This window comes from Sphaerisporangium sp. NPDC088356 (assembly GCF_040685555.1).
Classification (GTDB): Bacteria; Actinomycetota; Actinomycetes; order Streptosporangiales; family Streptosporangiaceae; genus Sphaerisporangium.
Window position 1 is genome coordinate 1 of sequence record NZ_JBFBIK010000004.1, and the last position, 57,671, is coordinate 57,671.

At 69.7% G+C, this 57,671-nt stretch carries 49 protein-coding genes (1 of these 49 running past the window's edge); 14 read left to right on the forward strand and 35 right to left on the reverse strand.

Translation table 11 applies throughout. From position 1 onward, the window contains the following. Positions 1-76 precede the first annotated feature (76 nt). Positions 77-709 (reverse strand): hypothetical protein, encoded by a 633-nt coding sequence (locus tag AB0O34_RS02890; RefSeq protein WP_363911910.1) that lies wholly within the window; start codon positions 707-709, stop codon positions 77-79. A gap of 339 nt (positions 710-1,048) precedes the next feature. Then, positions 1,049-1,198, reverse strand: coding sequence for a hypothetical protein (locus AB0O34_RS02895; RefSeq protein WP_363911912.1), 150 nt, complete (start codon positions 1,196-1,198; stop codon positions 1,049-1,051). Between the two features lie 1,454 nt (positions 1,199-2,652). On the opposite strand from AB0O34_RS02895, the gene AB0O34_RS02900 reads away from it, so the two are divergent. Both AB0O34_RS02900 and AB0O34_RS02905 read left to right on the forward strand, forming a co-directional pair. Continuing rightward, positions 2,653-2,811, forward strand: a complete 159-nt coding sequence (locus AB0O34_RS02900) for a hypothetical protein (protein ID WP_363911914.1) — start codon at positions 2,653-2,655, stop codon at positions 2,809-2,811. Positions 2,812-3,003: 192 nt separating this feature from the next. Next, complete coding sequence (locus tag AB0O34_RS02905; RefSeq protein ID WP_363911916.1) at positions 3,004-4,314, forward strand: helix-turn-helix transcriptional regulator; 1,311 nt, start codon at positions 3,004-3,006, stop codon at positions 4,312-4,314. Positions 4,315-4,331: 17 nt separating this feature from the next. Here AB0O34_RS02905 and AB0O34_RS02910 read toward each other — a convergent pair whose 3' ends face one another. The 3 genes from AB0O34_RS02910 to AB0O34_RS02920 form a co-directional block, all read right to left on the reverse strand. After that, entirely contained in the window at positions 4,332-5,300 is a 969-nt protein-coding gene (locus AB0O34_RS02910; RefSeq protein ID WP_363911918.1) for a DEAD/DEAH box helicase family protein, read from the reverse strand. Between the two features lie 339 nt (positions 5,301-5,639). Further along, complete coding sequence (locus AB0O34_RS02915) at positions 5,640-6,575, reverse strand: MerR family transcriptional regulator (protein WP_363911920.1); 936 nt, start codon at positions 6,573-6,575, stop codon at positions 5,640-5,642. A gap of 5 nt (positions 6,576-6,580) precedes the next feature. Then, positions 6,581-7,741, reverse strand: a complete 1,161-nt coding sequence (locus AB0O34_RS02920; protein ID WP_363911922.1) for a cysteine desulfurase family protein — start codon at positions 7,739-7,741, stop codon at positions 6,581-6,583. 76 nt (positions 7,742-7,817) lie between these two features. On the opposite strand from AB0O34_RS02920, the gene AB0O34_RS02925 reads away from it, so the two are divergent. After that, entirely contained in the window at positions 7,818-8,309 is a 492-nt protein-coding gene (locus AB0O34_RS02925; RefSeq protein ID WP_363911924.1) for a TetR/AcrR family transcriptional regulator, read from the forward strand. 352 nt (positions 8,310-8,661) lie between these two features. Beyond that, positions 8,662-9,864 (forward strand): MFS transporter, encoded by a 1,203-nt coding sequence (locus AB0O34_RS02930; protein ID WP_363911926.1) that lies wholly within the window; start codon positions 8,662-8,664, stop codon positions 9,862-9,864. Positions 9,865-9,970: 106 nt separating this feature from the next. Here AB0O34_RS02930 and AB0O34_RS02935 read toward each other — a convergent pair whose 3' ends face one another. The 14 genes from AB0O34_RS02935 to glgP all read right to left on the reverse strand — a co-directional run bounded on the left by AB0O34_RS02935 (position 9,971) and on the right by glgP (position 29,447). Continuing rightward, a complete protein-coding gene (locus tag AB0O34_RS02935) occupies positions 9,971-10,924 on the reverse strand; it encodes an electron transfer flavoprotein subunit alpha/FixB family protein (protein ID WP_363911928.1) in 954 nt (317 codons plus the stop codon). Positions 10,925-10,933: 9 nt separating this feature from the next. Then, on the reverse strand, positions 10,934-11,713 hold the full coding sequence (locus tag AB0O34_RS02940; protein ID WP_363911930.1) for an electron transfer flavoprotein subunit beta/FixA family protein: 780 nt from the start codon (positions 11,711-11,713) through the stop codon (positions 10,934-10,936). Positions 11,714-12,047: 334 nt separating this feature from the next. After that, positions 12,048-13,271, reverse strand: coding sequence for a serine/threonine-protein kinase (locus AB0O34_RS02945; RefSeq protein ID WP_363911932.1), 1,224 nt, complete (start codon positions 13,269-13,271; stop codon positions 12,048-12,050). 84 nt (positions 13,272-13,355) lie between these two features. Next, positions 13,356-15,392, reverse strand: coding sequence for a serine/threonine-protein kinase (locus tag AB0O34_RS02950; RefSeq protein WP_363911934.1), 2,037 nt, complete (start codon positions 15,390-15,392; stop codon positions 13,356-13,358). Beyond that, on the reverse strand, positions 15,389-17,473 hold the full coding sequence (locus tag AB0O34_RS02955) for a protein kinase (RefSeq protein WP_363911936.1): 2,085 nt from the start codon (positions 17,471-17,473) through the stop codon (positions 15,389-15,391). Before AB0O34_RS02955 ends, AB0O34_RS02950 begins: the two co-directional genes overlap by 4 nt. Positions 17,474-17,874: 401 nt before the next feature. Continuing rightward, positions 17,875-18,399, reverse strand: a complete 525-nt coding sequence (locus tag AB0O34_RS02960; RefSeq protein ID WP_363911938.1) for a YbaK/EbsC family protein — start codon at positions 18,397-18,399, stop codon at positions 17,875-17,877. 3 nt (positions 18,400-18,402) lie between these two features. Next, positions 18,403-20,040, reverse strand: a complete 1,638-nt coding sequence (locus tag AB0O34_RS02965; RefSeq protein ID WP_363911940.1) for an FAD-dependent oxidoreductase — start codon at positions 20,038-20,040, stop codon at positions 18,403-18,405. Positions 20,041-20,043: 3 nt separating this feature from the next. Then, entirely contained in the window at positions 20,044-20,886 is an 843-nt protein-coding gene (locus tag AB0O34_RS02970; RefSeq protein ID WP_363911942.1) for a M55 family metallopeptidase, read from the reverse strand. Next, positions 20,883-22,118 carry a DUF6395 domain-containing protein gene (locus AB0O34_RS02975; RefSeq protein WP_363911944.1) on the reverse strand — a complete coding sequence of 412 codons (1,236 nt, stop codon included), beginning with the start codon at positions 22,116-22,118 and terminating at the stop codon, positions 20,883-20,885. The genes AB0O34_RS02970 and AB0O34_RS02975 overlap by 4 nt, the downstream gene beginning before the upstream one ends. Beyond that, positions 22,115-22,483, reverse strand: coding sequence for a hypothetical protein (locus AB0O34_RS02980; RefSeq protein ID WP_363911946.1), 369 nt, complete (start codon positions 22,481-22,483; stop codon positions 22,115-22,117). The genes AB0O34_RS02975 and AB0O34_RS02980 overlap by 4 nt, the downstream gene beginning before the upstream one ends. Positions 22,484-22,550: 67 nt before the next feature. Next, positions 22,551-23,324, reverse strand: a complete 774-nt coding sequence (locus AB0O34_RS02985) for an enoyl-CoA hydratase-related protein (RefSeq protein ID WP_363911948.1) — start codon at positions 23,322-23,324, stop codon at positions 22,551-22,553. Positions 23,325-23,393: 69 nt separating this feature from the next. Further along, entirely contained in the window at positions 23,394-24,497 is a 1,104-nt protein-coding gene (locus AB0O34_RS02990; protein WP_363911950.1) for a glycosyltransferase family 4 protein, read from the reverse strand. 62 nt (positions 24,498-24,559) lie between these two features. Next, positions 24,560-26,713: a glycogen debranching N-terminal domain-containing protein gene (locus AB0O34_RS02995; RefSeq protein WP_363911952.1), complete on the reverse strand. Its 2,154-nt coding sequence runs from the start codon at positions 26,711-26,713 to the stop codon at positions 24,560-24,562. A 130-nt stretch (positions 26,714-26,843) separates the two neighbouring features. After that, complete coding sequence (glgP, locus tag AB0O34_RS03000) at positions 26,844-29,447, reverse strand: alpha-glucan family phosphorylase (protein WP_363911954.1); 2,604 nt, start codon at positions 29,445-29,447, stop codon at positions 26,844-26,846. Positions 29,448-29,881: 434 nt separating this feature from the next. Here glgP and AB0O34_RS03005 point away from each other — a divergent pair, with 434 nt between their 5' ends. The 6 genes from AB0O34_RS03005 to sppA all read left to right on the forward strand — a co-directional run bounded on the left by AB0O34_RS03005 (position 29,882) and on the right by sppA (position 40,041). Beyond that, the gene (locus AB0O34_RS03005; protein WP_363911956.1) at positions 29,882-31,909 is read left to right on the forward strand and encodes an alpha-1,4-glucan--maltose-1-phosphate maltosyltransferase; all 2,028 of its coding nucleotides are present in this window, start codon (positions 29,882-29,884) and stop codon (positions 31,907-31,909) included. Between the two features lie 30 nt (positions 31,910-31,939). Beyond that, on the forward strand, positions 31,940-33,676 hold the full coding sequence (gene treS / locus AB0O34_RS03010; RefSeq protein ID WP_363911958.1) for a maltose alpha-D-glucosyltransferase: 1,737 nt from the start codon (positions 31,940-31,942) through the stop codon (positions 33,674-33,676). Then, the gene (locus AB0O34_RS03015) at positions 33,673-35,103 is read left to right on the forward strand and encodes an aminoglycoside phosphotransferase (protein ID WP_363911960.1); all 1,431 of its coding nucleotides are present in this window, start codon (positions 33,673-33,675) and stop codon (positions 35,101-35,103) included. The genes treS and AB0O34_RS03015 overlap by 4 nt, the downstream gene beginning before the upstream one ends. Positions 35,104-35,169: 66 nt before the next feature. After that, positions 35,170-35,748 carry a hypothetical protein gene (locus tag AB0O34_RS03020; RefSeq protein WP_363911962.1) on the forward strand — a complete coding sequence of 193 codons (579 nt, stop codon included), beginning with the start codon at positions 35,170-35,172 and terminating at the stop codon, positions 35,746-35,748. A 162-nt stretch (positions 35,749-35,910) separates the two neighbouring features. Then, positions 35,911-38,187: a 1,4-alpha-glucan branching protein GlgB gene (gene glgB, locus AB0O34_RS03025; RefSeq protein WP_363912157.1), complete on the forward strand. Its 2,277-nt coding sequence runs from the start codon at positions 35,911-35,913 to the stop codon at positions 38,185-38,187. 162 nt (positions 38,188-38,349) lie between these two features. Next, a complete protein-coding gene (sppA, locus tag AB0O34_RS03030) occupies positions 38,350-40,041 on the forward strand; it encodes a signal peptide peptidase SppA (protein WP_363911964.1) in 1,692 nt (563 codons plus the stop codon). A gap of 76 nt (positions 40,042-40,117) precedes the next feature. Here sppA and AB0O34_RS03035 read toward each other — a convergent pair whose 3' ends face one another. Further along, positions 40,118-40,528: a cupin domain-containing protein gene (locus AB0O34_RS03035; protein WP_363911966.1), complete on the reverse strand. Its 411-nt coding sequence runs from the start codon at positions 40,526-40,528 to the stop codon at positions 40,118-40,120. Positions 40,529-40,588: 60 nt separating this feature from the next. On the opposite strand from AB0O34_RS03035, the gene AB0O34_RS03040 reads away from it, so the two are divergent. Then, the gene (locus tag AB0O34_RS03040; RefSeq protein ID WP_363911968.1) at positions 40,589-41,164 is read left to right on the forward strand and encodes a MarR family winged helix-turn-helix transcriptional regulator; all 576 of its coding nucleotides are present in this window, start codon (positions 40,589-40,591) and stop codon (positions 41,162-41,164) included. A 133-nt stretch (positions 41,165-41,297) separates the two neighbouring features. After that, positions 41,298-42,506: a DUF262 domain-containing protein gene (locus AB0O34_RS03045; protein ID WP_363911970.1), complete on the forward strand. Its 1,209-nt coding sequence runs from the start codon at positions 41,298-41,300 to the stop codon at positions 42,504-42,506. A 99-nt stretch (positions 42,507-42,605) separates the two neighbouring features. Here the strand turns inward: AB0O34_RS03045 and AB0O34_RS03050 are convergent, their stop codons facing one another. The 7 genes from AB0O34_RS03050 to AB0O34_RS03080 all read right to left on the reverse strand — a co-directional run bounded on the left by AB0O34_RS03050 (position 42,606) and on the right by AB0O34_RS03080 (position 47,111). Beyond that, positions 42,606-43,040 carry a carboxymuconolactone decarboxylase family protein gene (locus AB0O34_RS03050; protein ID WP_363911972.1) on the reverse strand — a complete coding sequence of 145 codons (435 nt, stop codon included), beginning with the start codon at positions 43,038-43,040 and terminating at the stop codon, positions 42,606-42,608. A 190-nt stretch (positions 43,041-43,230) separates the two neighbouring features. Next, a complete protein-coding gene (locus AB0O34_RS03055; RefSeq protein WP_363911974.1) occupies positions 43,231-43,707 on the reverse strand; it encodes an Rrf2 family transcriptional regulator in 477 nt (158 codons plus the stop codon). Between the two features lie 57 nt (positions 43,708-43,764). Continuing rightward, positions 43,765-44,658, reverse strand: coding sequence for a maleylpyruvate isomerase N-terminal domain-containing protein (locus AB0O34_RS03060; protein ID WP_363911976.1), 894 nt, complete (start codon positions 44,656-44,658; stop codon positions 43,765-43,767). 174 nt (positions 44,659-44,832) lie between these two features. Beyond that, positions 44,833-45,312, reverse strand: a complete 480-nt coding sequence (locus AB0O34_RS03065; protein ID WP_363911978.1) for a flavin reductase family protein — start codon at positions 45,310-45,312, stop codon at positions 44,833-44,835. A gap of 231 nt (positions 45,313-45,543) precedes the next feature. After that, positions 45,544-45,903, reverse strand: a complete 360-nt coding sequence (locus AB0O34_RS03070; RefSeq protein WP_363911980.1) for a hypothetical protein — start codon at positions 45,901-45,903, stop codon at positions 45,544-45,546. Then, entirely contained in the window at positions 45,900-46,145 is a 246-nt protein-coding gene (locus tag AB0O34_RS03075) for a hypothetical protein (RefSeq protein WP_363911982.1), read from the reverse strand. The genes AB0O34_RS03070 and AB0O34_RS03075 overlap by 4 nt, the downstream gene beginning before the upstream one ends. Positions 46,146-46,274: 129 nt before the next feature. Then, the gene (locus AB0O34_RS03080) at positions 46,275-47,111 is read right to left on the reverse strand and encodes a hypothetical protein (protein WP_363911984.1); all 837 of its coding nucleotides are present in this window, start codon (positions 47,109-47,111) and stop codon (positions 46,275-46,277) included. 203 nt (positions 47,112-47,314) lie between these two features. On the opposite strand from AB0O34_RS03080, the gene AB0O34_RS03085 reads away from it, so the two are divergent. Next, positions 47,315-49,231, forward strand: coding sequence for a Xaa-Pro dipeptidyl-peptidase (locus AB0O34_RS03085; protein WP_363911986.1), 1,917 nt, complete (start codon positions 47,315-47,317; stop codon positions 49,229-49,231). A gap of 85 nt (positions 49,232-49,316) precedes the next feature. Here AB0O34_RS03085 and AB0O34_RS03090 read toward each other — a convergent pair whose 3' ends face one another. From AB0O34_RS03090 to AB0O34_RS03105, 4 genes are read right to left on the reverse strand one after another with little or no spacing between them, the layout of a single operon-like run. Beyond that, positions 49,317-50,228 carry an ABC transporter substrate-binding protein gene (locus AB0O34_RS03090; protein WP_363911988.1) on the reverse strand — a complete coding sequence of 304 codons (912 nt, stop codon included), beginning with the start codon at positions 50,226-50,228 and terminating at the stop codon, positions 49,317-49,319. Positions 50,229-50,272: 44 nt separating this feature from the next. Next, the gene (locus AB0O34_RS03095; RefSeq protein WP_363911990.1) at positions 50,273-50,944 is read right to left on the reverse strand and encodes an ABC transporter permease; all 672 of its coding nucleotides are present in this window, start codon (positions 50,942-50,944) and stop codon (positions 50,273-50,275) included. Next, positions 50,941-51,606 (reverse strand): ABC transporter permease, encoded by a 666-nt coding sequence (locus AB0O34_RS03100; protein WP_363911992.1) that lies wholly within the window; start codon positions 51,604-51,606, stop codon positions 50,941-50,943. Before AB0O34_RS03100 ends, AB0O34_RS03095 begins: the two co-directional genes overlap by 4 nt. Further along, complete coding sequence (locus tag AB0O34_RS03105) at positions 51,599-52,645, reverse strand: ABC transporter ATP-binding protein (RefSeq protein ID WP_363911994.1); 1,047 nt, start codon at positions 52,643-52,645, stop codon at positions 51,599-51,601. Before AB0O34_RS03105 ends, AB0O34_RS03100 begins: the two co-directional genes overlap by 8 nt. Before the next feature lie 383 nt (positions 52,646-53,028). Here AB0O34_RS03105 and AB0O34_RS03110 point away from each other — a divergent pair, with 383 nt between their 5' ends. Next, positions 53,029-54,954 (forward strand): hypothetical protein, encoded by a 1,926-nt coding sequence (locus AB0O34_RS03110; protein WP_363911996.1) that lies wholly within the window; start codon positions 53,029-53,031, stop codon positions 54,952-54,954. Between the two features lie 16 nt (positions 54,955-54,970). On the opposite strand, the gene AB0O34_RS03115 is transcribed toward AB0O34_RS03110, so the two are convergent. The 4 genes in view from AB0O34_RS03115 to AB0O34_RS03130 are tightly spaced (at most 60 nt apart) and all read right to left on the reverse strand, a layout consistent with a single transcriptional unit that may run on beyond the window. Next, a complete protein-coding gene (locus AB0O34_RS03115; RefSeq protein WP_363911998.1) occupies positions 54,971-56,143 on the reverse strand; it encodes a lipid-transfer protein in 1,173 nt (390 codons plus the stop codon). A gap of 60 nt (positions 56,144-56,203) precedes the next feature. Then, entirely contained in the window at positions 56,204-56,611 is a 408-nt protein-coding gene (locus AB0O34_RS03120) for a MaoC/PaaZ C-terminal domain-containing protein (protein ID WP_363912000.1), read from the reverse strand. Then, a complete protein-coding gene (locus AB0O34_RS03125; RefSeq protein WP_363912002.1) occupies positions 56,611-57,564 on the reverse strand; it encodes a bifunctional MaoC family dehydratase N-terminal/OB-fold nucleic acid binding domain-containing protein in 954 nt (317 codons plus the stop codon). The genes AB0O34_RS03120 and AB0O34_RS03125 overlap by 1 nt, the downstream gene beginning before the upstream one ends. A gap of 55 nt (positions 57,565-57,619) precedes the next feature. Beyond that, positions 57,620-57,671, reverse strand: partial view of an acyl-CoA dehydrogenase family protein gene (locus tag AB0O34_RS03130; protein WP_363912004.1) — the 3' end only. 1,103 nt of this gene lie beyond the right edge of the window; 52 of the gene's 1,155 nt are visible here — the last part of the coding sequence; its start codon lies off the right edge, out of view; its stop codon occupies positions 57,620-57,622.

Below are 57,671 nucleotides of genomic sequence, written 5' to 3' on the forward strand. Positions count from 1 at the left end.
ATCTCCGGCCGAACCCCCTCATGCCACATCGAACTCACTCCACGCCGGGGCCGTGCCGACCTGGCCAACGTAGCCATCATTGGTCATATGATCGCCGATCTCGCACCTTGACGAAGTCTGGGCCGCCCAAGGCGGTGTGCCAGAGGGAACGTCCCGATAGTCGCAAACGCCTTGCTCCCTGCCAGCCTGCAGTCTCGATCTTGACGCGCCCGACACTAGCCGCCATCTCTAGGGCTGGCTCCATGTCCGTATCATGAGAAGCCAAGATGGCTATGTCGTACGGACCAAACTGAGCGAGTTGAACCAGCTCCAGGGCAACCATCACATCGATGCCCTTCTCGCGCGCCTTCTCGATGCAGGTACGTTGTCCCCAGTCGGATGGGTAGCGCAAAGGGCGGTAGGTCACTTTTACGCGTGCGTCACGGGTCCATTCAGCCTTCTGTCTTTGGGTCACGCTGTACAGAACCGGCTCTCGAGCATTACTAGGAGAGCCCCTGAAGACGTGGACTCCAGCCAGTGACACAGGCTTTGGGTTGGGATGGATCTGGAGACCGGCTCGCACTTCGAGTACCCGCTCAGCGAAGGCCAGAGGGCTCACAAGGGTGTCTTTGGCATGTGTCCCGTGCGGCGCGAACAGGCCACCAGCCGTGAGGTGGATGTTCTGGTAATCGATCACCATGCATGCCGAGAGGGTCACTCCGCTCGCCATCGAGCACCTCACACAAAAAAGGCCCGCCAGTTCCGGAGAACGGCGGGCAGCAACTAGTTCAGGATAGGTTGCTTCGGCAGAGCTCGCAACACGTCTTCGCCAAGTATAGGTCAAGCTCCACCAATGCTCAGCGTTACCGATGGGTAGCCGTTTGTCATGTCTTGCCCCTTTGCTGCGATCATGCACTGTCCCCGAAGATCACACAGTGCTCTTGATCACCCAATCCTGCAGCATCAGCGAGGCGAAACAGAGCGTGTATGACGAACGCCTTCATCGTTCGCGTAACAGCGTGACCCCAGTACCCCTGCAGAGGTGTCAGCTTCAGCGCGTCCGTGTCGATCACTCGTCCAGCGCTTCGGAGATCTTGTAGTTGGCGCGCGCTCGCTGTCCCTCGATGCACTTGGCGTACACCTTCAGGAGCACGTCGACACTGTGGCCGGCTCGTGTGGCAACTTCGGTCGCCGGAACGCCGACGTTGAGCCACAGCAAGACGGCAGCGTGACGCGGAGGATGGCGACCAAGACAGGAGGGATGGGGATCTCACGAGTGTCGTCCTTAGCCCGGTGCTTGAGGCCCCGGGAGTCGTGATCTCCCCGGAGTTGGTCCACCGCTTGTTCGCCTGAGGACGCGCCTTCTCAATACTGAGCAGGCCCCAACCCTCTTCCGGGAGGTCGCAGTTCTGCCGACGTAGACCCGCCGCCTCTTCCGGCGGGAGCGCGGCGTAGTACATACATGCGAACATCCCGTGCAGCCGAGCGCCACGGGTTCGGCCGACCGTAGGAACGGCCGCCAGCAGCGCACGGGCCTGTTCGGGGTTGACGACCGTACGGGGGTCGACCGTGCCGGCAACCTTGGGTGGGGTCCACTTGATTGCTTGCAGCGGATTGACCGGGAGTTCCTTGTGCTCCACGGCGAGTTCGAGCAGGTGGTGGAGGACTTCCCGCTTACGGCGAACTGTGTTGGCAGCAGCGTCCTTGCCAGCGAAGGTCACGGAGATGGCATCAAGCGCGGTCCGCGTCACGCGCGGATCCTGCAAGTCGACCAGCGGCAATGACGCCTTCTCCAACCAGCTCAGCACCGGCACAAGGTCATGAGGAACTTCGCCGCGCCGATCGGCAGGCAGCAAGACGTATCCCCGTAGCACGGCGCGCATGTCCGCGTCCCTCGGCCGGTCCGGCAGGTCCCCCACCAGCGCCGGGACCAGCGAAAGGAGACCGTGTACGTCGGTTTCCCGCGTCCGGGCCGCCGAGCCACGCCAACGGCTCACCACGTAGGATCGTGTGAACTCCAAGAACGTCGGCCCCGCGGACGGCTCAGGAGCAAGCATCGACGTCGGCAATGCGCTGGTGATATCGAAGGCCTCCCCAGCCTTGGCCGCCTGTCGCAGGTCAGACAGGAAGTTCTCGGCCAGGCCCTTCGTACGGAAGCTCTTGGACTTGGTCTTCCGACGCCGTGCGGCAGGTCGTCCATCGCCTCCATCGCCTCCAGCGCCTTGTCGGGCCGGTCCTCGATCAACGCGTTCTCGGGGTACTGCAGCGCGACGGTCAACGGCCCGAACGCCTTCTGCCCGCCGAGGTCGTGCTCACGGCCGAGTCTGGTCCCGGCGGTCTTCGCGAGGCCGAGGTATTCGCCGGCCTCCTCGGGCCGGTTGTTCCGGATCGCCCCGGCGCTGGCCCGCAGCGCGGGCGGCGCTGCTGTTGCTGGGCGGCGACAAGGCGGGCGACTGGGAACGGTGGTACAAGAAGAACGTCCTCCTGGCCATACAGCTCTATACCGAGTACACCAGCGACGAAGGGGAGTGAACATGCCGAGGGCGCCGAGGGACTGGGCCGACCTGGAGCACTGATCGAGGAGGGCGCCAGGAAGCTCCTCGCCGAGGCGCGCGGCCATCAGCTTGCCGAGGCAAGCAACTTGGACACGGACAGAAGGACGTCGCCAGCGCCATGAGTGTGAGCGTTGCCCGCGTCTCACAGATCGAGCATGCCCTTGAGGTCATCGCCCGCTACGTAGAGGCGCTGGGGGGCACGCTTGCATCTGGTCGTCGACTCGGAGACCGGACGATGCGCCTGCCCGTCAGCGAGAAGTCGCCGGATGCCGCCTGAGGGAGCCCTGGCTCTGTCTACCTGCCGCGCCCACGGGCACCTCCGCTCCCGGCCTTCGGCCCCCGGTATGTATGATCCATGTGCATTACTTCGAGTAGCGGTGCGATGATTCAGAGTGATCAAAGGTGGTGGAAGACACACAGTGGTGCGGTCCGGGCGTGACCGCGCCGGAGCACGATCGCGAGGGGCGCCGTGACCGCAGACCCGATCGACCCGCACGCCTCGGCCTGGCACCTGTTCGGCGCGGTCATGCGCCGCTGCCGCGAGAGCAGATCCAACCTCGGGCTGCGCCGAGCCGGCGAACAGATGTACACCGACTTCTCCAACCTGGCCAAATGGGAGCGCGGCGAGCGGACACCCCCGCCGGACATGATCCACCGCCTGGACGAGGTGTACGGCGCACACGGCATCCTCACCGCCCTGTACGACACACTGACCGCTTTGAAAGCCGCCACCGAATCAGCACAACAGCACGCGGGTAGATATCTGGAAAATCCCCCTTACGGCATTGGAGACGACGACATGGAACGTCGAGCCGCCCTCCAACTCCTCGCCGGACTCGGCACCCTCGGCACCTTCGGCCTCTCCAGCGAACCCTTCCGCCAGCTCCTCGACCTCTCCTTCGACCACCCGCACCGAGCCCTCGAAGACTGGGAACTGGCCTGCGCCGACCACCTGCACGCCCTGCGTACCCGGCCGCCGGCCCAGGTCGCCGCCGACCTGTTCATCGACCTGATGGCGGTGCGAGGCCAGTCCCAGGTCTCCACTCCGGCCGAGGTGACGGAGCTCCAGCGCATCACCGCCATGCTCTCCTCGCTCCAGGCCAACGCACTGACCCGGCTGGGCGATCACGGCGCGGCCATCCGCTGGTGGTACAGCGCCCGTCAGGCGGCCGACGCCTCCGGGGACCTGGCGCTCCGCCTCCTCGTCCGAGCTGAGGAAACTGGCCACGGCCTCTACGGCCAACGCGCCCCGGAAACGATCCTGCGCATGGTACGCAGTGCCCAGCAGCTCACCGACAAGCCCTACCTCAAGCTGCTGACCACCGAAGCGAAGGCGCTGTCGATGCTCGGCAGGCACGACGAAGCACTCGGGACGCTGGTCACCCTGCACAAGGCCGCGGAACAGGGCGGCACGGACCGGTATGGCTTCTGGAAGCCAGATGGGCTCCACTTCGCGGAAAGCTGGGTGTACTCCGGAGTGGGCAACGATTCCGCGGCGGGCACTGCCCGGGAGAAGGTGCTGATGGTCACCCGGGACTACGTGTACCTCGTCAACGTCCAACTGCACAGTGCACTGTGCACGGTCACCCAAGGCGGCATCGACGAGGGCCTACATCAGGCGGCAACAGCGATCGACGCGGTCACCCCCGCCTACCGCAGCCACCACGTGATCGAAACCGCCAACATGGTCCTCCGTGCTGTCCCCCCAGTCCGGCGAAGTGGCCCTTCCGCCATAGAGCTACGCAAGCTCCTGGCCGTCGCGCCTCCCCAAAACGCCTGAGGTACGGATGCACCATCTCAACGGAGGCACAACCCCTCACCAGACGAGACGTGGGACTCCAACGGAATCGCACCAGAAGTGATGCGAACCGCTTCGCCGTTTCCGGCGATCCGCCAGAGTCCCACCTCGTACGCCCTGTATTCGCCCTCATCCGGGATATCTATGAGTCGGCGGACCTCTCGCGCGACTGCTGTAGTGCCTCGGCGATTGCGGCGAACTCGCTCAGCGCGGCCTCCAGGTCCTCCACGATCTCCTGCGACCTCGGAGGAGCCGAGCATGTCGGCGTTCGCGAGCCGCTGCACGTTGAGCAGGTCGCTGAACTTGCGGCCGTCGTCGGGCGTGACGTAGTTGGTGAACTCGGTGTACGCCTGCTTGCCCAGGTTGTTCCGGTCCACCAGGAACAGGATCCGGTACGCCCCTGCGTGCCGGAGCAGCCGGTAGGACGAGGTGACCGCGGTGTAGGTCTTGCCCGCTCCGGTCGCCATCTGGATGAGGGAACGCGGCGCGTTCCGTTGGAGTGACGCCTCAAATCCCCGCACGGCACGCGCCTGCGCCGGGCGCAGCCCCTTCTCGACCAGCTCCGGCAGGCCGCGGTGCAGCTTGGCGTGGAGGGTCTGCGCCGCCTCGTCCTCTTCGGCCGTACGCATCCACCGGGCCAGCGTCTCGGGCCGATGGAAGGAGAAGACCTCGCGGGACCAAGGGTTGAGGTTGAGCGTGTTGGTGAAGTGGGTCTCGGTCGCCGTCGTCTCGTAGCGGAACGGCAGCGGCATCCGCCAGGCCTGCATCTGCTGGGACGCGGTCAGCCCTGCGGCGTAGCGGGCGGACTGCTTCTCCACCGCGCGCAGCGCCGTCCCCTCGCGCTTGGCCTCCACGACGCCGACCAGTTTGCGGTCGACGTAGAGCAGGTAGTCGGCCGGGCCGCGAGCGGTGTAGGCCTCGCGGAGCCGGCGTACAGGTTCACCCGGTCGGCGTCCTGCACCAGCCAACCGGAGGCTCGGAGCATCCGGTCGACCTCCTCGCGGACCTCCCGCTCGGTGCGAGGCTGCCGGGCGACGTGGACGGCCCGCGCGATGAGGTTGTCCCGTTCGGTGGCGGACGGCTTCTTGATCTTCCGAAGGCTGGCGGCGAATTCGGCCTCCATGTCGGCCAAGCGGGCGTTCAGCTCTTCGACGAGTGTCTGTAAGCGGTCCCGGTCAGCGGTCGCCCGCTCAAGCGCGTCCTGGGCCTCGGTACGCGCCCGGGCCGGCAGCTTCGGACGCGCTGAGCGAATGAGTCGAGTGCCAGGGGCCGATCGAGGCGGGGCCGCCGGGCGGACGTACGGCGGGTCAGGGGAGGTTGAGGCGCAGGGCCTCGGCGATCCAGGTGTGGGCGCGGGTCTGCGGGTGCGGCCACGGGGTGTTCTGGATGGCGGCGACCAGCTCCCAGTGGCGTGCGGCACGCGGATCGTGCTCCTCGTAGCCGCGTGACAGCGACCGCCGGAACTCCGGGCCGTCCGTCTCGCCGTACATCGTGCCGAGGAGGGCCACGACCCGGTCGAGGATCGGCACCGCCTCGGCGGAACCGGGCTCCACGCCCTCGTCGAGGGCGGCGAGCACCGTCTCGGTGACGGCCTCGTTGGCCTCGTCCCAGCTCGCCTGGCCGGGCTCCCCGGCGCGCTCGCGCCTCTGCCAGAAGTCGTCGCTCTGGCGGCGAAGGCTCGCCCGGTAGTCCTCGTCGGAGAGCAGCTCGGCCAGCTCCAGCCACGCGTCGAGCTGCTCGACGGTCGGCTCGGCCGGCAGCTCGGGCACCATGGCCTCCCGCAGCCGCGTCAGCCACTGCTCGCGGGCGCGGATCCCTCCCCCGACCTCGGCCACGAAGGAGTCCATCATCGCCTCGCGCTCGGCGGCGCCGATCCGGCCGAGCGTGTTGAGCCTGCGCAGGTCGGCCTCCGAGGTCTCGCCCCGGTCGAGCGTGGCCCGCAGGACCGCCCGGGTGCGCTGCAGGCCCTTGAGCTGGGTCTCAACCGTGCGCAGGTGGAGGGCCAGCACCTGACGGAGATCGCGCTCGCCGAGGGAGCGGATCGTCGCCAGGTCGACGCCGATGTCGCGAAGGGTGCGGACGAGCTCCAGCCTCGCCAGGTCGCTCTCGCCGTACACCCGGTAGCCGGCCGGGGTGCGGGACCGCTCGGGCAGGACGCCGACGTCGGAGTAGTACCTGATCGTCTTCACCGGGAGCCCGGACAGCTTGGAGAGCTGCCCGATCGTGTACGTCTCGTGGCCCATGAGGCCTATGTCAGACCGGCGCGGCGGGCGCGCTCGACGACGCCGCCGATCACCTCTACCAGCTCGTCCACGTCGGCGCTGGTGGAGGTGTGGCCTAGGGTGAAGCGCAGCGACCCGCGCGCCCGTACGGCGTCGGACCCCATGGCCAGCAGCACGTGAGACGGCTGGGCGACGCCGGCGGAGCAGGCGGAGCCCGTCGAGCACTCGATGCCCTTGGCGTCGAGCAGCATCAGCAGCGCGTCGCCCTCACAGCCGGGGAAGGAGAAGTGGGCGTTGCCGGGAAGGCGCTCGTCTGGGTGCCCGTTGAGGATCACGTCGGGCACGGCGCTCCTGACCCTGGCGATCAGCTCGTCGCGCAGGGCGCGCAGCCGGGCCGCCTTCTCCTCGCGCCGCTCCACCGCCGCCCGTACGGCCGCCGCGAACCCGGCGATCGCCGGGGCGTCGAGGGTGCCCGAGCGCACGTCGCGCTCCTGACCCCCGCCGTGGAGCACGGGGACCGGGTCGACGCCGCGCGCCAGCAGCAGCGCTCCGACGCCCATGGGGCCGCCGACCTTGTGGCCGGACAGGGTGAGCGCCTGGACGCCCGACTCCGTGAACGACACCGGCAACTGCCCCACGGCCTGGACCGCGTCGGTGTGGAAGGGAATGCCGTGCTCACCGGCGATCGCCGCCAGCTCGGGGATCGGCTGGACGGTGCCGACCTCGTTGTTGGCCCACATGACGCTGACCACGGCCACGCGCCCCGGATCGCTCTCGATCGCCGCCCGCAGGGTGTCGGGATGGACGCGGCCGTACTCGTCGACGGCCAGGAGCTCGACGGAGGCGCCCTGCCGGTCGCCAAGCCAGTGGGCCGGGTCGAGGGCGGCGTGGTGCTCGACGGCGCTGATCAGCACCCGGTCGGCCCCTGAGGCCGCGCGGCGCGCCCAGAAGAGCCCCTTGATGGCGAGGTTGTCGGCTTCCGTGCCCCCGGAGGTGAACACGACCTCGCTGGGCCGTGCCCCGAGCGCGTCGGCGATGGCCTCGCGCGACTCCTCGATGACCCTGCGGGTGCGGCGGCCCGCCGCATGGAGGGAAGAGGCGTTGCCGACGCGCACGAGCTGTGCGGTCATCGCCTCGATCGCTTCGGTGAGCATCGGCGTGGTCGCCGCGTGGTCTAGGTATGCCATGACGTACCCAGGGTACCCAGTTTGAGAACTGTACCGTCCAGACGGTATAGTTACGGATGTGAGGAAAGATGAGCTTTTGGACGCGGCGGAAAGGCTGCTAGCCGATCAGGGGGCCCAGTGCCTCACCCTGTCGGCCGTGGCCGAGCGCGCCGGCGTGAGCAAAGGCGGTCTCCTCTACCACTTCAGCACCAAAGAGGCCCTGATCAAGGGCATGATCGAGCGGCTCATCGCCGACTTCGACGAGCTGGTCGCCTCACAGGACGAAAGCACGTACAGCCGGGCCTACCTCGCCGCGACGTTCACGGCGATCCAGAGCGGGCGCCTGAGACGCTGGGCGGTGGTCACCGGCGCGGCCGGCGACCCCGAGCTGCTCGCGCCCCTGCGCGAGGCGATGGCCCGGTGGCATCGCGAGGGCATGGAGACCGAGGCCGACCCGATGGCGGCCCAGATAGTGCGGCTCGCCTGCGAGGGGTTGTGGGATGTGGTGAGCCACGACCCCGGTTTCTACGGCGAGGCCCACTACGAGAAGCTGCATCGCGGGCTCCTGGCCCTTCTCGCGAGCCCTTGACCTCGGCAGAGCACTCACCCTTGCGGGCCTGTCCGTAAGGGCCGTCCCCGCGTGCGGCCCCGCCTGACCCCGGCCGCCTGACCCCCGGGCGTCTCCACCCGGCCGTCAGGCTCGTCCCGCTCCGCGTCCGCATCCACCCGTGCCGCCTCAGCGCGGCGGGGTCCTCCCCGCCCGCCTGAGCCCCGGCGGGTCGTCCCGGCCCGCGTGAGCGCGGACAGGTCCCCGGCCGTCTGAGCCGCGGGACGCCTCCCGGTCCGCGTGCCACCGTGGCGTGCCACCCCGGATGCGCCGACGTCCCACATTCCCCCCACACCGTTACACCGCTGCGTAGAACCCTTGAAAGGACTTTGTGATGACCCCCGACCTGAGGACCGCCCGCTCCCGGGCGATCCTCACCTTCGTCCTCGCCGGCCTCATGTGCGGCACGTTCACCGTGCGCATCCCCGCGCTGACCGACAAACTCGGCCTGTCCGAGGCCTCGGTCGGCGTCGTGCTCCTCGCGTGGGGGGTCGGGGCGCTGGTGACCATGCAGTCCATGCGCGGAGTGATGGCACGGGCGGGCAGCCGCTCCGTCCTGCGGGTCGGGGCTCCGCTCTGCGCGGCATCCCTGCTCGGCGTGGCCTTCGCCCCGTCGTTCCCCGCGATGGTCGTCGCGGCCGGGCTGTTCGGCATGTTCTTCGGGGCCGTGGACGTCGCGATGAACGCCCAGGGCTCGGCGGTGGAGCGCGCCTACGGCCGCCCCCTGATGAACGGCATGCACGCCGGCTGGTGCGTGGGCGCCATGTCGGCCGGGCTGCTCGGCACCGTGGCCATCTCCGCCGGGGTGTCGTTCACCGCCAACCTGACGGCCGTCGCCCTGGTGTCGGCCCCCGGGGCGTACCTGCTCAGCCGAGGCTTCCTGCCGGACACGGTGTCCGTGCGGACCGGGTCCGGCAGGGCGAGGCGGCGGATGCCCCCGGTCGTGTACCTGCTCGGCGCGATCGCGTTCGGCGCCTTCATGGTCGAGGGCGCGGTGGCGGACTGGAACGGCCTGTTCCTGCGTGACACCATCGGCGTCCCCGAGGCGGTCGCCGCCCTCGGCTACCCGATCTTCGAGGCGGGCATGCTGCTCTCCCGGCTCACCGGTGACCGGCTGCGCACCGCGGTCGGCGCCCGCCGCCTGATCATGGCCGCCGGGCTCGGCACGGCCGCGACCTTCGCGCTCGTGATCACCACGTCGTCCCCGGTGGTGGCCGTCGGCGGGATGATCCTCATCGGTCTCGCCGTCGCGACGGTCTCGCCGATGGCGATCTCGCTGGCCGGCTCGGCCACCGGCACCCCCGGTCCCGCCATCGCCCAGACCGGCGCGATGGGGTACGCGGGCCTGCTCCTCGGCCCCGTGGTGATCGGCTTCCTCAGCCACGCCGCGACGCTGCGGGCCGCGCTCGGCGTGGCGGTGGTGCTGGGCGTGTTCATCGCGGTGGCCGCGCACTTCCTGCCCCGCTCCGAGACGCGTACGGACGGCGCCGAGATCCACGAGCTCACGGACAGGAAGCCCCTGAAGCTGGCCGCGTGACCAGGGAGGTCACACCGGCGTGCCCCGAAGCGAACGGCGCCGCGCCCGCCTTCGCGGGTGCGGCGCCGTTGTATCCACTTCTGGCCGCCGTCGGTGGGCGAGGTGGCTACTTGCGCTTGTCGACCTCTTCGGACAGCTGCGGGACGACCTGGTTGAGGTCGCCCACGACGCCGAAGTCCGCCAGCTCGAAGATCGGAGCCTCAGGGTCCTTGTTGATCGCGATGATCGTCTTGGCGGTCTGCATGCCGGCCCGGTGCTGGATGGCCCCGGAGATGCCCGCCGCGATGTAGAGCTGCGGCGACACGGTCTTGCCGGTCTGCCCGACCTGGAACTGGTGGGGGTACCACCCGGCGTCGGTCGCGGCACGCGAGGCGCCCACGGCGGCGCCGAGGGTGTCGGCCAGCCTCTCGATGATCGAGAAGTTCTCGGCCGAGCCGACTCCGCGGCCGCCGGAGACCACGATCGCGGCCTCGGCGAGCTCGGGGCGGGCGCCCTTCTCCTCCACGACGCGCTCGACGACCTTGGCCGTCTTGGCCGCGTCGGACAGCGACAGCGACACCTGCTCCTCTGCCGCCGCTCCCGTGGAGGCCTCGGGGGCGGTGGAGTTGGGGCGCACCGCCACGATCGGGGTGCCCTTGACGACCTTGGACTTCACGTTGACGCCACCACCGAAGATCGACTGCTCGGCGACGAAGCCGTCGCCGATGCCGACCGCGTCGGTGAGCACGCCGGAGTCCGTCTTGATCGCGAGGCGCCCGGCGATCTCCTTGCCCTCGGCGGTCGCGGCCACGAGGACCGCCGCCGGAGAGGCGGAGGAGACGAGCTGGGCGAGCAGCTCGGCCTTCGGCGCCACCACGTAGTCGGTGATCTCGGCGGCGTCGGCGACGTAGACCTTGTCGGCGCCGAACTCGGCCAGCTTGACCTTGGCGTCCGCGGAGTAGCCAGGACCGGCCCACACCGCGGAAGGCGAGCCCAGCGAGCGGGCCAGCGTCAGCAGCTCCAGGGTGACCTTCTTGACCGCACCGTCGACGTGCTCGACGAGAACCAGAATCTCAGCCATCGGTCCCCCTTAGATGAACTTCTTCGACGCGAGGAAGTCGGCGGCCTTGGAGCCGCCGTCGCCCTCGTCCTTGACGATGGTGCCGGCCGCGCGCGGCGGTGCGACGGCGAACTCCGCCACCTCGCTCCAGGCGCCGCTCAGGCCGACCTGGGAGGTGTCGATCTCCGCGTCCGCGACGCCGAGGGTCTCCACCGGCTTCTTCTTCGCGGCCATGATGCCCTTGAAGGACGGGTAGCGCGGCTCGTTGATCTTCTCGACCACGGAGACGACCGCGGGCAGCGTGGCCTCGACCCTGTCGAAGCCGTAGTCGGTGACACGCTGGATCTTGATGGTGGACCCGTCGATGTCGACCTTGCTGGCCAGCGTGAGCTGCGGCGCGCCGAGGCGCTCGGCCAGCATGGCGGCGAGCACGCCCGTGCGGGCGTCGGTGGACTCCGAGCCGAGGATGACCAGGTCGAAACCGATCTTTTTCAGCGTCTGGGCCAGGGCGTAGGAGGTGGACAGCGCGTCCGAGCCGTGCAGGGCGTCGTCGATCAGATGGACGGCCTTGTCGGCGCCCATCGCGAGGGCCTTGCGGATCGTGTCGGAGGCCTTGCCCGGGCCCATGGTGAGGACGGTGACCTCGCCGCCGTGGGCCTCCTTGATCTTGAGCGCCTCTTCGACGGCGTATTCACACAGCTCGTTGATGACGCCGTCCGCGGCGTCACGGTCGAGCGTGTTGTCCTTGGTACTCAGCTTGCGCTCGGTCGCCGTGTCGGGGACCTGCTTCACGCAGACGACGATGTTCATGGCCGGTGGCCGACCTCCCGTTTCACAGGCGCCACCACATCGCTGGGCTGGCGCCGATTCCTCGGCACGTGCACGCGGGGTACGCACACGTCGTGCGGGCTGCCCCGGTGACCGGCACCGGGAGCCGCCTACAGACTGTCATGCGCCCTGGAGCGCCGTGACGTTGGGTGGCCTGAGACGATCTCCGTGTCGGCAGCTCGTCCCATCCACCGATATGTTACCCGCTGGTAGCTTAGCGGCAAACCCGCAGCTGCACGGGCTCTCGCGGCATCCACTTCCCACCCTACCGAACTTTATTCCAGAGCTTGCCCCGCCCCGCGGGCGCCCCCCAGGATCAGCTGGCGAACGCGACCATCACGAGCACGACCATCACCGTCGCCAGAGCCAGCAGCAACGTGAAGGGGCTGAACAGCGCGGTCAGCGCGGCGTACAGACCGACCGTACCCGCCCCGGTGACCAGGTCGAACACCACGCGCGCCCGTGCTCTGGCCGCGACGCCCAGCCCCGCGTCGACCAGCACCCCGACGCCGTACGCGGCGAGGACGAGCAGTGACATCTCGGGTATGTACGCCCGCACGGCGGCGGCGACCAGCCCGGAGACCACGCCCGTGCCGACCACCCAGCGCTTGCGCACCTTCTCGCGATGCCGGGCCAGCGCCTCGTCCACGGTTCCCGAGGCCTCCCGCACGCCCGGCCGCCACTCCTGGGTGGGCGGCTCCCTCACCTCGGGGACGGGCCGCCGCGCGGGTGGCACCGTCACCTGCGGCGCCGCGACGCCCAGCCTGGCGCAGAGCTGCGCCGCCGTGGGCCGCGCGGCGGGGTCGGCCCGCAGGCACTCGCCGAGCAGCGGCACCAGCCACGAGGGCACCTCGTCGAGGTCGGGTTCATGGTGCACGACGCGGTAAGCCACCGCGGGCGCCGGGCCGGTGCCGTACGGCTGCCGTCCGGAGGCGGCGTAGGCCACGGTGGCGCCCCAGGCGAACACGTCGGCCGAGGGGCCCGCCTCCCCGCCCTCCAGCACCTCGGGCGCGAGGTATCCGGGGGTGCCGATCACGGCGCCCGAGGCCGTCACCGAGGCGGAGTCGAGCGCGCACGCGATGCCGAAGTCGATGACGTGGGGCTCCCCGTCGGCGAGGATGACGTTCGCCGGTTTCAGGTCGCGGTGGACTATGCCGGCTCCGTGGATGGACGCCAGCGCCTCGGCCAGCCCGCGCGCCAGCCGCACCAGCTCCTCGCCCCGGAGCGGGCCCGTGGTGGCGAGCACCGCCGCCAGGGAGCGGCCCTGGACATATCTGGTCACCAGATAGGGCCGGGCGCCGGACAGGGAGGCGTCGAGCACCTCCGCGATGTGCGGGCCCCGCACCCGGCGCATGGTCTCGACCTCGCGGCCCAGCCGGGCGAGCGCGGCCTCGTCCGCCGCGACATGCGGATGCAGGACCTTGACCGCGACCGTGTGACCCTCGGGGTCGAGCGCCAGGTGGACCTCGCCGAACCCGCCCGCCCCGAGCCGCGACAGCAGGCGGTAGGGCCCGAGCTGACCAGCCGTCGGCACGCTCATGGCACTCCTTCCGGCCCCGCCCCACTCAATCGCGCCCTCGGCGAACCTTTTTCCAAAGTCGCGATCGAGGAAACGACGACCAGGTCACTTGCCCCAGAAGGCCAGGAACCCCAGGCCGAGGTTGTCCATGAGATCTTTGACCAGTCCGCCGACGAGACCCGTGGCGCTGCTCCTGGCGTGGTCGCTCAGGGCGTTGATCGCCTTCGACGGCGGCTGCCAGGGCACCCAGGACGGAACGGCGGACATCGCGGTCACCACGGCGAAGAACGCGAGCGTGCCCACGATGATCGTCACGACCATCCCGGCACCCGGGCTGCGGATCACGGCGGTGAGGGTGCGGGCCACCGCCTTGCGCGGCGCCCCGCCGCCCGGCAGCAGGAACAGGCCCCCGACGAACGCCGAGGCCGCCCACGAGGCGGCGGTGTCGGTGGTCATCCCGCCGAGGAAGTACAGCGCGCCCCACACGCACAGGCCGAACATCCCCGCCAGCGGCGTGACCACGACCGTCATGAGAGCGGCCTTGATCAGCGCCCACGGCGTGCCGAGCACGGCCAGCAGCGGATCGCTGGCGCTGTTGCCCCGGAGCGAGCGGCGCTCCGCGAGGTCGCCCCAGAGGTACTCGCCGACGCGCAGGCACAGGACCACGACGACCATGAGGACGCCGACCAGCACGGGGAGCATGCGCGCGCTCGCGAGCGCCACGACCAGCATCAGGGCCGCGAGGAGCGGGTGCCCGGTGCGGTAGCGCGGGCGGTCTCGCTCGGGCTCGGGCCTGCGCTCCTGCTCGGGCGCGTGCGGCCCCCGGCCCTGGTCGGGCGCGTACGGCCGGGCGTGGGTGGGCGGGGCCACGACGCCTCGGGTGGACGGACCCATGGGTGGAGGCGGGTAGCCGGCCACCCGCTGGTCCACGTAGGGCGCCGGGGCGTGCTGGCCGGGATGCCCGTACGGCGCGGGCGGGTAGGCCTGAGGGGGCGCGAACCCCGGGGCGCCGGGAGGCGGGACGAAGGCGGCGGGCGGGCTCGGCGGCGGCGCGCCGGCACGGTTGCCGCGCCGGCGCTCACGCTCGTGCTCGGCGTACCGCACGGGCGGCAGCAGGTCGGAGTAGCTGTCCTCGGACGCCGGCTTCGTACGCTTGGTCGGCGGGAGGTCGTCGAGCGCGGGGTCGGCCGAGCCGTTCAGCACGTGGGTGCCGTCGGGCGCGGAGCCGTTGAGCACGCGGGTGCCGTCGGGGACCTGCCCGCTCCCCTGGGCGGTGTCGAGCCTGCGGGTGTGACCGGTCTGCGCCGGAGGGCTCTCCTGGAAGGAGGTCACGTTCGGGTCGAGGGACCTCGCCATGGCCAGCAGGCCCTGCGCGCTCGGCCGGGCGCCCGCGTCGACCGCGAAGGCGGCGCGCAGCCAGCCGCGCAGCCACGGGGGCGCCTGGTCGATGCTGGCCCGGCCTTCCATGATGTTGTAGCAGACCATCTCGAACGAGCCCGACCCGAAGGGCGGCTTGCCCGTCGCCCCGAAGAACACCGTGGCCGCCAGCGCGTGCACGTCGGCCGCCTGGGTGATCCCCTCGTCCCTGATGATCTCGGGCGCGAGGTAGCCGGGGGTGCCGACGAACATGCCGGTCTGGGTGAGCCGGGTCGCGTTGACCAGGTGCGCGATGCCGAAGTCGATGACCAGCGGGTCGCCGTTGACCAGCATGACGTTCGCCGGCTTGAAGTCGCGGTGGATGACGTCGGCGGCGTGGATCGCGATCAGCGCCTCGGACAGGCCGCGCGCCAGCCGTATGACCTCGTGAGCGGAGAGCGGCCCGTCCGACAGGACGGTCTCCTCCAGCGTGCGGCCGGGTGCGAACCTGGTCACGATGTAGGGCGTGGCGCCGGTGAGCTCGGCGTCGAGGACCTCGGCGACGCGCGGGCTGCGCACCCGGCGCATGGTCTCGACCTCGCGGGTCAGCCGGTCGCGAGCCTTGAGGTCGGCCGCCACGTGCGGGTGGAGGACCTTGACGGCGACCTCCCTGCCCTCCTGGTCGAGGCCGAGATGGACGACGCCCATGCCGCCCTCGCCCAGCCGGCGCAACAGCCGGTAGGGACCGAGTCTGTCCAGCGTCTCCGGCACGGTTTCCCCCGTCATCCTGCCTTCCTTCGAAGGCCTTTCAATCGTTCTAGCCAGGTGGACATGTCCACCGGACTCCAGACTGCCTCCCCGGCGGACATGACGAGCGTGCTGACCGCGTAGACGGCCACGAGCGCGGCCACGACTCCGAGGATCACGGTGAGGGTCGTCGCGGCTCCCTTGGTGGAGAAGGCGGAGGCCAGGGTCCTGGTCATCTGGCGGCCCGGTCCCTCGACGCCCGGCCCCGCGCAGATGATCCACAGGGAGACGGCGACTCCCCAGCTCAGGGCGGTGCCCGCGGACACCGACCTCACCAGGAAGGTCAGGACGAGCGTGACCGGCACACCCAGGATCAGGGCGTACGGGACGAGCGCGATCGTGACGCCGATGGACTTGAGCAGCGCCAGGGGCTGCCCGAGGACGCGGAGCACGTCGGAGGCGGCGGACGCCGCCGGGCGCCTGGTGAGGAGCTTCGGCTGTGCCATGTCGGCGGCCCTGAGAAGCACGGCGGCGGGCACCACGAGTGCCGACACCAGGATCGGGGCCAAGACGGCGGCGCCGACCACGATGATCAGCGCCAGCACGCTCGCCACGCCGTACACCGGGGACCGCCGCAGCAGGTCGTCGCCGTGGCCCTGGTGCTGCCCGAAGCCGGGCGGCGCGTCCGGTGGCAGGTGCACGGTCGGGACGTACGGCGCGGACGGCTGCTGCCGCACGTGCGGCGTCATCTCGAACAGGTCGGGCGCCTGCTCGAACAGCGCCTGGTGGTGGTACGGCCGCGCGGGCGGCGCGAGCGGGGACGCCTGCGCGCCGGGTGGCAGCTGGTTCGAGCGGGCCGGCGGCACCGGCCCGGCCGGGGCGGCCGGGGCGGCACGGTAGGGCTTGGCCTGGACGTCGAGCTCGCTCAGCTCCTCGGGTCTGACGCGCCTCGTCGGCACCTCGCCCTGGTCGAGCGGCGCCGGCTGGGCGGCCTTCCACGGCTGGGAGGGCGACGGCGGGGCGTACCGGGTGGGCACCTGGCCCTCGTGGTCGGTGGACTTGGGCCGCTCCTGGGAGATGCCCGCCTTGCGGAGCTCGTCGCCGGTCACGCGGACCGTGGGCCACGGGTCACCGGCTCCGGGGCCCTGCGGCGCCTCGCCGAGCAGCGACACGTACTCCTCGGCGGGCTTGGCCGGGGTCACCGGCGTGGCCGGGGATGCCGGTGATGCCGCGCCGGGGCGCAGCGACGTCCCGGTCGCCGGGCCGCCCGACATGTCGGGAACCGTGAGGATCTCGTCGGGCACGTTCGGACGGCCCTGCCCCGGGCCAGGGGGCACGAGCCGGGAGAGCTGCGCGGCCAGCTCGGCGGCGGTCGGCCGCTTGGCGGGGTCGCGCTGGAAGGCCGCGCGCAGCAGCGGGCGCATGATCGCCGGGGCGGCGTCGACGTTGGCCTTGCCCGCGGTGATGTTGTAGAACACCATCTCCAGCGTGCCCTTGCCGAACGGCGGCTGGCCGGTGGCGGCCATCAGCATCGTGCCGGCCCAGGCGTGGACGTCGACCTCCGGCCCGGCCTCGTGCCCCTCGATGATCTCGGGGGCGAGGTAGCCGGGGGTGCCGATGAACATGCCGGTCTGCGTCAGCCGGGTGGCGTCGACGGCCTGCGCGATGCCAAAGTCGATCAGCACGGGCTCGCCGTCGAGCAGCAGCACGTTGCCCGGCTTGAGGTCGCGGTGGATGATCCCGGCCGCGTGCACCGTGGCGAGGGCCTCGGCCACGCCGTGGGCGAGCCGCAGCAGCGCGCCGACGGCCAGCGGGCCGTCCTGCTTGACCGTGTCGTCCAGGGGCTTGCCCGGGACGTAACGGGTCACGATGTAGGGGCGGCTGCCGGTGACGTCGGCGTCGACGACCTCGGCGATGTGCCTGCTGCGCACGCGGCGCATGGTCTCGACCTCGCGCGCGAGCCTGCGGCGCGCGACGTCGTCCCCGGTGACCTCGGCGCGCAGGACCTTGACGGCGACCTGCCTGCCCTGGGAGTCGAGGGCGAGATGGACCACGCCCATGCCACCTTCACCGAGCCGCCGGAGCAGCCGGTAGGGGCCCAATCGGTCGTCCTGATTCATCTGATCTCCGGCGGTGCCCCGGCATTGGTGTCCGGAAGGAAGCGCCTTGCTCCAATTGTCACATTTCGCTTACTCTGCGCAATGCCAATACCGGAAAACACCGGTCGGCAGCCGGTGCCCTGGCCCGTCGCCGGAGCCGGCGGCCATCGCGGCGGGCAACCCCCGTTGCCAACCGGTCGGTAGCCCACCGCCCCCGTGCGGCTACCGCTCTCTCCCTTCGGCCCGTCGTGGCGATGAGAGCACTCCGCGGACATCCGCCCGCGGTCCTTGACGGCACGTAGCACCATACCGGCTTAAACCCCGCCCATGAGATGAACCATGAGGCCACATTCCCGGTAGTACAACGGATGAACCGGCCCCAAGGGTTTCCCAAATCCGGAAAGTCTTACAGGGCGGACACCTCACTGGGCCAGAGCCACCACGTCGGCGCTCTTCAGGCGGGTAAGGGCCTCACCGGCGAGCGCCAGCTTGGAGCCCCTGATACCGCTGCCGATCACGACGTACGGCTGCCGCGCGACCTCGGCGTCCACCAGCACGGGCCAGTCCTCGGGCAGGCCGAGGGGCGTGATGCCGCCGAACTCCATGCCCGACATCTCGACGGCGTCCTGCTGCGGGGCGAAAGAGGTCTTGCGGGCGTCCAGGTGCCTGCGGATCACCCCGTTGACGTCGGCGCGCATCGTGGCGAGCACCATCACGGCGGCGTAGCGCGTCTCGCCGCCCCGCTTCGCCGCCACGATCACGCAGTTGGCCGACTCCTGGAGACCCACCCCGTACCGCTCGCAGAAGGCGGCGGTGTCGGCGAGCGCCGGATCGATGGGCGCCACCACGACCTCGTCACTCATGGTCGTGACGGCCCTGGCCACCGGGTCGGCGAGCAGATCGCGCCGTTCCCCCGCGGGCACCCAGTCGAGCGTGCCCAGCCTCATGGGTCACCCCTCCTTCAGTACGCGGTGATGAAGCTCGGTGACCACCTTACGGGCGGACTCGAAGGCCCCGGCCTGCCAGGCGATCAGGTGGGTGAGCCAGTCGCCCGCGAAGTAGATCCGTCCGGCGGGCCGCTGGAGCAGCGAGAACCCGTTCATCGACGGCCAGCGCACCCACGAGCCCTCGATGTGCGGCTGCCGCAGCCAGGCGACCGAGACGCTCGCGAGCAGGTCCTTGCCGTACCTGCCGCCGTGGACCTTCCGGCCCTGGACCAGGGCCCGGCGGAGGCGCTCATGGTGCGGCAGCGCGTCGTAGGTCTCGGCGGCCCCGCCGGTGTTGTAGTAACCCACGACCAGGCCGCGCTCGGTGTGGAACCCGTAGGAGGGGTACCAGATGTGGCCCACGTCCAGGTCGGTCTCGGTGGCCCCGCCGTAAACGCGGTCCTCGATCTCCCACCAGCGGCGGCCGTATTCGATGCCGAGCTTGCCCGCCGACAGCGGGACGGGGGTGGAGAGCACGGCCCTCACATCGGCGCCGAGGTTGCCCGGCATCTTCGCGAGCAGGTGCGGGGGAAGCGCCGCGACGCAGTAGTCGGCCTTCAGCGGGGCCCCGTGCTCCACCGCGACCTCGACCCCCTCGGGCCGGTTCGTGATCTTCGTGACCCGCGTGCCGGTCCTGATGCGTTCGGCGCCGACCTTTCCCGCGAGCGCGCGGACGATGGCGTCCATCCCGCCCACGGGCTGGAACATCGGCATCGCCTGGTCGTAGCCCGCGTCCATGGTCAGCATCCGGCCGAGGCCCTGGCTCAGGATCTCGGTGAGCGAGGGCGGCGGGCCGAGGGCGGTGCCCGGCCCGACTCCGGGGTTCACGCGGTACCCCCGCCGCTCGCCGCCGGTGTACCGGCGCGACGGGCCGATCTCCCCGAACTCGGAGAGGAAGTCCAGAAGCCGTTCCTTGTCGGCGGCGGTCAGCTCGGCGTCGAGCGCCCCGGCGTCGGTGGCCTTGGCCAGCAGCTCGGAGACGTACCCGTAGGCGTCGGCGCGGGCCGTACGGGCGCGCACGGGCCCCTTCATGCCGGCCGTGAGGACGTACGCGGCGGCGTTGTTGTTGACGAAGACCTCAAGCGGGACGCCCAGCTCGCGGCAGTAGTCGAGCGTCACCATCCACTGGGCGATGCGGGCCGGCCCCGCGTTGAAGTACGTGCCGGCCCCGAAGGTCACCCGCTGGGTCTCACCGCTCGCCCCCGCGGCGGTCCCGGCGGGCAACTCGGTCACCGCGTCGCCGCCTCGCAGGGTCAGGCTGCGCCCGCCCACCCGGTCGCGGGCCTCAAGGACCGTGCAGTCGTACCCGGCCTTGCCGAGCTCGTACGCGCACGCCAGCCCGGCCACGCCCGCTCCCAGCACGAGCACCTTCGCCGGAGCCCCGCCGCGCAGGGAGAAGTCGGACGGCTGGGGCGGCACGTACGGCGCCGGGAGCCCGGCCCCGCCGACGGGGCGCACGGGGGGCGTCTCCTTGGAGGGGGCCAGCCCCAGCACCCCCATCGCGGCGTACATGGCGCCGGCGCCACCGGCCGCGCCGATGCCTACGAGCAGCGACCTACGCGTCAGACGGTCGCCGCGCCGGGGTAATCCCTCTTGCTCCATGGCTCAGCCGTACACGCCGCTGCCGCAGGCCACCTGGCCCGCGAGGGTGGCGAAGACGCCGAGCAGCCCCATGATGTCGCGGAAGTCGTCGGTGGTGAACTCGGTGTGCCGGGGCCCGGCCGGCCGCACACCCGGGATGAGCGCGCAGCCCGAGGCGATGGCGGTGGAGTTCCACTCGATCCCGAGCGTGAACGGGGGCGCGACCTGGTGGGGCCGGAAGTCGCTCAGGCGGTTCAGCGCCCGCGCGGCGGCCTCCCTGATCAGCGCCTGGGCGACGCTGGGCGGCAGCAGCTCGGCGGAGAACCTGTCGATGCCCTTCTTGACCGCGACGGTCTCGACGTCGCCGAGGAGCGCGCGCGCCTCCTCGCACACCGCCTCGTCGCCCGTCACCAGCGCGACCGGCACCCCGAGGAACCCGGCGAACCCCGCCACCAGCCGCGTCTCACCGCAGACCTCGCCGTTGAGGTAGACGTTGTGGATCTCCTTGCCCATCCACGTGTGGTTCAGCACTCCGTGCTGGATGCCGGCCCTGGCGTGGTACCCGGCGAAGCAGGCGGCCTGGAAGTCGGCGGACAGCCCCTGCGCCATGCGCATCGGCTTGCCCGGGCCCCGGATCAGCGAGGCCCGGGGGTCGAGCAGGTCGACCCGGAGGTTCTTGGTGGATCCGTGAGCGTCGTTGACCACCACGGCCGACGCGCCCGCCTCGAAGGCCCCCGCGATCACGGCACTGGCGTCGGCGGTCATCAGCTCGCAGCCGCGCTCGTAGCCACGGCCCCCGGCGTGCATCTCCTCCGGGTCGGTGAGCCCGGTCACGCCCTCCATGTCGACCGACAGGTAAACCTTCATCGCCGTCCCCAGCTCTCCACCCGCTCCATGTCCTCCGCGTTCATCAGCCCGAACTCGTCAAGCATGATCGCCTCGATCCCCTTTCGCCATGGTTCGGGGATCTCCTCGACGGCCGGAGGGTAGCACCGCTCCAGCCACAGGGTAGATTCACGCGTCGCCCCGAGGTACCCGGCGGCCCTGGCGAAGGGGGTGTCCTCGATGCCGGGGACGTTGGCGCAGCCGTACTCGATCATCTCCTGGCCCCCGTACGGCGGCGGCTGCTGCCACTTGCGCGCCACCGGCCGGTCCGCGGTGATCGTCGTCCGCATCGGGCGCCGCTCGATGGCGGCCTGGATGAGCTCCTTGTACAGGCACTTGCCGCACCGGCCGCACGGGCCGTGGCTGTCGCCGCGCAGGCACCAGCGCACCTGGTCGCGGAGCTCGGAGCCGAGTGCCAGCCGCATCGTCATCGCCTCGCTGATCCCGCCCACCGGGAGGACCAGGGGCAGCCCGGCGGCGGCGAAGAGGCGTCCCCACGGGCCGTGGGCCGACCACATGGGGTTGTCGGGGGTGTACCGGTGGACGTACCGGCCGCCGCCGAGCCACCGCGAGCCGATCTCGTAACCCAGCGCCACGCCGCCGAGGTCCATGGCGCCGGCCAGGAGAACGGCCCCGATCATGACGGCGTGGTGCTCGGGATACCCGGGGCGCGGGTGCCGCAGCAGGAACTCAAGGTCCGACTCGACCGGGGTCACGTCCCTGCCGGTCTTCTCCGCCAGGTCGGCCAGCACGTCGGACCGGTAGTGCGTCCACCGGTTGGGGACCCGGGGATGGCTCACGCGGCGGAAGTGGATCAGCGGCGCGTCCGGCAGGATCGCGGCCACCGCGGCCGAGTCGGCGCCGCCGCTGTAGGAGATCGCGAGCCGGGTGCCCGGCGTCCGGGGCGACTCGCCGACCGGCCCGGCCTCGACGCCCCAGCCACTGTGGAGCGCGGCGGCCAGCTCGCCGGAGATGGGCCGGTCGAAGACGACCCTGCCGGACGTCCAGGGCGCGACGACCGTCCACGCGGCGAGGGCCATCAGGTCAGGATGGACGGACGCCTCACCGGCGGGACGCGGCAGCCGCACGTGGCAGGTGTCGGTGGTGAGCTCCACCCGCTGGCCGTCGGTGACGGTGCCGGTGAGGTCCTCACCGGGGTCCAGCCGGAGGCGCAGCCGCCACAGATCACCGTCGGACGTCCAGTCCACCCTCATGGGGCCGCCTTCTCCGGGCCCCCCGCCTCGCGGATCGAGCCGATGGCCTGCCAGATCAGGACCTCGGCCTGGAGCACCTGGTCCACGGCCGAGGCCGTCTCCGTGGCGAGCCGGTGCGCGTCCTCGACCTTGGCCGCGAGCGCCGGGTCGGTGGAGGGCCTGCTCGTGCTCGCCGCCCGCTGGCGCAACTGGTCGACCTCGCGCCGCAGCGCCGCGACCTCCCGCTTGAGCGCCTGGACCTCCCACAGCGAGTCCCGGACGTCCTGCCGGTGATCGGCCCGCGTCACGTACCGGCCGTCGAACCGGCCCAGTATCGCGCGCCGGACCCGCAGGGGCGCCAGGACACGCATTACAAAGCGCGACATGACCGGTCACCTTAGCGGGAAATCATGATCTCTCCGAACTGCTGATGTATACCGTTATGTCACATGGTCAGCGGCCGGTGAACTCGGGCTTCGTCTTCTCGGCGAACGCGCGCAGCCCGGTGCGGGCGTCCTCGGTGGCGAACAGGCCGGAGAAGTGCAGCCGCTCGATCTCCAGGCCGGTGGTCAGGTCGGTGTCGAGCCCGTGGTCGACGGCCTGCTTGGCGGCGCGCAGCGCGACGGCCGGGCCGTCCGCGAACCGCTCGGCGAGGGCGACGGCCTCGGCGTGCACGTCGGCGTCGGGGACGACCTTGTCGACCAGGCCGATGGCGAGCGCCTCGGCGGCGCCCACGTGGCGCCCGGTGAAGATGAGGTCCTTGGCCCGCGCCGGGCCGATCAGGCGGGGCAGGCGCTGGGTGCCGCCGGCGCCCGGGATGATGCCGAGCGAGATCTCGGGCTGGCCGAGCTTGGCGCCCTCGCCCGCGATACGGAAGTCGGCGCAGAGGGCCAGCTCGCAGCCGCCCCCGAGCGCGTAGCCGGTGATCGCCGCGATGACCGGCTTGCCGATCTTCGCCACGGCGGTGAAGCACGCCTGCAACTCACCAGAATGTGCCGACATATCGGCATACGTCATGTCGGCCATCTCCTTGATGTCCACCCCCGCGGCGAACACCCGCTCTCCCCCGTAGATGACCACGGCCCGCACGCCGGGGTCGGCGTCCACCTGGCGGGCGCACTCGGCGAGCTCCCGCTGCATCTGGCCGTTGAGGGCGTTCATCTTCGGCCGGTCCAGCCGGATCGTCGCGATCCCGCCGCCGGCCTCGACACGTGCGAACTCCGTCATGACGCCCTCCTCAGTGGTACGGCACCCCGCTCCCGGAGTGCGGCACCACCACGATACGGGCGGTCGCGATCACTTGACGGGGATCCCCGTGCGCGCGACGACCTCGCGGTAGACGCGCTCGTACCCCGTCGCCATGGACATGACGTCGAAGTCGCGCTCCACGTGCGTGCGGCTGTCGGAGGGCCGCAGCACGTCGACCGCCTCGATGGCGGCGGGCAGCTCGTGCGGGAACCGCCGGACGAAGCCCGTGACCCCGTCCACGACGACCTCGGGCACCGACCCGAGCCCCAGGGCGACCACGGGCGTCCCGCAGGCCATGGCCTCGATCATCACCAGGCCGAAGGGCTCCTGCCAGGTGATCGGGAACAGCAGGCAGCGCGCCGCCGCCATGAGCTGGCGCTTGCGCACGATGTTGGCCTCGCCCTCGTAACGGGCGTCCGGCCCGAGCCTCGGACGGACGTGCTCGTCGAAGTAGGCGAATTCGGCCGGCTCGACGAGCTTGCCCGCGAGCACGATGCGCCGCCCGGCCGCCCGGGCCGCGTCGATGGCCAGGTGGGCCCCCTTGTCCCCGGCGAACCGCCCGATCCACAGCACCCAGTCCTCCTTGCGCTCCCTGTACGGGAACGTGCGGGTGTCCACGGCGTTGTACACCTGCCCGACCCAGTTCAGGTCGGGGGCGTAGGTCCGCTGGGCGAGCGAGATCGACACCAGGGATATGCGGTCGCCCATGGTGCGGTAGTACTCCCCGAGCTCCCCGTCGACCGGCCCGTGACACGTCACGACGGTCGGTGCGGGCCTGCCCAGGGCGGTGAGCGGCCCCGCGAGGGTGTGGTCGTGCACGATGTCGGCGTCCAGCTGGGAGAGCAGCCGGGCGGCTATGGCGGTGTGCAGCACCTCCGGCATCGTCTCGCCGATGCGTTCGGAGGGCGCGCGGCGGTAGGTGCGCAGAAAGGTGGCCTTGGTCGTGGTCCTGCCCGCGCCGATGAGGGTGACCTCGTGGCCGAGCCCCATCAGGCCCCCGACGAGGTCGGAGAGCATCGCCTCGATGCCGCCGTACCCCTTGGGAGGCACCTCCGACCACGGCGGCGCCACCATGGCGACGCGCAGGCCGGAAGAGCCTCCGACGTTTCGCGGAGCGTGCCGCCGCCCAAAGACGCCGATCGATGTGGCCATGTAGGAGCGCACCTCCAGCCGGATCCCCCGAGTCCTCAATACCCTTCCCCGCCCCCTCGAAATCAGCCGCTGTCAGGCACCGAGATCGCCGTCGGCGGACGAGGTTCGTTGATCAGCCGGACTCCTTCCGGGAGTCCGCGAACGGTGGCGGAGTCATCGCCTTCCTGCACCTTCACCACGAGCCTGGCCTCGCCGAGCGGCAGGTTCGACACCTGGAGCAGGCCGAACCCCTTCGGCAGCGCCGGGGCGATCCACACCTTCCCGTACGGCACCCACGGGTCGAACCGCAGCAGCGACCTGACGAGGTGGATGGGCGAGGCCGCGGCCCACGCCTGGGGCGCGCACGACGTCGGGTACGGGATGGGCGTCGGGAACTCCTCCCGCTCGAACCCGCAGAACAGCTCCGGGAGCCGGCCGGCGCACTCGTGCGCCGCCTCCAGCAGCCCCTCGGCGATGCGCTGGGCCGCCTCGACGAAGCCGTAGCGCATCAGCCCGGCCACGATGATCGCGTTGTCGTGCGGCCAGACCGACCCGTTGTGGTAGCTCATCGGGTTGTAGGCGCCCATGCTGGTCGCCAGGGTCCGCACGCCGTACCCGCTGAACATCTCCGCCGATATCAGGTGCTCGGCCACGGACGGCGCCTTGTCCTCGTCCACGATCCCCGTCCACAGGCAGTGGCCCATGTTGGAGGCGAGGGAGTCGATCAGGCGCCCGTCCCCGTCGAGTCCCATCGCGTAGTAACCCCGCTCCGGGATCCAGAAGCGCTCGTTGAACGCCTCCCGCAGGATCGCCGCCTGCTTCTCGCAGCGCCGCTCGGTCTCGGTGTCCCCATCCTCGTGGGCGAGGTTGGCGCGCGCGATGTAGGCCGCGTAGACGTAGCCCTGCGCCTCCGCCAGCGCGATGGGGGCATGGGCGAGGCTGCCGTCGGCGTAGTTGACGCCGTCGAACGAGTCCTTCCACCCCTGGTTGACCAGGCCGCGATCGGTCTTGCGCCGGTACCACAGGAACCCCTCGCACTGGCCGTAGTTCTCGATCCAGCCCAGCGCGGCGTCGGCGTGCGGGAGGAGCCGGCGTACCTCGTCCCCGTGCAGGCCCCAGCGGCGCAGTTCGCCGAGGAGCATGACGAACAGCGGGGTGGAGTCGACCGACCCGTAGTACGGCTGGCCGCCGGTGGAGGCGGGCGCCCCGGGCTCCACGCCGTACCGGAGCTCGTGGAGGATCTTGCCGGGCTCCTCCTCGGTGAGCAGGTTGACCTTGGTGCCCTGCAGCTCGGCGAGACGGCTGAGCGTGCCGAGGGCCAGGGTCTGGTCGAGCGGTAGCGCCATCCACGACGTCAGCAGGGAGTCCCTGCCGAAGAGGGTCATGAACCAGGGCGCGCCGGCCGCGATCGAGGGAAGCTCGTCGGGGTGGTTCTTCTGGAACAGCCGCAGGCTGCCGAGGTCCGTCCTCGACCTGCGGAGCGCCTGGGCCAGGGCGACGTTCGTGGTGCTGATGGTCGGGCTGCTGCGCACCCATTGGGCCAGGCGCATGGCCGGCTCGGCGCGCTCGACCGGGTGGCGCGCGGAGAACCAGGCGGGCGCCTCCTCACCGTCGAGGATCGGGTTCACCTGCAAGGTGAGCCGCCACTCGCTGCGCGCGGGCACGACCGTCTTGAAGGTCAGCAGGCCCGGTATCGCGTTGAACTCCGCTTCCTCCGACTCCGCGATCACCCTCGCCCCCCGGGACCGGCTCGCCGAGACGATCTTCAGCCCGGTGCTGTCCACGATGGTCTCGACGTCGGTCACCCACTGGATGCGGTGCGCCTTGACCTCGAACAGGTCGGCGACGTCGGAGGCGACCACCAGGGTGACGAAGCAGCCCGCGGCCTCGTCGGCGAGGTTGCGCATCGTGACGTCCTCGCGGAGGCCGCCGCCGACGTAGCGATCCCTGATCACCAGCATCGTGCTGTCGGCCCGCCCTGGGCGCGGCGGGGTCCGCCCGAGGAAGGCCGCGTGGTACGGCTCCCCGGGCACCACCTTCAGGCTCTCGAGGGGCGCGTCGTCGACGCGCAGCTCCCACCGGGACACCAGGCGGGTGTCGGCGTAGTACACGCCTTGGGCCCCGCCCGGCAGGATGTCACCGTTCTGCTCGCATACGCAGAACGATCCCCCCTCGACCAGCGTGGTCGTGGTGTCCCCCAGGGCTCCCGGCTGTCCCTCGAACGTCCAGCCTTCCACGGCGGATCACGCTCCTTCACGAGTGAAATCGCGTTGCCTCCGTCAGCCCTGCCCAGTCGGCGGCTGGCGCATTCGAGAATGCTTGCCCGATTTGTCGCGGTATGTCCTCCGAAAGATCGTCGGGTGAGTCCTAGCGGAGCGTGCCGTTGGTCATCCCCACGGGCTCCTCGGGAACGGAGATGAGACCCAGCTCGGCCGGAGACGACATCAGCGGGTGCGCGGGGACCACCCGGACGGTGTATCCGAACGCGCCCGTGCGGTCGAGCGGCACGGCCCCGGTGTAGGTCGCCTTGCCGTCGTCGCCCACCGCGTCGGGCTGGAGCGTGACGTACGACGGCCCGATCAGCTCGTCGTGCACCCCCACCTTGCCGTACGCGGCCTGGACGCTCACGTCGTCCGGGGACAGCTCGCCGAGCGCGATCGTCGCGCGCACCTCCATCGCCGCCCCGAGCTCGGGGGTGTCCCCGATGCCCGACGCCTCGATGTGCTCCACCCGGACGCCGGGCCAGGCGCGGGTGACCCGCAGCTTCCACGCCGCGAACTCGCGCGCCTTGCTGTGGTCGCCCTTGGACAGGTCGCGCGCCGACTCCGCGGCCGGCGTGTACAGGTCGACGACGTAGTCGCGGAGCATGCGCCCTGCGAGGACCTTCGGGCCGAGCGAGCTGAGCGTGTGCTTGACCATGTCGAGCCAGCGCCGGGGATGGGCGTCGCCCGGGCGGTCGTAGAACCGGTCGGCGACCTCGCGCTCGATCAGGTCGTACAGCGCGCCCGCCTCCAGATCGTCACGGCGGTCGGGGTCCTCCACGCCGTCGGCGGTCGGGACGGCCCAGCCGTTGTTGCCGTCGTACCACTCGTCCCACCAGCCGTCCCTGATGGAGAGGTTGAGCCCGCCGTTGAGAGCGGCCTTCATGCCGGAGGTGCCGCACGCCTCCAGCGGGCGCAGCGGGTTGTTCATCCACACGTCGCAGCCCTGGACCATGAGCTGCCCGAGGTTCATGTCGTAGTCGGGCAGGAAGACGATGCGGTGGCGCACGTCCTCGCTGTCGGCGAACTTCACGATCTGCTGGATCAGCTTCTTGCCGCCCTCGTCGGCAGGGTGCGCCTTGCCCGCGATCACGATCTGGACGGGCTTCTCGGGGTCGAGGAGCAGCTCCCTGAGCCGGTCGGGATCCTTGAGCATGAGCGTGAGCCGTTTGTAGGAGGGCACGCGCCGCGCGAAGCCGATCGTCAGCACGTCGGGGTCGAGCGCCTCGTCGATCCAGCCGAGCTCGGCCGTGGAGGCGCCCCGGGCGCGCCAGGAGGCCCGCAGCCGGTCGCGGGCCGCGTCGACGAGCTGGCGCCGCAGCCTGCCACGGATGCCCCAGATGTCCTCGTCGGTGAGCTTCTGCACCCCTTCCCAGCCCTGGGCCTTCTCGATCAGCGAGGGAAGCTCCTTGCCCGCGAGCTCCATCACCTCGCGCGCGACCCAGGTCGGGGCGTGCACGCCGTTGGTGATCGACCCGATCGGGATCTCGTCGAGGTCGAACCCCGGCCAGAGCCCCTGGAACATCCCGCGGCTGACCTCGCCGTGCAGCTCGGATACGCCGTTGACCCGCTGGGCCAGCCGCATGCCCATGACGGCCATGTTGAAGACCGCCGCCTCCGCCGGGGCCTCGGGCGAGTCGGGCTCGGCCCCGAGCGCGAGGATGCGTTCCACCGGGACGGTGGGCCAGGCGTTGTCGCCGCCGAACTGCTTCTCGATCATCTCGGCGGGGAACCGGTCGATGCCGGCGGGGACGGGCGTGTGCGTGGTGAACACCGTGCCCGCGCGGACGGCCTCCAGGGCCTCGTCGAAGGACAGCCGGTGCTCGGTCAGCTCGCGGATGCGTTCGAGGCCGAGGAAGCCCGCGTGACCCTCGTTGGTGTGGAAGACCTCGGGCTCGGGGTGCCCCGTGATGCGGCAGTAGGCGCGGAGCGCGCGCACCCCGCCGATGCCGAGCAGCAGCTCCTGCATGAGCCGGTGGTCGGTGCCGCCGCCGTACAGCCGGTCGGTGACGTCGCGGGCGGCGTTGTCGTTCTCGGCCACGTCGGAGTCGAGCAGCAGCAGCGGGACCCGGCCCGCCTGGGCCACCCAGATCTGCGCGTGCAGCGTTCGCCCGCCGGGCAGGGGGATCGCGACGCGGGCGGGGGCGCCGTCCTCCTCCTTCAGCAGGCTCAGGGGCAGGCCGCCGGGGTCGAGGCTCGGGTAGTGCTCCTGCTGCCAGCCCTCGGCCGACAGGGACTGGCTGAAGTAGCCGTGCCGGTAGAGCAGGCCCACACCGAGGATCGGCACGCCGAGGTCGCTGGCGGCCTTCAGGTGGTCGCCGGCGAGGATGCCGAGGCCTCCGGAGTACTGCGGGAGCGCGGCGGCGATGCCGTACTCGGGCGAGAAGTAGCCGATGGCGGCGGGGGCGTCGGGCAAAGTCTGGTACCAGCGGGGCGCGGTCATGTACTCCCGCAGGTCGTCCGCGGCGTCCGCGAGCCTGCGGAGGAACCTGCGATCACGAGCCAGCTCGGCCAGCCTGCCGGCCTCCACCGCTCCGAGCAACGCGACCGGGTCGTGCCCGACCCGTTCCCAGGTGTCGGGATCCACCTCGGCGAACAGGTCCATGGTCTCCGGGTGCCATGACCAGCGCAGATTTTGTACGAGCTCGCCGAGGGCGGCCAGCTCCACGGGAAGGACGGTACGGACGGTGAACCTGCGTATTGCTCTCACGGGGCCAGACCCTAGTTACTCAGCGCCACGACGCGCGACCGAAACACTCTTGTGCGCCTACCAGATCTCATGCGTTTCGCTCTCACCACTCCCATACATGCTCAAACATCACTAAAGCGGACCTGGCGATGTGATCTCAACTTGATCATGTACGGCTCCCCCCTCACCCGGCAACTCTCAGGGACAAAAGCCGACCGGGGCACCCCTAACTTCCCTTAGGCAGGCTTGAAGAGGGACTATGGGGGCAGTCCCATGTAAGAGCCTCAGCATCACACCTCCGATCCCCCGAGATGACATCCGTCACTCCGGGGGTGGATACGACCGCGCCTGCCCATACACCGGCATCAAGCCGGGACCTACTTGAAAGCAAAGATCACTCCTTGCCCTCACAATTCCCGGCGGCGCCCGGTGCGTCGCCGCTACCTTGAGACACGATGATCGGACGAATCCCAATACAGGAAATTTACCCTGTTGTCGAGTGCGGGCGGTGGCCCGCGAAGGCAGCGGCGGGCGAGACCTTCGAGATCAGCGCCACCGTGTTCCGCGAGGGACACGACGCGGTGGCGGCCGGGGTCGTGCTGGTCGACCCCGACGGCAGGCGCCAGCGGCTCCTGCCCATGCGCGAGGTCGAGCCCGGCACCGACCGGTGGGCGGTCGAGGTCACGCTGCCTACGGAGGGTAACTGGCACTTCCGCGTCGAGGCCTGGGGCGACCCGATCGCCACCTGGCTCCACGACGCCGGGATCAAGATCCCCCGTGGCATCGACACGGACCTCATGTGCGAGGAGGGCGCCCGCGTGTTCGCGCGCGCCGCGAAGGCCATCCGCCCGGCGGGCTGCGACAACTGCACGCACCGGGCGGCTCTCCAGACCGTGGCCGATCGGCTGCGGGACGACGAGCTCGATCCCCGGGCGAGGCTGGCGCTGGCGCAGCTCCCTGAGACGGCGAGCGCGCTCGCCTCGCACCCGCTGCGCGACCTGGTGACCAGGGCGCCGAGATACCGCATCCGGGTCGACCGCAGGCGGGCGCTCTTCGGCTCCTGGTATGAGTTCTTCCCCAGGTCCGAGGGGGCGGTGCTCGAAGAGGGCGCCATCCCCAAGTCCGGAAATTTCCGGACTGCGGCGGAGCGGCTGCCCGGCGTGGCCGGCATGGGCTTCGACGTCGTCTACCTGCCGCCGATCCATCCCATCGGCGAGACCTTCCGCAAGGGGCGCAACAACACCCTGCACCCCGAGCCGTACGACGTCGGCTCCCCCTGGGCGATCGGCTCCGAGGACGGCGGGCACGACGCGATCCATCCTGATCTGGGCACCTTCGAGGACTTCGACGCCTTCGTGCGGCGGGCTCGCGAGCTCGGCCTGGAGATCGCGCTCGACCTGGCCCTGCAGTGCTCCCCTGACCATCCTTGGGTAAAGGAGCACCCCGAATGGTTCACGATCAGGGCCGACGGCACCATCGCGTACGCCGAGAACCCGCCGAAGAAGTATCAGGACATCTACCCCCTGAACTTCGACAAGGACCCGAAGGGCATCTACACCGAGGTCCGGCGGGTGGTCCGCCACTGGATGGACCACGGCGTCCGCATCTTCCGGGTGGACAACCCGCACACCAAGCCCGTGGGGTTCTGGGAGAAGCTGCTGGCGGACATCCACTCCACCGATCCTGACGTGCTGTTCCTGTCGGAGGCGTTCACGCGTCCCCCGATGCTGCGCGGCCTGGCCAAGGTGGGTTTCGACCAGTCGTACACGTATTTCACCTGGAAGAATTCCAAGGCCGACGTCGAAAGTTACCTGACCGAGCTCTCGCACGAGACCTCGTACTACTTGCGACCCAACTTTTTCGTCAACACTCCGGACATCCTTCACGAGTACCTGCAGAACGGCGGCATGCCGGCGTTCAAGATCCGGGCGGTCCTGGCCGCGTTGGCGTCACCTTCCTGGGGGGTCTACGCGGGCTACGAGCTCGCCGAGAACGCCCCGATACGACCGGGCAGCGAGGAATATCTCAACAGCGAGAAGTTCGAGCTCAGACCTCGCGACTGGGCCACCGCGGAACGCGAGGGCCGGAGCCTGGCGCCCTTCATCACCCAGCTTAATTTGTTCAGAAGAGCACACCCCGCGGTCCAGGAACTGCGTAACCTACGTTTCCACAGCGTCGACCACCCGGACATGATCTGCTTCTCAAAGCGGCTGCCCGGCGCCTACGACCCGTCCACACGACGGCACGGCCTAGGCGATGTCGTTCTGGTCGTCGTCAATCTCGACCCACACAACACGCACGAGGCGACGGTCAGGCTGGACATGCCCGGCCTCGGCCTCGATTGGGGCGCCGAATTCGTCGTGGACGATGAGCTCTCGGGCGAGTCGTTCCACTGGCGGCAGGCCAACTACGTGCGCCTCGATCCGCACATCAATCCAGCACACGTCCTCACACTGCGAGCGACGCCGACCAGCCAGGCGTAGGCGCATGGCGACAACGGCGGAAAAGCGAGCATGAGCACAGCGGGGAGTCCACAGGTGAGCTTGACGCCTCAGCCCGTCCCGAACACCTTCACACACGAAAAGCCGTGCGATCCTTACTGGTACAAACGCGCCGTTTTCTACGAAGTCCTCATCCGAGGATTCGCAGATTCAAACGGGGACGGAACCGGGGATATCCGCGGTCTCATCAACAAACTGGATTATCTCCAGTGGCTCGGCGTCGACTGTCTGTGGCTCCTGCCGCTTTACGAGTCCCCGCTCAAAGACGGCGGATACGACATTTCCGACTTTATGAAGATTCTCCCGGATTTCGGGGATCTCGGGGACTTCGTCAAGCTCGTCGACGAAGCACACAAACGCGGTATGCGGGTTATCGCGGACCTGGTCATGAACCACACAAGCGACCAGCATCCGTGGTTCCAGGCCTCCCGGCACGACCCCACCGGGCCGTTCGGGGACTTCTACGTCTGGTCCGACGACGGCGAGCAGTACAACGACGCGCGGATCATCTTCATCGACACCGAGACGTCCAACTGGACGTACGACCCGGTCCGCGGGCAGTACTACTGGCACCGGTTCTTCCACCACCAGCCGGACCTCAACTACGAGAACCCGGACGTCCAGGAGGCCATGCTGGAGGTCCTGCGCTTCTGGCTGGACCTCGGCATCGACGGGTTCCGGATGGACGCCATCCCTTACCTGTTCGAGCAGGAGGGGACCAACTGCGAGAACCTCCCGCAGACCCACGAGTACCTCAAGCGGGTCAGGAGCGAGGTCGACCGCCTCTACCCCGACCGCGTGCTGCTCGCCGAGGCCAACCAGTGGCCGTCCGACGTCGTCGAGTACTTCGGTGACGCGGTCACCGGCGGCGACGAGTGCCACATGGCGTTCCACTTCCCGCTGATGCCGCGCATCTTCATGGCCGTGCGCCGCGAGACCCGCTACCCCATCTCGGAGATCATGGCCCAGACGCCGAAGATCCCCGAGAACTGCCAGTGGGGCATCTTCCTGCGCAACCACGACGAGCTCACGCTCGAGATGGTGACCGACGAAGAGCGCGACTACATGTACACCGAGTACGCCAAGGACCCGCGCATGCGGGCCAACGTCGGCATCCGCCGCCGCCTGGCCCCGCTGCTGGAGAACGACCGCAACCAGATCGAGCTGTTCACCGCCCTTCTCATGAGCCTGCCGGGAAGCCCCGTCATCTACTACGGCGACGAGATCGGCATGGGCGACAACATCTGGCTGGGCGACCGCGACGGCGTCCGCACGCCGATGCAGTGGACCCCCGACCGCAACGCGGGGTTCTCCGACTGCGACCCCGGCCGCCTCTACCTGCCGACGATCATGGACCCGATCTACGGGTACCAGGCGCTCAACGTGGAGGCGCAGCAGAAGAATCCGGGGTCACTCCTTCACTTCACCAAGAAGATGATCGAGATTCGGAAGCGGCACCCGGTCTTCGGGCTGGGCGAGTTCACCGAGCTCAACTCCTCCAACCCGAGCGTCCTCGCGTTCGTCCGCGAGCTCGGCGACGACCGTGTGCTGTGCGTCAACAACCTGTCCCGCTTCCCCCAGCCGGTGGAGCTGGACCTGCGCAGGTTCGAGGACGTCACGCCCGTGGAGTGCACAGGTGGAGTTCCATTTCCACCGATTGGCGAACTTCCGTATCTTTTGACGCTTCCTGGGCATGGGTTCTATTGGTTCACCCTTCCGCCCACGAGCGCCGCAGCCGAGGAGACGTGACACATACTCTCGAAGAGCTACTTGCCGGCTGGATCACCCATCAGCGGTGGTTCGCCGGCAAGGGCCGCGCGATCACCGAGCTGGCCGTGGAGGCCACCACCCCGCTACCCCTTCGTGGTCCTGCAGAATCCTTCCACAGCGATGTGGCGGGTTCCTCCAGGACCACGGACGACTCGGCGAGGCCATCGGCCGAGGATCGAGTCTGCCTGCGCCATCTGGTCATCACCGTGAGGCAGGACACGCACACCGACCGTTACCAGCTGCTCCTGGGCTTCCGCCCCGAGCTGCCCCAGCGGCTGAAGCACGTCGCGATCGGCGAGACCCCGGACGGCTTCGCCTACGACGCCGTCCACGACGCCGAGGTCACCGGCGTGCTGCTCGCGTCCATCGCCTCGGACGCCGACCTCGGCGCGCTGCGCTTCCGCCACATGCCGGGCGCCGAGATCAACACCTCGCCCCGGAGTCTCGTGCTCGGCGGCGAGCAGTCCAACACCTCGCTGGTCTTCGGTGACGCCTACATCTGCAAGCTGTTCCGCAAGCTGATCCCCGGCGTGAACCCGGAGCTGGAAGTGGTGTCCGCGCTCGCGGAGCGGGGCTCCCCCAACATCGCCAAGCCGTACGGCTGGATCGAGGCCGACGTCGCCGGCGAGAACACCACGCTCGCCTTCACCCAGGAGTTCCTGCCCACCGCCAGCGACGGCTGGGCCCTCGCGCTCACCAGCGTGCGCGACCTGTACGGCTCGCTGCCCGGCACGGCGGCGGGCGACGCCGGAGGGGACTTCGCCGCCGAGTCGCACCGCCTCGGCATGGCCACCGCCCACCTGCACAAGGAGCTCGCCGCGGCCTTCCCCACGAGCGTGGTGGAGGCCCCCGAGGTCAAGCGGATGGCCGAGGGGTTCAGGCGCCGCCTCGAAGCCGCCATCGACGAGGTGCCGGAGCTCGTCGGCCACGCGGCGATCGCCCACGAGGCGTTCGACCTGCTGGCCGACATCGCCCGGCCCATCATGGTCCAGCGGGTCCACGGCGACTACCACCTGGGCCAGGTCATGCGCACCCCCAGCGAGTGGGTGGTCCTGGACTTCGAGGGCGAGCCGGGCCAGCCGCTCAGCGACCGCCGGGCCCTGGACTCCCCGGTCAGGGACGTCGCGGGCATGCTCAGGTCGTTCGACTACGCGGCCCGCCACCTGCTGTCCGACCATCCGGACGCCGATGACCTGGAGCTGCGGGCCGCCGAATGGTCCGAACGCAACCGCGCGGCCTTCATCGCGGGGTACTCGGCGGGCGGCGGCCGGATCCGCGGCGACGACGCCGTGCTGCTGCGCGCGCTGGAGCTGAGCAAGGCCGCTTACGAGGTGGTCTACGAGTCCCGCAACCGCCCCGCCTGGCTTCCCATCCCGCTCGCGGCCTTCACCCACGCCGTACGGTGACGACAACACCCCTTTCTCGATACGATCCGTAGCCGAGCGCGGACCGAGCGTGAAGGCGGTGGGTCGATGGATCGGGGGCGGCTTGCGATCATGCTCTCGGCGGCGGGCGCCACCCTGGCCGTGGTGATCGGCGCGGGCATGACGGTGGCGCTGGTCTGGCCAGGGCGGCACGAGCCCCCCGGGCACCACGCCGGCGCCGGGTACCGCGACGACCCCGGGTACCAGGATGAGCCCGGGTACCAGGATGAGCCCGGCACCCGGCGCAGGGACGAGACCCGTGCCCGGCGACGCGCGGACGAGCTCCAGGGCCTGCCGCCCGCGAGCGCCTCCCCCACGCCCGGCGGTCAAGCCGATGCCGTCATGAGACCCGCCCCCTCAAGGCCGGAGCAAGAGCGTGCCACCGAGATGCTGCTCGCCGATCCCGCGCTGGGCCCCACTGTGCGCGACGGGTACGCCAGGGCGGCGGGCAGGCCGCTGGCATCGGCCGCCGACCTGCGCGTGCACTCCCTGGTCTTCAGGCGGCACGGCTGCGAGACCCGCCGGTGCCTCCAGCTCTTCGTCTGGTACCCCGGCGGCCGGCAGCTCGACATCGGCCGGATCATCATCGACATGCCCACAGGCAGCATCCGCGTGCTGAAGTGGTGATACGCCGCCTGACGTGGCCGGACGCAGCTCACCGTGACCCCGGGAGCGCACGTTTGCCGTCCCCATGGTGTGATCCAGGCGACAACATGGGTTGGCACGCCGATGTGGGGCAGGGTTAGCTCATAAAAGCAATCACGGTGCCGAGGAGCGGTGAGCGATCTGATGAACGCGGACCTGGACCTGAACCGGCTGGCCGGCGGCGCGCACCACGATCCACACTCGATCCTGGGCGCGCACCTTTCCCCCGACGGTCTGACCGTCCGGGCGCTCAAGCCACTTGCCGAGAAGGTCGAGCTGGTGCTGGACGACGGCACCCACGAAATGCCCCACGAGGCCTACGGAGTCTTCAGCCTGACGCTGCCCGGCGTGGACAAGGTCCCCGCCTACCGGCTGCGGGTGACCTACCCCGCCGCCGAGCCGTACGAGACCGGTGATCCGTACCGCCACTGGCCCACTCTGGGCGAGGTCGACCTGCACCTGATCGGCGAGGGCCGCCACGAGCGCCTGTGGGAGGTGCTCGGGGCCCATGTGATGCGGCACGACGACGAGGAGGGCACCGCCTTCGCCGTCTGGGCGCCGAACGCGCTCGGGGTCCGCGTGGAGGGCGGCTTCAACCACTGGAACGGCTCGGGCCATCCGATGCGGTCCCTCGGGCGGTCCGGGGTGTGGGAGCTGTTCATCCCGGGGGTCGGGGTGGGCGAGCACTACAAGTTCTCGATCCTGGGCGCCGACGCCGTCTGGCGGTCCAAGGCCGATCCGATGGCCCGCCGCACCGAGCGCCCGCCCGCCACCGCGTCGATCGTCGACGGGTCGGCGTACTCGTGGCAGGACGACGAGTGGATGCGGCAGCGCGCCGAGCGGAACGCGATGGAGGCGCCGATGAGCGCCTACGAGGTGCACCTCGGCTCGTGGCGTCCCGGCCTGACCTACAAGGAGCTGGCGACCCAGCTCGTCGACTACGTCAAGGACATGGGCTTCACCCACGTGGAGCTCCTGCCGGTGGCCGAGCATCCGTTCGGCGGCTCCTGGGGTTACCAGGTCACCTCGTACTACGCGCCGACCTCGCGTTTCGGCAGCCCCGACGAGTTCCGCCACCTGGTCGACAAGCTGCACGAGGCCGGCATCGGCGTGCTCCTCGACTGGGTGCCCGCCCACTTCCCCATGGACGCGTGGGCGCTGGCCCGGTTCGACGGCACGCCGCTGTACGAGCACGCCGACCCTAAGCGGGGCGAGCACCCCGAATGGGGCACCTACATCTTCGACTTCGGCCGCCGGGAGGTACGCAACTTCCTGGTGGCGAACGCGGTCTACTGGCTCAAGGAGTTCCACATCGACGGCCTGCGCGTGGACGCGGTCGCCTCGATGCTGTACCTCGACTACTCCCGGCGCCAGGGCGAGTGGACGCCCAACATCTACGGCGGGCGCGAGAACCTCGACGCCGTGGAGTTCCTCAAGGAGATGAACTCCGTCGCCTACCGCGAGGCGCCCGGCATCGTCACGATCGCCGAGGAGTCGACCGCGTGGCCCGGCGTCACCCGGCCCGTGCACCTGGGCGGGCTCGGGTTCGGCTTCAAGTGGAACATGGGCTGGATGCACGACACCCTGGCCTACCTCCACCACGAGCCGGTGTTCCGGCAGTACCACCACCACCAGATGACGTTCTCGCTGATGTACGCGTACTCGGAGAACTTCGTGCTGCCCCTCTCGCACGACGAGGTGGTGCACGGCAAGGGCTCCCTGCTCGGCAAGATGCCCGGCGACGAGTGGCAGCGCTTCGCCAACCTGCGGGCCCTGTTCGCGTTCATGTGGGCGCATCCCGGTAAGAAGCTGATGTTCATGGGCGGCGAGTTCGCCCAGGGGTCCGAGTGGTCCGAGGAGCGCGGCCTCGACTGGTGGCTGCTCGACTTCGAGCCCCACCAGGGCATGCAGCAGCTGGTCCGCGACCTCAACCGCGTGTACGCCGAGACGCCCGCGCTGCACTCGCAGGACCACTCGCCGAGGGGCTTCCAGTGGATCGACGCCGACGACGCCTCGGGGAACGTCTTCTCCTTCCTGCGCCACGGCGACGACGGCTCGATGGTGGCCTGCGTGGCCAACTTCTCGGGGCAGACGCATGAGGACTACCGGATCGGCCTGCCCGCCGGGGGCCGCTGGGACGAGGTGATCAACACCGACGCCTACAACTACTACGGCAGCGGGGTGGGCAACCTCGGCTCCGTCGAGGCCGTCGAGGAGCCCTGGCACGGCCTGCCGTACTCCGCCGGCCTCCGGGTACCGCCCCTCGGCGCCCTCTGGTTCCGCTACGCCGGCCCGCCCCTGGTGGAGGTCGCCGCGGAAGAGGCAGAGGGCCAGGCCGCACCGGCCGCGGTGCCGCCCGCCGCCGAGGCCCGGCTCCCGGCTCCCGCCGGCGCGGCGGACGAGGAGCCGGCGGGGACCTGACGCCGGCGAGCACCTGGCGGCCAGAACCTCGTCGAATCACCGTGACGCCGGTGCACCGATGGACTCCTACGGGACCTCGGTGCACCGGCGCCGGCGCAAGATGGCGTGACCGGACGGGGAAGCAGCCGCCTCTTCTGCCGGAACGTCGCCTAGGGTGTCGCTATGGACGCGACAAAGGCGGTCTTGGACACGGTGGACCGGTTCCGGCAGCGGCGCACCGCCCCGCTGGTTCTGGAGTTGGATCTGACCGAAGGGCTCAATGAGGGCCCGCCTTCCGATCCGCTCAGCGCCCTCCTCGCCATGCGCAGGACCCGTCTCGCCGACGTGCTGGAGGGCCTGCGCCGGGCGCGCAAGGATCCCCGGGTCAAGGGCCTGGTCGTCAAGCTCGGCGGACGGCCCATGGGGCTGGCCATGGTGCAGGAGCTGCGCACCGCCATCGTTCAGCTCCGGGCCGCCGGCAAGCTGACGGTCGCCTACGCCGAGACGTTCGGCGAGTTCGGCGCGGGCACCGTGCCCTACTACCTGGCCAGCGCCTTCGAGAAGATCTACCTGCAGCCGTCGGGCGACGTCGGGCTCACCGGCATCTCGATGGAGCAGCGTTTCGTCAAGAACGCGCTCGCGAAGATCGGCGTCGACTACCAGATCGGCCAGCGGCACGAGTACAAGACCGCGGCCAACATGTTCACCCAGGACCACATGACCGAGGCGCACCGCGAGTCGGCCGCCCGCATCGCCGAGTCCGTCATCGAGCAGATCGTGGCAGGCATCTCCGAGGGGCGCGGCCTGGCCCCCGAGCGCGTCCGCGAGCTCATCGACCAGGGGCCGTTCATCGGGTCCGAGGCGCTTGAGGCGGGGCTGGTCGACCGGCTCGCCTACCGCGACGAGGTGTACGACGAGATCCGCGACGAGAGCGACGTGCTGCTGTTCGTCTCGCGGTACGCCAAGAGCGCGCTCGCCAGGAAGCTGCCGCATCCGGGCGAGCGGGTCATCGCGCTCATCCACGGCAACGGCATGATCCGCCTCGGCCGCAGCGGGCGCAGCCCGCTCGGCGGCGGGGGCGCGATGGGGTCCGACACGATCTGCGCCGCCTTCCGTGCCGCCCGCCGCGACGACAACGTCAAGGCGATCGTGTTCCGCGTTGACAGCCCCGGCGGTTCGTACGTCGCCTCCGACGCCATCTGGCGCGAGGTCGTGCTCGCCCGCAAGGCCGGCAAGCCCGTGATCATCTCGATGGGCGACCTCGCGGCGTCGGGCGGATACTTCGTCTCCATGGCCGCCGACGTCATCGTCGCCCAGCCCGGCACGCTGACCGGCTCGATCGGGGTGTTCGGCGGCAAGCCTGCGGTGGGCGAGCTGCTCAGCCGCATCGGCGTCACCTCCGAGTCGGTCGACGTGGGCGCCAACTCGGGGATGTTCTCCCCGAGCCGCGCCTACTCCGAGCCCCAGTGGGCGCGGGTCAACGCCTGGCTCGACCGCATCTACGACGACTTCGTGGGCAAGGTCGCCCAGGGCCGTGGCATCGACCGCGACCGCGCCCACGAGCTGGCGCGCGGCCGAGTCTGGACGGGCGCCGACGCGTTCGGCGGCGGCCTGGTCGACGAGCTGGGCGGCCTGGAGGACGCGCTGGCGCTGGCCCGCAGCAGGGTCAACCTTCCGAAGGACGCCCCGGTGCGCTCGTACCCGCGCATGCACCCGCTCGAGCGGCTCCGCCCGCCGGACTCCAGCGACGACAAGGCCGCCGCCCTGAGCCAGGTTCGCCTGGAAGCCTGGGGCCCCCTGACCCGCCTGGCCACCGACCTGGGCCTCCCGGCCCAAGGCCCCCTCACGCTCCCCGGCTGGTGGACAATCCGCTGACCAGCCCGGGAACCGGTGCACCGACGAGGCCGGGCACGTGGTCCACAGGCGCCGCCTGTGGTTTGGTGCTCGCTTGTCACACCACCCAGGCGGGCACGAGCTTGTCCCCGTCGGGTAGTGCGCAGGTGGGCGAGACGTCGATGGGCTCGGGGGTGTACGCCCGGCAGCCGGCCGGCGCGGCGACGATCGCGGTCATGCCGGAATCCGGGTCGGAGAACACCTGCCGGGGCACGTCGGCGGGCATGACCAGGGTGTCCCCCGGCTCGATGGCCAGCTTCTCGCCGTCGAGGTCGACGGTCGCGGCTCCGGACAGGAACGTCCACACCTGCTCGGTGTCGAAGGCGTGCAGCGGGCCCGACTGGCCGGGGCGCATCTCCACGTGCCAGACGGCCAGCCCCGCCCCTCCCTGCGTGGGCGAGGCGAAGGTGGTCATGACGGCATTGGGGGTCTCGGTCCTGCGGCTTTCCGCATGGCGGATGATGGGCATCTCGAACAGCTCCTATAATCGACAATGTGGTTGTCTATATAGTGAACGAGGTTGTCCATCGTGTCAACTGAGCCCCGGCACCCCGGATCGGGGACGGCCCCCACCAGCGGCAGGGCGAAGCCCTCGCCGGACGTCGAGACGTCGCCCTCCACCGGTGACAGGGCGGCGGCCGACCCTCCCGGGTTCGAGTTGCCCCTGCGCCTGTTCCTGGCCTTTCGCGTCCTCATCGACGAGCTGCACGCCGAGCTGGCACGCCAGGGCCACCCCGACGTACGGCCCATGCACGGGTTCGTCATGCAGGCCATCGGCACGCGGGGCACGACGGCGGCCGAGCTGGGCCGGAGGCTCGGAGTCTCCAAGCAGGCCGCGGGCAAGACGATCGACACGCTCGAACGCATCGGCTACGTCGAGCGTGGCACCGACGCGAACGACGCCCGGCGCAAGATCGTGCGGCTCACCGAGCGCGGCGTCGACAGCCTCGTGCGATCGGCCCATATCTTCGACAACCTCAGGGCCCGCTGGGCCGACACCCTCGGGGAGGACCGCCTCCGCGCCCTCGAATCCGACCTCCGCCTGGTAACCCCACCCGATTTCTTCCACCTGGACGTCCCCGGCTGGTTCGGCGGCTACCAGTAATCAGCCGGCCCAAGTGTCTGAGTGGACCCGAGCCTCTGTGATCGCTTCACGCCGAGCACGGCTCTCCGGCTCGTTATTGTGTTGGTCATGCCCGTAGCGGCACGTGAGCCGAGCCGGAACGAGAATGATGACCATGAATGCGGTACCCGATCACGATTCTGAAGACCAGGCCCTTCATGGGATCGAGTGGGAGTCACTCGAAGTTCCCATGGAGTACAGCTCTACTCATACGAGCACGGGTGTTGAGCACGAGTCGATCGACGAGATCAGCCAGCCGTTCGACCCTGAACGTATCGATGTCATCACTCGAAACCCCACGATCGACCTTCTGCTGTCCCGAATCCGAGACGACATGATCGATCTGGCACCTGACTTTCAGCGTGCGGCAGGAATCTGGAATCTGAACAACCAGAGCAAGCTGATCGAGTCGTTGCTGCTCCGCATCCCTCTGCCGACGTTCTACGCGGCGGAGAACAAGAACGGTGTATGGGTGATCGTGGACGGTATCCAACGGCTGACCACGATTGCCAGCTTCATCGAACCCGAGAGCCTTGGTCGACGACCGCTGACCCTCCAGAACCTCACCTACCTGGGACAATACAACGGACTCAGGTTTGAGGATCTTCCCGGCCGTCTGCGGACGAGACTCCGGGAAACCGAACTCGTGGTACACCTGATCCGGCCCGGAACTCCCGAGGCAGTCAAATTCAACATCTTCACCCGGATCAATACGGGCGGCCTGCCACTCTCCCGTCAAGAGTTGCGACACGCGCTCATCCCAGGACCGGCACGCATCCTGCTGCGCGAGCTCGCGGAGTCCGTGCCGTTTCGCCGGGCGACAGATCAAAGTATCAAGTCCGAGCGCATGGACGATCGGGAGATGGTTCTGCGTTTCATCGCATTTCTCCTGATCGATGACATAGCCGCCTACGACCACCGTGACTTCGACGGGTTCCTTCGTAGCGCCATGTCATCGATCAACGTCCTGAGCCCAGACAAGATTGACCAGATCAGGACCGATTTCCGCAGAGCCATGGACGCCTCCACGAATATCTTCGGCCAGTACGCCTTCCGCAAGCGCTCGCGTCACAATAAGCGTTGGCGTCTACCGATCAACAAGGCCCTCTTCGAGGCGATTTCGGTGAATCTCGCGAAGCGATCGGACGAAGACCTCCACGTCCTGACCGCCCGCAGGGATAGGATCCAGGAAGGATTGTCCGGCCTACTCTTGAACGACAGTCAGTTCGAACGCGCCATATCGGTAGGCACCGGCGATCCATCCAAAATCCGTGACCGCTTCGCGGCAGTGGACAAACTGGTCCGAGAGGTGGAAAGTGCTTGATTCGCTCGGTGTGACCAACTTCAAGGCGTTCGCTCGCGGTACGCGGCGAGGGCCCGCACCGGCACCCGACGTCGGTGCGGGCCCATCAACGGTCAGCGGTCAGCGGTGGGAGCCGGCGACTGAGCGGATCGTGACGTTGATGCGGTTCCAGGCGTTGATCTGGGCGATGGCCATGACCAGAATGGCCAGCGACTCCTCGTCGTAGTGGTCGGCCGCCTCGTCCCACACCTCGTCGGGCACGCCGTGCTCACTGTCGGCGATCCGGGTGGCCGCCTCGGTCAGCGCCAGCGCCGCCCGCTCCTTAGGGGTGAAGTACGGCGACTCCCGCCAGGCCGCCACCGCGAAGAGGCGCTCGTCGGTCTCACCCGCCTTCTTGGCATCGTGGTTGTGCATGTCCAGGCAGAACCCGCACCCGTTGATCTGGCTGGCCCGTATCTTGACCAGCTCCAGCGTGGTCTTCGGAACGCCGCCACGCCCCACGAAGGCCTCCACGGCCTGCATCGCCCGGTAGCCCTCGGCAGCGATCTTCGGCATGCCGTCAATCCTTGCCTGCATCGCGTCTCTCCAGTTCAGTCAGTACGGCGTGCGCCGCACATACGTGCGTCGTCAGTTCTTGATTCGTCCCGGCCCCCTCACTCAAGCGGCGGGCGGCCTCATTAATCTAGATACTCAACATCCAGTTTCTCCTTCCACGTCCGCGCGAGAGGTCCTCGCGTTCAAATGATCAGCCGCGCGCGTACCAGCGCCGGATGCTGTCGCCCAGGTTGGGCGCGTGGCGATCGGCGTTCGCCCGCACGTCGGCCAGGGTCTGCGCGGTCAGCGCCCGTCGCCATGCCATCTCGGCCTTGCGCATGGCGGTCGTGACCGCGCACGGAACGCGCAACTGCCGCTCGGGCGTCTCCGCCCCCATCCCGCGCCGCCGGATCTCCATGCAGTGGAAGGCCTCGTCGGAACCCTCGATCGCCGTCACGACGTCCATGAGCGTGATCTTGTCGAGCGGCCTGGCGAGCTGGAAACCGCCCCTCACTCCGGCCGTCGACGTGAGGATCCCGGCCCTGACCAGCGCCTGGAGTTGCTTGTTGAGGTAGGCGGGGGGCAGCTCGTAGCTCGCCGCGAGCTTCGCCGTCGGCACCGGCCTGTCCTCACCGAGCCAGTCGAGGGTCAGACAGCAGTGCATCGCCCACTCGACACCCTCACTCATCCGCACAATCTAGATACTACATATCCAGGATCCCTGGCACCATCGCGGGGCGACACACTAGGCGCCGGCAGGCTCCTGAGTGGAGCGCGGTCGCGCGTTGGTCGGCAGGCGCACGGTACGGAGGAACGCCGGCAGGAGCCACGGGCGGCGGCCCCATACGGCCAGCTTGCCGGTGGCCACGGCGCGCGTCCTTCCGATCCGGCCGAACAGCAGGAGGTTGAGCGCGGCCGGATCGAAGTACAGGTGGACGTCGGTGTCCCGGCCGGGCGCTTCGCTCGAAACCCGTCCACCGCGCAGGACCAGCGTCACCGGGGTCGTGTACCTGGAGTGGAACTGGACGGCGATGCGCCGGTCCAGGGCAGGCTCCCCCGTGTCCAGCAGCCGCCCGACATCCTGCTGGATCATCCCGACGAGGAACAGATCGAAGAAGAGCGCGGCCTCTCGCGGCGGCATCACCCAGCGCGTCCGCGTCGCGGAGGCGATGTCCCATCCGTGGACGAGCAGCTCGTTGACCAGATGGGCGAGCACCCCGGCGAGAGGAACCCGGGAGTCGCCGAGCCAGACGACCGGCCGCGCCGGGTCGAGGCCCTCGGTCACCCGCAGGATCTCGCCGATGTAGGTCCGCAGCAGATGGGCCAGCGTCCGCGGATCCCGCTCGGGGAAGAGCTCCAGCGCCACGTCGTTGACATCGCTGACGGTGTCCACGGTGGTCGCCAGCAGCGCACCCTCAAGGGTGGGGAACGGATGGGGGCCGTCGTCGAACCTGAGCATGTGGCTGTACCACCGGGTGATGGAGGCCACGTGGGCGGCGCTCTCTACGACGGTCCAGTCCCGAGTCGCCTTGGCGTGCGGCTCGCGGGCGGAGGACACCATCTCGGCGAACCGGTCACCGGCTTCCCTGAGAGAAGTGCGTACCGCTTCCCACTGGCCTCGCGTGATGGGTGTGACCACTTTCCCTCCACGGAACCTTCTCAAGACCACGGCGGGACACGTCGCCGCCGACCCCGGCCGCCGCCCGGCAACGCGCTCCCGCCCGCGCCGCCGCGGGGCCGTACTCGGAACACGGCCAAGCTAACACCCGGTCACCAAGCCATGGTTCTTCTCACGTGCGCTCCGCACAGCGGGTCAGTTGACGGGACGGTAGCGACCGCGCATCCGTACGAGGGGTGGGAGCGAGGGGTCGACGTAGTCGACGTCGAGGACCTGGGCGAGGAACAGGGTGTGGTCTCCGGCGGGGACGACCCGGGCGGTCTCGGCCTCCAGCGCGGCCACTCCCCCGTCGACGATGAACGCCTCGGTGTGGGCGCCACGATGATGCGGCGTTCCGGCCAGCAGCAGGCGTGCGCTGGGACGGCCCGGTGTCGCGAACCGGCTGGCTATCACGGCCTGGCCGCCGGACAGGAGGCTCGCCGCCCACCGGTCCTCGCGGAGCAGTACTTCACAGAGGTAGCCGGAGGAGATGAGGCTCAGCATGACCATCGGCGGATCGGCCGACAGGGAGGAGAAGGTGGTGACCGTCGTGCCGATGTCGTCGCGCTCATCGTGCACGGTGACCACGGCCACCCCCGCGACGAGCTGCCGCATCGCCTCCGTGAACTCGTTCATGGCCCCAACACCTACCACCGATCACCCCAGCGTGCCGACTCGCCTCCGGACCGTGGATCGGGTCGTACAGAACAGCCTCATGCCAGGAAGTCCGAAGCTACGTGCTCGGGGATGTTCTCTACTGAGGTAGGTCAGGTCGCCACAGAGCTGGAGTCGATGCGCCGAGGGCTCCAAAGCTTGCTCAGTCGATAGCGTTTCCGCCATCGACTGAGTCGCTGTGAGGTCCGAAAGTCAACCTGCCCTGAGGAACTGCTCGAAGGCTTCTCGAGCCAGTGCGGAGACCGTCTTGCCCTCTTTCTCGGCGCGCGCCTTCGCGCGTTCGCGCAATTCCTCGGGTACCCGGAACGAGACCTTTGGTGAGTGCGTGCCCTCGCCCGTCAGTGACGGACGACCGCCACGACCGGTCGGTACGGGCACACGACCCTCGTCGATCGCCCGGTGAACGTCAGCGATCGCATCAACAACATACTCGTCGGTGATCCGGTTGCCCTTGCTGTCGTAGATCTCTTCGAAGTCACTGTCTATTTCGGAGTCGTGGTCCAGGACCAGTTCCATGTCTTCGGGTGGCCAGGCTGCCTCGTGCTCGGTCATGGCTTCTTCCTCCTCAGCGCGGTCGGCATCACATGGATGATCACTAGGTACTTGTCCGTGAGGATGCCGATCACTTCCAGTTCGATGCCCCGATCGTCCTGGCCGATCCACACCCATCGGTCCTCTAGGCCCGGGTCGGCTGCCGGAACGATGGCCGGCGGTCCACATCGGATCACGTGGAGGGCATGCGCCCGCCCGATGCGGTGTTTCCGTGCCGACCGATAGAAGCGCAGCTTCCTCATACCCATATTATGTCAGACACAACCAGGCTTGTTAGGTCGATCAGATGGCAGAAGAACGTCTGAGCGCGCGCCACGTGGCGTGCCCGTTGTGATAGTGATCAAGGCGGCACGGGGCCTCCGTCGGTCGCCTCACTCTGAGGGCAGTGCGTATCTCCAGGTGACGGCGAAGGGGCGGCCCTGGTGGTCGTGGTAGACGGGCCAGGCGCCGTCCTGCCGCGCCCGTACGAGCACGCGGCGGGCCTCCGCCGCCTGCGTGCCCTTCAGAACCTTGTCGAAGCCACCGTCCTCCGAGGCGCCCGGCTCCGGAAGCGGGGAGGGCCACTTGTCGCCGGTCTGCCCTGGCCGGGGCTCCGCGATGAGGCGCACCCGGTCGGTCGTATAGGTGCTTCCCTCGCGGCTCACCCGTTCGGCCAGCGCGCCGAGCAGATCGCGTGCGTGGTACAGCCCATCGGGATAGCCGCGATCGGAGCGCGTCTCGTCGAGGGCGTACGCGGTCACCGTATGCATCGTGTCGTCGACCCGGACACCGAGCACCATGGTGCGGGCGTCGGCGATCTGGGAGACCCCGGTCGGGTCGGCGGTGGCGGGTTGTGAGGCCAGGTCGTCGCGGAGCGCGCGGAGGAGGTCGGTGAGCTCTGTCCCCTTCAGGGGAAGGCTGCGGTCGGCGTGGGCGATCACGAGGCCGTCGCCGTACACGGCGAGGGCGGGCGGATCGCTTTTCCTCAGGCGGTTTCCGGCGAACCCGCCGTACGAATTCCACAGCGCGACCATCTGGCGCGCGGTGGCGGGTTCCGGGCTTTGATCCGTGGTCGTGGGCTCTGGGCTTTCACCCGCGGTCGCGGGGCCCGAGCGGTCTTCACCTGCCGTCGTGGGGAACGCACGATCGTCACCCGCCGGCGCGGAGCACCCCGCGAGGGCGAGGACGGTCATGGCCACGGCGATCGTGGTGGCGCGAATACGACTCATGATCAGCACGCGTCCAGGGTGGGTGGGCCGACGATGATCGTCCAGAAGCTTCGACAGCCAGGCTAACACTGCGGCTCCGTGGCGCGGATGGTATATCACATACCAGGACCAAGGTGATGTAGAACGCATAAAGGGATCTTGTTTGCTTTATGGACACTCATGGAGATTGAGGGTGTTTCCCCCACACTCCCAGGAGACCCCGAGTGCCCCAGTTACGAGCAGTCCTTGCCGCCGTCGGCCTAGTCGTGGTGATCGCCACTCCGGCCCAGGCGAGCGCCGAGCCCTCCATCACCGTCACGCAGGGACGGACCCAGCCGGTCTTCTCCTACGCCGACGCCGTCCGCGAGCACGTCTACGTCGAGTCGAGCGTCGACAGTGACTCCGACGGGAACCTGGACCGGGTCCGCGTCGACATCATCAGGCCCAAGGAATCGGGCCCCGGCCTCAAGGTGCCGGTGATCATCGACGAGAGCCCGTACTACGACAACTCCGGTCGCGGCAACGAGTCCGAGCGGAAGGTCTACGACGCGGAGGGGAACCTCGCCAAGTTCCCCCTGTTCTACGACAACTACTTCGTCCCGCGCGGGTACGCGGTGCTCAACGTCGACATGATCGGCACCACCAGGTCCGATGGGTGTCCCGACGTCGGCGGGCGGGCCGACGTGCTGGGCGGCAAGGCCGTCATCGACTGGCTGAACGGCCGCGCCACCGCCTACCGTGAGGACGGCACGCCGGCGGTCGCCGACTGGACCACCGGCAAGTCCGCGATGATCGGGAAGTCCTATGACGGCACCCTGGCCAACGCCGTCGCGGCGACCGGCGTCGAAGGCCTCGAGACCATCGTCCCGATCTCCGCGATCAGCTCCTGGTACAAGTACCAGCGCTCCAACGGCGTGATCTACAACTTCGACTACATGTCGTACCTGGCGAGGGTCGTCGACACCGACCCGATCGCCAAGTGCGCCGCGGCACGGGCGCGCCTGGACGCCGAGGACGGCGACGACACCGGCAACTACAACGCCTTCTGGGCCGAGCGCGACTACATCGCCGGTTCGCTGGCCGACGCCTCCAAGGTGCACGCCAGCGTCTTCGCCGTGCACACGGTCAACGACCTGAACGTCAAGCCCGACAACTTCTCCAAGTGGTGGCAGGCCCTGGCCGACAGGAAGGTGCCCCGCAAGATCTGGGTCGGGCAGTACCAGCACGTGGACCCCTTCGACTTCGAGGGACGCCGCGACCTGTGGGTCGACACGCTGCACCGCTGGTTCGACTTCTGGCTGCTCGGCGTGCAGAACGGCATCATGCGCGAGCCCCGCGCCGACGTGCAGACCACCCCGACCGGCTGGATCACCCAGCCCGACTGGCCGGCGCCGCTCGCCGTGAAGATCCCCCTCTACCCCGCGGCGGACGGCTCGCTCGGCCTGCTCCCCGCCAAGAAGAACACCACGGCCACGTTCACCGACGTCCGCCAGTCCGAGGACGCGATGGTGGCCGACGTCGGCACCGAGAAGCCGGGACAGGTGGCCTACACCACCGGTGCGCTGCCGGTGGACCTGCGCCTGTCCGGCACGCCCGTCGTGGACCTGCGCGTCGCGCTCGACAAGCCCACGTCGAACCTGACCGCGCTCATCGTCGACTTCGGCGAGGACACCCGGGTCGACTGGCGCCGAGGGCAGGGCGTCACCACCCTCGCCGAGGAGGACTGCCACGGTGAGAGCACGGCCTCCGACGACGGCTGCTACAAGAAGGTCGTCGGCAACGTCGCCACCCGCCCGCTGGAGATCGTGGCCCGCGGCTGGATCGACGCGCAGAACCGCGACTCGCTCAGCACGTCCTCGCCGATGACCCCGGGCCAGTACGCCACGGTGAAGTGGGAGACCCTGCCGCAGGACTACATCTTCAAGAAGGGCCACCGGCTGGCCCTCGTGATCGCTGGAACCGACTCGAACTACAGCGGCGAGAGGGCCACCGGCGCGAACGTCACCATCGACCTCAGCAAGAGCAAGGTGCAGTTCCCGCTCGCCCTCGGCTCCCTGCTTCTCGACCTGGCGAAGGACAAGGTCAAGTGGCACGGCCCGCAGCAGCTCACCCTGCCCGTGCCTGAGAACCGTCTCTACTGATAAACCACTGACAAACCACAAAAAGCCGGGGCCCGCACCTTCACGGTGCGGGCCCCGGCTCCCGTCGTAGCGGGCCTCGACGAGGTCAGGCGAGGCCGTTCTGGGTCAGCCAGTCCTTGGCGACGGCGGGCGGGTCGTCCTTGTCGACGGCGACGCGCTTCATCAGGTCCACCAGCGCGTTGGTGTCGAGCTTGGCGGAGATGGCGTTCAGGGTCGTGCGCACGGTGTCATTGGCGCCGGCCTTGTTGACCAGCGGCGTGACGTTCTGGGCGCTGAAGACGTTCTTCGGGTCCTGGAGCGACACAAGGCCGTTGATCAGGATCTTCGGGTCGGTCGTGAAGACGTTGCCCACCTGGACCGCGTCACTCTTGATCGCGTCGGCCGTGGTCGTGTCCGTGGGCTTCCACTCCTTGAACGTGATGCCGTACACGTCCTTGAACTGGGCCTCGCGGCGCTTCTTGAACTCCGGCGGGCCGCCCACGACGAAGTCCTTGGCGACCTTGGCGAGGTCCTCGATGGTCGTCAGGTTGTTCTTCGTGGCGGTGTCCTTGGAGACCGTCAACGAGTCGTTGTCCTGAGCGGGGGACGAGTCGAGGATCTCAAGCTCGGCGGCCAGCTTGGACTTGAGCTCGGCGTTGACGTCATCCGTGCTCGCCGCGGTGCTCTTGGGGTCGAGGAAGCTGAGCAGACCCCCGTTGTACTCGGGAAGCACGGTCAGCGCACCCGACTTGACCTGGTCGTAGAGGACCTCGCGGCTGCCGATGTTGAACTTCTCCTCCACCTGCACTCCCTTGGCCGTGAGGGCCTGGGAGTAGATCGAGGCGAGCAGGACGTTCTCCGGGAAGTTGGCGGAGCCGATGACGACCTTGGAGGCGCCACCGGAGCCGGACGCGCTGGGGGCCGCGCTGGCGCTGCTGGTTGTGTCGAGCGGGTCCCCGCCACCACACGCGCCTAGGGTGAACACCGCGGTCAGGGCGACCGCCGCGGTGGTGATCATTCGCCTCATTGAATTCCCTTCCAAATCAGGGGGTAATAGAGAGATTAGCGAACCTTGACGCGCTGGCTCACCCCGGGGGAGACCATCACGCGCTGCAGCAGCGAGAAACCAAGCTGCACGATCAACGCCAGCACGGCGACGAGGACCGCTCCCCCGATCGTGCTCGGGAAGTCCTTGGTCGCCAGCCCGTCGATGATGTAACGGCCGAGCCCGCCCAGGCCGACGTACGCGGCGACGGTGGCCGTCGCGACCACCTGGATCGCCGCGATGCGCAGGCCGAGCAGGATCAACGGCAACGCCACGGGAACCAGCACCTTCATGAGCACCTGGCCGCCTCGCAGGCCCATGCCGTACGCCGCGTCGCGCAGGTCCTCGTCGACGCCACGGATGCCCTCGTAGGTGTTGACCAGGATCGGGGGGATCGCGAGGGCGACCAGGGGGATCAGGACAGGCCAGGTCGTACCGACCCCGACCAGCAGCACGATCAGCACCACGAGGCCCAGCGTGGGCAGCGCGCGGGCGGCGTTCGCGGCGATCACGACGAGGACGGCGCCCCGCCGGGTGTGCCCGATCAGCAGGCCGAGCGGGATCGCGATGACCATCGCCAGGAGCAGGGCGACCACGGAGAACTCGATGTGCTCCAGCAGCCGGTTCGGGATGCCTCCGGGGCCGGACCAGTTCGCCGGGGCGCCGAAGAAGTCGATCAGCCAGTTCATGCCGTCCTCCTCGCACGGGCCCAGGGGGTCAGCAGGCGTTGCGCGAGGACGATGAGGCCGTCGGCGAGCACGGCGAGCGCCACGACCAGCACGATGCCCACCACGATCGGGGTGTAGAACTGGCGCTGCCACCCGTCGATGAACAGGTAGCCGAGCCCGCCGCGCCCGACCAGCGCGCCGACGCTGACGAGGCTGATGCTGGACACCGTCGCCACCCGCAGGCCGGCGAGCACGACGGGCACCGCGATGGGCAGCTCGACCTGCAGCAGCCGCCGCAACGGCCCGAAGCCCATCGCCACGGCCGACTGGCGAACGTGGTCGGGCACCGCCCCGAGCCCGTCGACCACGGACGGGATCAGCACCGCGAGAGAATAGAAGGTCAGCGGGATGATGACCGTGGCCCGCTCGGCCAGCCCGGTCAGCGGGATCAGCACGATGAAGACGGCCAGCGACGGCAGCGAGTAGACGACGTTCATCAGGCCGACGGTGGGCTGGTAGAGCACCCGCCACCGCGCGCTCGCCAGGCCCAGCGGCAGGGCGATGATCAGCCCGAGCAGCACCGGCACGATGGCCATGATGATGTGGTCGACGAGCAGCGTCTGGATGCTGGGCCAGTTGCGGCCGATCCAGTCCCAGCGGACCAGCGGCTCGCCGTCACCCATCGGCCACCCCCGTGCTCCGGATGAGGGCCTCGTCCAGCGCGTCCCTGGTGACGACCCCGGCGAACCTGCCGTCGCCGTTGACCGCGATCGCGCAGCCCGACGGCGCGAGCAGCGCGGCGTCGAGCGCGGCGCGCAGGGAGTCCTTCTCGAGGTCGAAGGTCCCGAACGGCTGGAGCCCGTTCGCCTCACCGGCGCCGTCGGCACGCCACCCGGTCGGCCGGTTGTCGTCGTCCAGCACCACCGACCAGCCCGGCACGCCGGGCTCGGACCGCACCTTGATGCCGCCGGCCGGGACGAAGGACAACCGCCGGATGCCGCGGTCCTTGCCCAGGAACCCCTCGACGAACTCGTCGGCGGGCTCGGCCAGCAGGGTCGCCGGATCGGCGATCTGCGCCAGGTGACCGCCGACGCGCAGCACCGCGACGGTGTCGCCCAGCTTGATCGCCTCGTCGATGTCGTGGGTCACGAACACGATCGTCTTCTGGAGCTCGGCCTGGAGCCTGAGCAGCTCGTCCTGAAGGCTGGTGCGCACGACCGGGTCGACGGCGCTGAACGGCTCGTCCATGAGCAGCACCGGCGGGTCGGCCGCGAGGGCCCTCGCCACCCCGACCCGCTGCTGCTGGCCGCCGGAGAGCTGGAACGGATAGCGCTCGGCCAGCTTGATGTCGAGCCCGACGCGCTCCAGTAGCTCCATCGCCCGCGCGCGCGCCTTCTTCTTGTCCCATCCGAGCAGGTAGGGCACGGTGGCGACGTTGTCCACGATCTTGCGATGCGGGAACAGGCCGGACTGCTGGATGACGTAGCCGATGCCCCGGCGCAGGGTCGGCGGGTCGATCTTCCGGATGTCCTGCTCGTCGAGGAGGATGCGGCCCTCGGTCGGGTCGATCATGCGGTTGATCATGCGCAATGACGTGGTCTTGCCGCACCCGGACGGCCCCACGAAGACGGTTATGGCCCCGGTGGGCACCTGGAGGTTGAGGTTGTCGACGGCTATCGTGCCGTCGCCATAGCGCTTGGTGACGCCTTCAAATGTGATCACGCACGACCTCGTGCTTCTCGGCCGGACCCCGTAGGCCCGGAATCGTCGAGTCGGCTGCGCGCAGCTACCACCCGCTCGGCAGCCCCCACGGTAGGTGACGGTCCGACCGCAGGTCCACTTGATCTTTCCCGACACACCCTATGGGGATCTTGAGCAATCTGTCCCAAGACAGGCGTCAGACCGACTTGTCAGCATTTCAGAAAGGTGCGAATGTTCGCTGTCCGGCCGCTTCTTCCTGGTACTTTCGCGATATCTATCAAAGTGGCATCGATTAGTGCGACTCCTGGGAGAGCCTTGGCATGATTGGCTCCCGAGCTTCCTCCCTATCCCCCTCAGCCAGGCCAAACCCACCAGGCCGCACGAGAATTCCAGAGGAACTGGCCGTGACTCCATCGCTCATCGATCAGCGCCCCCGGGGCGAGCTGATCGCCGAGCTCTACGACCGTCACGCCGCCGGGCTGTTCGCGTACTGCCACGACCAGCTCGGCGACACCGCCTCCGCCGCCGACGCGCTCACGGCCGTTCTCACCAACGTTCCCGTGGTGGAGCCCCCCCGCGCCGCGCTGTACGCGCTCGCGCGCCGTGAGATCTACCGGCGCGACGTCGCCTACGTCCTCCCGTCGGTCGACCCCGCCGCCGACCCCGCGACCGCGCTGATCGAGCGCGTGGTGCGCGAGGTACGCCCGCACCAGCGCGAGGTGCTCCTCCTGTCGGCGATCTGCGGGCTGGACACCGCGGAGCTGGCCTGGGTCCTCGACGTCGCGGCCGACACCGCCGAGCAGCTCGAACTCAGCGCCCGCCAGCGGTTCTCCCATTCCCTCGCCGCCGCCGTCGCCGCCGTACGGTCGGGGGCGGCCGTGCCCGCGCGTCTGGCGGAGGCGTACGCGGCGCTGGCGATCGCGCCCGCCGAGGACGCTCTGGCGCGGCTCCCCTGGCGCCGGCCGTCGGGTGGCCTCCGGGTGAAGATCCTCAGCGCCATCCCCGAAGAGACCCGCACGGCCGGCGGCGCGCGGTCGGAGAGTAAGCGGCTCTGGCCCACCACGCCCAGGTGGCCGCTGCCCCTCGCCGAGCCGAATCCCTTCACCAACACCGGTGTCTTCCCCGCCAAGGAGCTGTCGCCTCCCGAGCCCGGCCACAGGTCCGGGCACGAGGCCGCCACCGAGCCGATGCCGAAGATCCGGGCATCGCGCCCCGGAGCACCGGACGCGTTCCCGAGGCCCCGCCGCCGCCGCCAAGCCGCCGCCACCGCCCCCCTGACCGCCCCGGTGGCGCCGGTTGCCCCGGACGTGCCGGGCACGCCCGCCGCCTCAGCCGGGCCCCCCGCCGCCACACCTCGGGACGCCTTCGGCACCGCCGCCCGGCACGACCTGCCCGCCATGCCGCTCAGCGCGCCGGTCGCCTTCCCGGACGTGCTGGTCGCCTCATCTGATGTGTCGGCCTTCTTCCCCGCCATCCCGGTCGCGCCGGCCGGGCCGGAGGCTCCCCCCGCGGACGGCGCTCCGGCCGTGGACAGGCCCTCAGATACCGGGCGCGACTGGTCCCCCGAGAAGTCGTCGTCCTTCAGCGAGGCACTGGCCACCGGTAACTGGCCCACCCTGCGGCGCACCTTCGGCGGCCGGCCGTCTCCCGAGGTGGACGGTCCCGCGTCCGGCAGCCCGGGGCGTTCCGCCTCACGAAGGGCTTCCCGGAAGGCCGCCGGAGACACGGCGGCACAGCCGGTGGCACAGCCTGCCGAGGCTCGCGGGCACAAGTCCGCGGACAGGCGTGCATCCTTTACGCTTCCGGCGGCCCTGGCCGAACTGCGTGCCAGGTTCGGCGCCGCTGCCAGGACGCGTACGCCCGCCGAGCCGGAAGCACCCACCGAGCCGGAGACGCCCGCCCGGCCGGAAGAGTCGCCCGCGCCGGGTGACGTGGCGGCCGTCACGACCCCGGACGCGACGTCGTCCGCCTGGGAGACGACGGCCCTGGCCGGAGAGACCGCGTCCCCCGAGAAACCGATGTCCCTGGCCGAGCCGGTGACCGGCAAGGTCGTGGACGGCGTCACCGAGCCGGCGACGGCGGCGAGCGTGCCCGAACAGACCAGGGCGGCCGTACCCGGGCAGGCCGGGGCGGCCGTACCCGGGCAGGCCGGGGCGGCCGTACCCGGGCAGGGGACGTCGGCGGCGCGACCGCGACGGCACGACCGGCCGAAGCCGATCAAGCTGGGCGAGCACCACTACGACTGGCTCTGGGAGGTGGCCGGGTTCATCCTCTGCGTCGCGATCGCGATGATCGTGTTCTTCGCGGTCCCCACGATCGTCACTCCCTGACCAGCGAGCACCACCGTCAGTCCTGGGAGAGGATGAGCCCGCTCGTCGGGACGCCGGTGCCCGCGGTGACCAGCACGTTCTGGACGCCGGGCACCTGGTTGACGGACGTCCCCCTGATCTGCCGCACGGCCTCGGCGATGCCGTTCATGCCGTGGATGTACGCCTCGCCGAGCTGCCCGCCGTGGGGGTTCACCGGCAGGTGCCCGTCGATCTCGATGCCGCCGCCGGCGATGAAGTCCTTGGCCTCGCCCCTGCCGCAGAACCCCAGCTCCTCCAGCTGGCTCAGTACGAACGGCGTGAAGTGGTCGTAGAGGATGGCCGTCTGGATGTCTTCAGGCGACATTCCCGACATCTCCCATAGCCCGCGTCCCACGACCCCCATCTCCGGCAGGCCCGACATGTCATCGCGGTAGAAGCTCGTCATCATCATCTGCCCGGCGCCAGAGCCCTGCGCGGCGGCCGTGACGATCGCCGGGGACCGCCGCAGGTCCCTCGCCCGCTCGGCCGAGGTGACGACCAGCGCCACGGCGCCATCGCTCTCCTGGCAGCAGTCCAGCAGGTGCAGTGGTTCCACGATCCACTTGGACTGCTGGTGCTGCTCCAGCGTGATCGGCCTCTCGTAGAACCACGCCGCCGGGTTGGCCGCGGCGTGCCGCCGCATCGCCACGGCGACCCGGCCGAAGTCCTCCGAGGTCGCGCCGTAGGTGTGCATGTACCGCTGGGCGAACATCGCGACCCAGGCGGCCGGCGTCATCAGCCCGTACGGCACGTGCCAGCTCATCTCCATGCCCTGCGACGAGGGCTCGCCGCCGAGCCGGGCGTCCGGCTGGCCGAACCTACGCCCGGATCGCTCGTTGAACGCCCGGTAGCACACGACCGTGGACGCCGCCCCGGTCGCGACCGCCATCGCGGCGTGCAGGACCGTGCCGCACGCCGCTCCTCCCCCATAGTGGACCCGGGAGAAGAACGACAGGTCGCCGATCCCGACCTCGCGGGCGACGGAGATCTCCTGGTTGCTGTCCTGCGTGTAGGTGACCAGGCCGTCCACGTCGGAGGGCGACAGCCCGGCGTCGTCGAGCGCGGCGAAGACGGCCTCGGCGGCGAGCTGGAGCTCCGAACGGCCGGACTCCTTGGAGAACTCGGTCGCGCCGACGCCCGCGACGGCCGTACGGCCGGAAAGCGAGTACACGTGGTGTGCCTTTCTGATGACGACCCAGATGACGGCCCAGATGACGACGCTGCCGGCGGCTCAGCCGGGGAGGCAGAAGCGGACGGTGCCGGTGGCGTGGTCACCCAGGCTGACCGTGCCGCGCACGTCGACGGAGACCTCGCCGCCCTCGCGCGACGTGACCGTCCCGCTGAAGGTGATCGTGTCGCCGGCGTACGCGGGGACGCCCAGCCGGACGTTGATGCCACGGATCAGCGCCTCGGGCCCTGCCCAGTCGGTGACGTAGCGCTCGACCAACCCCATGGTGGTCAGGATGTTCAGGAAGATGTCCTTGGAGCCCTGAGCCTGCGCGCGTTCGACATCGTGGTGCACCGGGGTGAAGTCCATGGTGGCCAGCGCCGTGGAGATGACCATCGTCGGGTTCAGCTCGATGCGCAGGAGCGGAAGCACGGCTCCGCGCTGGATGTCGTCTTCCGTCAATGTGCGCATCATGGCTCCCGGGGTTCCCACATCGGCAGGACGAGCTCGTCGTCCATCTCGCGGTATGTCACACGCACCGGCATACCGATACCCACCTTCTCCGGCTCGCATTCCACAACGTTCCCGACAATGCGTACGCCTTCCAGTAATTCAATTACCGCCACCACGAAAGGCGTCCTGATCCCGGGCACCGGCGGGTTGTGGTGGACGACGAAGCTGTACACCTCGCCGAGCCCGCTCGCCACGGTGTACGTCCGGTTGACCGACCGGCACGACGGGCAGACCGGGCCCGGCGGGTGCCGCGGTTCGCCGCAGTCGCCGCATTTCTGGATCCGTAGTTCGCCTTGCCGCACACCCTCCCAGAAGAACGCCGTGTCCCTGTTGACGGCCGGCTTCAGGGGGTACGGCTCGCGCGCTTCGGGCGCTGCTTTCTTCTCCCGGGGGCGAAACTTCAGTACCCGGAACATCATTTCCGCTACCGGCTCGGTCCCGGAGTACCAGGTCACCACCCAGGTCACGAAATATCCGTCGCCGAGCGCCGTGGTCTTCGGACCCGACAGGCCCGTCATCCGGGTGGCGGGGACGAGCCGCTCCCCCAGCCGCAGGTAGCGGTGGTGAGTCTGCTCGCAGTTGGTGGCCACCACCCCGGTGAAGCCCTCCTCGTCCAGCAGGGCGAGCACGCCGTCCATCGGGCTCGCCGCGCCCTTGTCGCGCCGCAGCCCCGGCATCGTCCACACCTGGACCATCGCGGGCGGGGCCACGATCTCCCCGTGCACGCTGCCTGCGGCGAACTTCTCGTCGGTGTAGACGGGGTTGGCGTCCCCCATCGCGTCGGTCCAGTGGTGGATCATCGGCAGGTTCACCGGGTCGGTGGCGGCGACCCCCCGTATCTCGCCCACGGCGATCTGCCGCTCCGCCAGGGCGGTCAGCCGGTCGTGGACGCTCGTCTCGGCCGTCGTCACTGTCTCTCCTCAGCGTGCGCGGGTGGCCTTCCGGCCACGTTCGTGGGGAAGGGCGTCATCGAGGCGGTCGCGGGAGCCCGAGGCCGAGCATCGCGATCAGCTCGCGC

What these genes read in the sequence shown, in the direction of transcription:
- AB0O34_RS02890 (WP_363911910.1), bottom strand. Translation starts at nt 709, where the DNA reads ATGGCGAGCGGAGTGACCCTCTCGGCATGCATGGTGATCGATTACCAG.
- AB0O34_RS02900 (WP_363911914.1), top strand. Translation starts at nt 2,653, where the DNA reads ATGAGTGTGAGCGTTGCCCGCGTCTCACAGATCGAGCATGCCCTTGAG.
- AB0O34_RS02915 (WP_363911920.1), bottom strand. Translation starts at nt 6,575, where the DNA reads ATGGGCCACGAGACGTACACGATCGGGCAGCTCTCCAAGCTGTCCGGG.
- AB0O34_RS02920 (WP_363911922.1), bottom strand. Translation starts at nt 7,741, where the DNA reads ATGGCATACCTAGACCACGCGGCGACCACGCCGATGCTCACCGAAGCG.
- AB0O34_RS02930 (WP_363911926.1), top strand. Translation starts at nt 8,662, where the DNA reads ATGACCCCCGACCTGAGGACCGCCCGCTCCCGGGCGATCCTCACCTTC.
- AB0O34_RS02935 (WP_363911928.1), bottom strand. Translation starts at nt 10,924, where the DNA reads ATGGCTGAGATTCTGGTTCTCGTCGAGCACGTCGACGGTGCGGTCAAG.
- AB0O34_RS02940 (WP_363911930.1), bottom strand. Translation starts at nt 11,713, where the DNA reads ATGAACATCGTCGTCTGCGTGAAGCAGGTCCCCGACACGGCGACCGAG.
- AB0O34_RS02945 (WP_363911932.1), bottom strand. Translation starts at nt 13,271, where the DNA reads ATGAGCGTGCCGACGGCTGGTCAGCTCGGGCCCTACCGCCTGCTGTCG.
- AB0O34_RS02950 (WP_363911934.1), bottom strand. Translation starts at nt 15,392, where the DNA reads ATGACGGGGGAAACCGTGCCGGAGACGCTGGACAGACTCGGTCCCTAC.
- AB0O34_RS02955 (WP_363911936.1), bottom strand. Translation starts at nt 17,473, where the DNA reads ATGAATCAGGACGACCGATTGGGCCCCTACCGGCTGCTCCGGCGGCTC.
- AB0O34_RS02960 (WP_363911938.1), bottom strand. Translation starts at nt 18,399, where the DNA reads ATGAGGCTGGGCACGCTCGACTGGGTGCCCGCGGGGGAACGGCGCGAT.
- AB0O34_RS02965 (WP_363911940.1), bottom strand. Translation starts at nt 20,040, where the DNA reads ATGGAGCAAGAGGGATTACCCCGGCGCGGCGACCGTCTGACGCGTAGG.
- AB0O34_RS02970 (WP_363911942.1), bottom strand. Translation starts at nt 20,886, where the DNA reads ATGAAGGTTTACCTGTCGGTCGACATGGAGGGCGTGACCGGGCTCACC.
- AB0O34_RS02975 (WP_363911944.1), bottom strand. Translation starts at nt 22,118, where the DNA reads ATGAGGGTGGACTGGACGTCCGACGGTGATCTGTGGCGGCTGCGCCTC.
- AB0O34_RS02980 (WP_363911946.1), bottom strand. Translation starts at nt 22,483, where the DNA reads ATGTCGCGCTTTGTAATGCGTGTCCTGGCGCCCCTGCGGGTCCGGCGC.
- AB0O34_RS02985 (WP_363911948.1), bottom strand. Translation starts at nt 23,324, where the DNA reads ATGACGGAGTTCGCACGTGTCGAGGCCGGCGGCGGGATCGCGACGATC.
- AB0O34_RS02990 (WP_363911950.1), bottom strand. Translation starts at nt 24,497, where the DNA reads ATGGCCACATCGATCGGCGTCTTTGGGCGGCGGCACGCTCCGCGAAAC.
- AB0O34_RS03005 (WP_363911956.1), top strand. Translation starts at nt 29,882, where the DNA reads ATGATCGGACGAATCCCAATACAGGAAATTTACCCTGTTGTCGAGTGC.
- treS (WP_363911958.1), top strand. Translation starts at nt 31,940, where the DNA reads ATGAGCACAGCGGGGAGTCCACAGGTGAGCTTGACGCCTCAGCCCGTC.
- AB0O34_RS03020 (WP_363911962.1), top strand. Translation starts at nt 35,170, where the DNA reads ATGGATCGGGGGCGGCTTGCGATCATGCTCTCGGCGGCGGGCGCCACC.
- glgB (WP_363912157.1), top strand. Translation starts at nt 35,911, where the DNA reads ATGAACGCGGACCTGGACCTGAACCGGCTGGCCGGCGGCGCGCACCAC.
- sppA (WP_363911964.1), top strand. Translation starts at nt 38,350, where the DNA reads ATGGACGCGACAAAGGCGGTCTTGGACACGGTGGACCGGTTCCGGCAG.
- AB0O34_RS03035 (WP_363911966.1), bottom strand. Translation starts at nt 40,528, where the DNA reads ATGCCCATCATCCGCCATGCGGAAAGCCGCAGGACCGAGACCCCCAAT.
- AB0O34_RS03045 (WP_363911970.1), top strand. Translation starts at nt 41,298, where the DNA reads ATGAATGCGGTACCCGATCACGATTCTGAAGACCAGGCCCTTCATGGG.
- AB0O34_RS03050 (WP_363911972.1), bottom strand. Translation starts at nt 43,040, where the DNA reads ATGCCGAAGATCGCTGCCGAGGGCTACCGGGCGATGCAGGCCGTGGAG.
- AB0O34_RS03055 (WP_363911974.1), bottom strand. Translation starts at nt 43,707, where the DNA reads ATGAGTGAGGGTGTCGAGTGGGCGATGCACTGCTGTCTGACCCTCGAC.
- AB0O34_RS03065 (WP_363911978.1), bottom strand. Translation starts at nt 45,312, where the DNA reads ATGAACGAGTTCACGGAGGCGATGCGGCAGCTCGTCGCGGGGGTGGCC.
- AB0O34_RS03070 (WP_363911980.1), bottom strand. Translation starts at nt 45,903, where the DNA reads ATGACCGAGCACGAGGCAGCCTGGCCACCCGAAGACATGGAACTGGTC.
- AB0O34_RS03075 (WP_363911982.1), bottom strand. Translation starts at nt 46,145, where the DNA reads ATGAGGAAGCTGCGCTTCTATCGGTCGGCACGGAAACACCGCATCGGG.
- AB0O34_RS03080 (WP_363911984.1), bottom strand. Translation starts at nt 47,111, where the DNA reads ATGAGTCGTATTCGCGCCACCACGATCGCCGTGGCCATGACCGTCCTC.
- AB0O34_RS03090 (WP_363911988.1), bottom strand. Translation starts at nt 50,228, where the DNA reads ATGATCACCACCGCGGCGGTCGCCCTGACCGCGGTGTTCACCCTAGGC.
- AB0O34_RS03095 (WP_363911990.1), bottom strand. Translation starts at nt 50,944, where the DNA reads ATGAACTGGCTGATCGACTTCTTCGGCGCCCCGGCGAACTGGTCCGGC.
- AB0O34_RS03100 (WP_363911992.1), bottom strand. Translation starts at nt 51,606, where the DNA reads ATGGGTGACGGCGAGCCGCTGGTCCGCTGGGACTGGATCGGCCGCAAC.
- AB0O34_RS03120 (WP_363912000.1), bottom strand. Translation starts at nt 56,611, where the DNA reads ATGCGCACATTGACGGAAGACGACATCCAGCGCGGAGCCGTGCTTCCG.